Below are 54,600 nucleotides of genomic sequence, written 5' to 3' on the forward strand. Positions count from 1 at the left end.
CGTGCTCGCCCACCCGGACGTCGCCGAGCTGTGGGCGAAGGGACGACTGGCGAAGGTGCCCGAGGCCGCGGTCGGGTTCGCCGCAGTCGCCCCGCTGGAGGCGCCCGTCCGCCCGACACCGGCGAAGAAGCCCGCGCCCAAGAAGCGGCGTGAGCCGGAGGACGACTCCGCAGCGAAGGAGAAACCCGCGGCGAAGGAGATGCCGGGTCGCGAGGAGCAGAAGCAGGAGCAGGAGCAGGAGCAGGAGCAGCGGCAGCGGCTGCGTGAACTCGAGCGCGCCCGTGCGGCGGCAAAGGAGGCCGACACCGAGACCGCCCGGCGCGAGCGCGAGGTCGGCGAGGCACAGCAGGCGCAGGATGCCGCCGAGGCGAAGAAGGACGAGGCGGCCCAACAGGTTCACCGCCTGGAGCGCGAGCTGGAGCAGGCTCGTCGGACCGAGCTCAAGGCCGCAGAGGCCGTGGCAGCGGCGGCCAAGGCGGTCAAGAGCGCACAGGCCGCCCTCCACGAGGCGCGTCGGACCGCCGAGCGGACGGGCCGGGAAGTGCGACGCCTGGAGCAACGGGGCCGGCCATGAACTCACCGCCTGCAAGCACAGAGCCGACGAACACCAGGCGGCGCCATGACCGGCATAGGCCGGGGTCTGAACGCGGCCCTCTCCCGTAGCGGGCCGCGTGACGCCACCACGTAAGGGACAAGCGCCGTGCCGCCCCCAAGAATCGGCTCATCGGACGGCGTACCCGTTCCACAGCGGGCCGCCGGCCAGGTCCAACACCTCTGCCACGAGCTCGGCGAAGACCTCCGCGTCCCCGGCGATCGCCTGCGCGGCAGCTTCGGACAACGCGCGGTGCACCTCCGGATCGGCCGCAGCCAGCCGCCTCGACAACCATTTGCCTCCGCCGAGCCAGTGCCCGCCGACCAGGAGGACGAGCTCCGAGGCGCGCTGCAGCATGTGCGAGACCAAGTACAGCCGCTCTGCAGGGTCCGTGCAGCCGCGCAGGTCATCGAGCAAGTCGGTCAGGACATAGCGCTGGTAGTCACGCTCACGGTCCGAGAGCGGCGGCGGGCCCGCAGCCCAACGCTTTCGCGCCTCGTCCTGGAGCGCAGCGCCCAGCCCATCCGTGTCCACCAGGAGCACCGGGAAATCGGTCCCGCACCAGTTCGCGGGCGGTGAGCACGGGGTCATTCATGAGCGCAGCGTACGGCCGTTTTCCGCTCGCCGGCGGCCTGGTGACCTGGTGGCCTGGTGGCAGTCCTGTCGGCCGAGCGCCTGGGCGAGCAGGACAGATCGTCCTCATGGGCCGCCACCAGGCGCGCACCGACCTGGGCCGCGAGTCCGGTGCCACCGACGTCGTCTCCGCCCGTGGCGACGGCATGCAGGAGAGCGGTGCCGTCCGGCTCGATGCCGGACGGCGCCGCTGCGCGTCACTTCCGCCAGAACAGGTGGTGCGTCACGCCGCTCGGGCTCGGGACGACGTCGAGGTGGAAGCGGTCCAGCAGCTCGTCGGGGGAGTCCCACAGGCGCAGGCCGGACCCCAGCTTCACCGGGGAGACCGCCACGTGCATGGTGTCGACGAGGTCGGCGTCGAGGAACTGCCGGATCGTCGTGACCCCGCCGCCGAGCCGGACGTCCTTGCCCTGTGCCGCTTCCCGGGCCTGCTCGAGGACGGTGGCGGGATCGCCGTCGACGAAGTGGAACGTGGTGTCGGAGAGCGTGAACGAAGGACGCTTGTGGTGCGTAATGACGAACACCGGGGTGTGGAACGGCGGTTCGTCCCCCCACCAGCCGCGCCACTCCTCGTCCTTCCAGGGGCCGCGCTGCGGGCCGAACTTGTTGCGGCCCATGATCTCGGCGCCGATGTTCCGGGCGAAGTCCCGGGTCAGGTAGTCGTCGAGGCCACGGCTGCCGCCGGATTCGGTGCGCATGGGCCAGCTCGCCGTGGCGCCGGCCCAGGCGAACAGCCGCCCGGGGTCCACGTGACCGAAAGGATGTTCGAGACTCTGGTCCTCGCCGGCGCCGATTCCGTCACTCGAGACGTTGAAGTTCTGGACCCTCAGCAGCTGAGCCATCTGTGTTCCTCCTGTGTCGTAGGTCGTAGGTCGTAGGTCGTAGGTCGTAGGCATCAGTGGTAGGATCCTCCGTGCCACGAAAACTCATCGCTGCCGCCGTGACCGCTCGGAAACCGGGCTGTGAAGCGCGGCCCGGCCGGCCCTCCCGTCGCACCGTGCAGCTGCGTCGGCCCCTGTCTGGGTCAGGGCCCGCCTCCGGGTCCGGCTCCGCGGCTGATCGTGCGGGTCACCCCGGCGAAGACGGTGGTGGCCAGTACCCATCCGGCCACGACGAGGGCGTAGGAAAGGGTCTGGTACCAACCGCGCGGGGCGAAGGCCTGCTCCTGGCCGAAGGAGATCACCGGGAGCAGCAGGTCGAGGGTGAAGAACACGGGGTGGAACTCGGGTGCCTCGTCCGGCTTGAGCGGTGGCGGGTGGTGCAGGCCGTAGACGACCGACCCGACGGCGAGCAGGGACAGGAGCCAGAAGCCCGCGAGCAGGGGGCGGAAGCCGTAGCCGACGGTGGCTTCCTGGAGGTGTCCCCAGATCCGGCCGTGCCAGGGCAGGGTACGGCGGTGCCGGCGGAGTTTGGCGAGCTGGACGACGCGGGCGGCATGGTCGTCGCCGACCCTGAGGTAGGCCCCGGTGAGCTGCTCGTAGCCGTGCGGCAGATATCCCTCGCTCTCGTTGTGCAGCATGGGGAGGCGGCGCTCCGCGGGCTCGTGCGGAGTGAGGGTGGTGTACAGGAGACCGTTCAGCATCACCTCGTCCGGCAGCACCTCGGGTTCCAGGAACAGGACGTCGATCTGGGAGCGGCGCAGGTTCAGGGCGCCCTGGATGGGCGGTCCCTTGCGCAGCCAGAGCTCGCCGATGACGCAGCTGCCGGCACGCAGAGCAGTGGCACCGGGGTTCGACAGCTGTGCGTACGACAGGTCGAGCCGCCCCGGGACGCGGGCGCCCCGCAGTCCGATCCAGCCGTGTACGGCCATGTGCCGCATGTGGAGGTCGCTGCCCACGGTGAGCGTCTGGGCGTCCAGGGCCGCGCCGGAAGGGTGATGGAGCGTCGCGTTGTCGAGGGTGACGGCCCCGGCGACGGACGCGCCGCTGAGGCGTACCTCTCCGCGCGTCCGCAGGCCGGGCGCGTACAGGTTGTCGCCGATGGTCGCGTGGCCGAGCCGTAGCGCGGGCCACTTGGTGGTGTCCGGAGGGTCGATGTCGCACCCGTCCATGAACAGCGCCCCGTCGATCCGGGCCCCGCCGAGCCGTACCAGCCCGCCGAACCGGCAGCCGGACAGCTGCACCATGCCCTCCACCTGTACGGTGGCGGCGGCCAGGCCGGGCAGGACGGAACCGCTCAGGTTCAGCTGGCGCAGCCTGGCGGCGTAGAGCAGCGGCGTGTCCTCGAAGTAGCAGTCGTTCAGGTGCAGGGCATGCTCGATCGTGCCGTACGCCAGGTCGAGGGTCCCGGTGATCCGTGCCCCGGCGATTCTGAGGGCGGGTATCTCCCTCTCCTGGAGGGGACCGCCCAGGAGCAGCGCCCGCAGTACCTCGGCCCGCACGGTCCGCTCCGGGCCCCAGCCCGCTCCGCCTGCCGCGTCCTCGTCGTCGGCGGTGCGCAGGTCGACGGAGGCGCCTTTGGGGAAGGCGTGCCACACCCTCAGTTCGGCGGGAGAAAGATCATTCGTGTCCACCTGGCGTGACTCTGCTGCCCCTGCTGCCTGGCTGTCAACTTCGGTTCAGGACGGAATGCGAGGTCAGGCAGGGGCAGTTGAAGTTGCTGGCTGTGGCTGTGGCTGTGGCTGTGGCTGTGGCTGTGGCTGTGGCTGTGGGCATGGGCGGGGCCGTGGGCGTGGCTGCGGAGGCGGAGACGTAGGCGGCTGCGGAGGCGGTCCCGTCCCCGGTTCCTCTCGCGTGCCGGGCAGCGAGAGCCGCGCGACCTACCGCGCTCGTGCGGAGACCAGGCCGTCCGGGGTGGCGGGCTTTGCGCGTGATGTGCGGGCGACGAGGAACAGCAGGACGCCGCACCCGGCGACCAGGATCCAGCCAGGGCGGGAGGCGATCGCGAGCCCTGCCGGGTCCGCGCCCGTGATCAGGCCGCCGGCGAGGGCGATGCCGAGGGCCGCGCCGAGTTGCCGCGCCGTGGAGGTGACGGCTCCGGCGACGCCGGCCCGGGCGGGCGGCAGTCCGTTGACGGCGGTGTTGGTGATCGGGGCGTTGGCGAAGCCGAACCCGATGCCGATCAGCAGGTACGCGGCCAGAAGCAGCAGCACGCTGGTGTGCGGGGTGAGCCGGACCAGGCAGAGTCCGCCCGTTGTGATGAAACCGCCGGCGAGGAGCAACGGAAGCCGTGGCCCCCTGCGGCCGGTCATGCGACCGGACCAAGGGGCGCAGACGGTTGCTCCTACGGCCAGGGGCAGGGTGGCCACGCCGGCGGCCAGCGGTGTCCAGTGCCGGGTGTGCTGAAGGTAGAGGGTGTTCAGCAGCAGCGTCATGTTCAGGGCGACGAAGACGGCCACCGCGCCGACGACCGCGCCACCGAAGACCGGGCGACGGAAGAGCGCCAGATCCATCAGCGGCTCGGACCGGCGGGACTCGACCCACACGAAGCCGGCCGTCGCCGCGGCGGCTCCCGCGTATCCGGCAAGGGCCGCGGGTGACATCCAGCCGATCCGCGGCCCTTCGATCAGGACGCCGACGACGAGGGCGAGCAGCAGGGTCAGCAGGACCTGACCGGGCAGGTCAAGCCGGCGGGCGCGCGCCGCCCGGGACTCGGGCACGAACACCGCGCTGAGGAGCAGAGCGGCCGCGATGACGGGTGCGTTGATCCAGAACAGCGCCCGCCAGTCGAGACCGGCGAGCAGCGCGCCGCCCGTAACGGGTCCGGCGGCCATGCTCAGTCCGAACACCGACGCCCAGATGCCGATCGCCTGCGCCCGTTCCTTCGCGTCCGGCATCGCGTTCACCACGATCGCGAGCGCCACGGGGCTGAGCATCGACGCGCCGACGCCCTGCACGGCACGGGCCGCGATGAGCACGCCGGCCGACGGGGCGAGTGCGCAGACCAGCGAGGCCGCGCCGAACACGGCCAGCCCGCACTGGAACACGCGGCGGCGTCCGAAGCGATCCGCCAGTGCGCCGGAGGAGATCAGGCAACTGGCCAGGACGAGGGTGTAGCCGTCCACGATCCATTCCAGACCGCGCGTGTCGACGTCGAGGCCGCGCCCGATGGCCGGCAGACCCACGTTGACGATGGTGGTGTCCAGGCCCACCAGGAACATGCTCAGGCAGCAGACGGCCAGCACCGTCCAGCGTCTGCGCGCACTCAGCACGGGGGAAGCGGCGGACGCAGTGGAGGCAGTGGCGGCAGTGGCGGCAGTGGAGGCAGTGGAGGCAATGTACGCAGGAGGAGTTGGCAGAGTTGGGGGAGTTGCGGGAGTCGGAGGAGTCGCGGGATTCGGAGGAGTCGGGGGAGTGGGCTGGGGAGTCGTCGCGGTCACGGCCTACCTCTCATGCACGGGGAACGATGCCCGGCAAGGCTCGGCCCAGGCAGGGCCCCAAGCCCACGAATTTTGCGAAGACTGCAAAACTGGAGCCATGAGCACAGGAATCAGCGACGCGGAGCTGGAGCAGATCCTCGACGGCATCGGTCCCAGGCTGCGCAAGCTCCGCCGGGAGCGGGGACTCACGCTCGAGGCGCTCGCGGACGCGACGGGAATCTCCGTCAGCACGCTGTCCAGGGTGGAATCGGGCCGACGGCGCCCGACGCTGGACCTGCTCATCCCGCTGGCACGGGCGCACAACGTCGCCCTCGACCAGCTGGTGGCGGCGCCGGCGAGCGGCGACCCCCGGGTCCACCTGCGGCCCCTGCGCAAGCAGCGGGGGAGCGTCCTCGTGCCCCTGACGCAGTATCCGGGCCGGGTGCAGGTCTTCAAGCAGGTGCTGGCACCCCGCCCGCCGGAACTGGTCACGCACGAGGGCTACGAATGGCTCTACGTCCTCGCCGGCCGGCTGCGGCTCATCCTGGGGGCGCAGGACATCACCCTGCGGCCGGGCGAAGTGGCCGAGTTCGACACGACGGAGCCCCACTGGTTCGGCCCCGCGGACGCGAACGCCGTGGAGATCCTGCATCTGTTCGGCCCCCGAGGCGACCAGGCCGTCGTCCGGGCCAGACCCTCCACGACCGAGCCGTCGACACCGTCATGACCCACAACAGCCAGGCGTGTGCTGCCTGTCGCGCGGGAGGTGCGGGCGACCGACGTCCCACCGGCCGTTCGGCGTCGAGAGGGTGGGTCAGCGGGCGATGAACGGCTCGGACAGATGTGGGGTCGCGAGACGGAGGGTGCCGACGTCCCGGTTGTGGAGCAGCCGTTCCCTCGACTTCCTCGCCTGCTCAGGGTCCATCTCGTGTGCGTAGGCGAGTTCGGGATGGAGCAGCTGGATCGCGTGGACGAGCAGGTCACCGGTGACGGCGACCAGTTCGCGCCCGGATGCGACGAGCACGCTCTGGTGCCCGGGCGTGTGACCGGGTGTGGCGATGGCGCGCACGGCGCCGCGAAGCGGGGTGTCGCCGTCGAGCGGCCGTAGCTGACCGGCCTTCCGGAGCGGATCGATCAGCGTGGCGCGCAGCTGCGGGTTGATTTCGTCGATCGCGTCGAGTTCGGCCTGCTGCAACAGGTAAGCGGCGTTCGGGAAGAACGGTCGAGCCCGCTCGCCGCCAACGACGGCCCAGCCCACGTGATCGGTGTGGAGGTGCGTGATCACGACGCTGTCCACGTCCGACGGTTCGATACCCGCGGCGGCCAGCGAAGCCGGGAGCACCCCGGGCACGGGCGCCCACGAGGCCGCCGGGCCGTCGACCGGACCGATTCCCGCGTCGACCACCGTCACACCCTGGTCGCTGCGGATCGCGAACGCGCGGAACCGGAGCCACCAGCGCCCGTCTGCGTCAAGCGCCCCGGGATCGAGCCGGTCGGCCGCCGCCCACTGCTCGGCGGTGGCATCGGGAAACGCCTCCGCCCTGGGAGAGAAGAAGGGACCCTCGCCGTCGGCGAGCGCGATGACGGTGTACGGACCGACCTGAAGGGAGGGGGGCATCCCACAGATACTGCCATCAGCGGGAGACTCACGACCAGACGGATTTCGGGCCCCCTCCAGCGGCTCGACGCGTGCACCCGGGGTGCGCCAGCAGGCACCGGTCGCCGTCGACGTCCGGAACGGTCCTAGCGGATGACGACGTTGTGCGCCGGGATGATCGTGGGCTGGACATCGGCGTGGCCCAGGTCGGCCAGGACCGGGCCGAAGGCTTTCGCGTGGGTCTCAAGGGCTTCCACGCTCTCCCAGACCTCCGTCACGCGGAACGCCCCGTCGGCCGGCCCGGCCGCGTGCGAGATGAGACCGGCGACGGGCACGTCCGCGAACCGGGTGAAGCCTCGACCGCCGGTCATGCGGTCGATGACCGTGTCGTAGAGCTCCTGCCCGGCGCCCGGGAAGTCGAAGGTGACGATGATGGCCATCCGTATGCCCCTTTCTCGGTGCCGCGTGGGTGCGACAACGGCCGCGATCCTAGCCGTACGTAGTCGGGGGAGTTCGCAGAGCGACGAACCCGCTCGGTGTGCGCGGGGCCTGAGGGCGGCAGTAACTGGGCCATGAGAAGAGCCCGGTGTTGTCGGCCTGCCGCCGGATGGGGCGCGACCTTGCCGGCATGCCGCCGGGCTGCTGATGGGACATCAGCCCGACGACGTAGGCCGCGGTGGTTCGTTGACGTTCGCCGCCGCGCTTCCGCATGTCCGGTGTGACACGGCGGCGCGGTGGCACGGCGGCACGGCGTCGCGGCACGGCGGCGTGGCCGCACGGCGGCGCCCCGGTGCGGTCAGCGAGGGGAGAGGAGGCAGAACTCGTTGTCCTCAGGGTCCGCCAGAACCGTCCAGGAGATCGCGGACTGGTCGATGCCGGGATCGGTGGCGCCCAGAGCGCGCAGCCGGGCTTCCTCCGCCGCCGGGTCGTCCCCGGGGTAGGGGCTGATGTCGAGGTGGACGCGGTTCCACACGGTCTTGGCGTCGGGCGTACGGACGAACTCCAGGTAAGGGCCGACGCCCATGGCGGAGCGCATGGTCGCCTGGTCGTCGGTGACCTCGTGCACGGTCCAGTCCATCGCCTCGCCCCAGAACCGGGCCATCGCTCGTGGATCGGTGCAGTCGACTACCACGGCGGCGATCGGCCCGGTGTCCCCGTAGATCGGGCGGGGCTCCAGGACGCAGAACTCGTTGCCTTCCGGGTCGGCCATGACCGTCCAGGGCACGTCGCCTTGACCCACGTCGGCGAGTGTGGCGCCCAGGCCCTTCAGACGCGCGACCAACTGCGCCTGATGGGCACTCGAGGTGGTGGCCAGATCGATGTGCACCCGGTTCTTCACCGTCTTGGGCTCCGGGCGGGCGATGATGTCGATGCAGACCGCCGAGGGGTCGGGGTAGGTGAAGCCGATGGGTTCGAGGTTGGTCACGCCTGGTGCCTCGCTGTCGGTCCCCCAGCCGAGTGCCTCCGCCCAGAACCGGCCGAGCGCGGAGTCGTCCTGGGCCTTCATGTTGATCTGCACGAGTCTTGTCGCCATGCGTTGATCCTAGGAGCTGCCCAAGGCCGGGGCCCGGTGCGTTCGGGCAGCTGCTCGGCGCTGTGCTCAGGTGAGGGCGGTGAGCGCTGTGCTCAGGTGAGGGCGGTGACCAGCAGCGTGAAGGCGGCGATGATGACGGCGACGCGGACGTAGTGGTAGCGGTCCCAGCGGTTCATCTGCTGCTTCCAGTCGGCGGGCCGGTTCTCGGGGGTCCAGGTCTTGCCCCGGTTGTTGATCGGGACGAGCAGCAGGACCGACATGACCACGCTGACGATCAACAGCACTCCGGCCCCGACGACGAGGCCGGCGCCGTCGTGGCGCCATCCGGCGACGGCCCAGACCGCGACGAGGACGAGCGAGCCGATGTACCAGACGGGCATCAGGGCGCCGAGCATGCGGCCGCCGTGGGCGCGGCCGAGCTGACCGCTGTCCTCGGGGAGCGCGTTGAGGATCGGGTTGATGACGAAGGCGACGGAGAACTCCACCCCCACCATCAGCCCGACGGTCACGGTGGTGAACACCTCGAGTGCGTTGAGCATGACGAACCCTCCAGGGATCTAGCGTTGCTAGCCGATGAAGCAACGCTAGTACTGCTGCCGCTCGATTGTCTAGCGGTGCTAGGATCGACTCATGTCGGTACAGGAACGCAAGCAGCGCGAAAGGGCGGACCGCGAGCGCCTCATCGTCGCGACGGCCCGCGAACTCGCCGAGCAGCAGGGCTGGGACGCGGTCACCACCCGCCGCCTCGCCGAGCGCATCGAGTACAGCCAGCCCGTCCTCTACAGCCATTTCCGCGGCAAGCGCGAGATCATCGGCGCGGTAGCGCTGGAGGGTGCCGCCGAGATGGCCGCGGCGCTGCGGGCCGAGGCCTCCGCCGCGGACGGCCCTCGCGCCCGTGTCCTCGCCCTCGCCCTCACGTACCTCGACTTCGCGGAGCGCAACCCGGCGGTCTACGACGCGATGTTCCAGCTCGACGGCGGCCTGGCCTTCGCACAGGAGGACACCCCGGAACCCCTCAAGGACGCCTTCGCCGCCCTTCTGGAAAACCTCGATGAGGTCGCGGGGGACGGCGTCCACCCGGGGCTGTTCACCGAGGTGTTCTGGGCGGCCCTGCACGGGCTGGCCACCCTGACCCGGTCGGGACGGCTGCCGTCGGCGGACGCCGAGCGAAGGGTGGAACTGCTGGTGGACCGGCTCGCCGTCATCTGACACACCGCCGGGACGACCATCCGAGGCCCGCCGGCCCGACCTTCCCATCACGCCGTCCCGGGTCGGTGATTCTGATGCCCCGCTCAGAACATGGTGTTGTCGTTCTCGGAGGTGGGCGGGATCACCTGGAGGGCGTCCCAGTGTTCGAGGATCTTGCCGTCGGCGTCGGCGTCGGCGTCGAAGCGGAAGATGTCGATGCCCGCGTAGTCCTCGCCGCCGTGCCAGGTCTGGTGACAATGCAGGATGACGTGGTCGCGGGCCGACGCCGTCTCCCAGCACCACGGCGCACTGCGCGGTGCCACGCCCCAGGCAGCAGAGGTCGGACGACTCCCACTCGGTGTCAAGCTGTTCATGGAGACGTAAAACCGCCTCGCGATCCATCACGCAGGTCTCTCAAGCGTGCCCTTCCTAGTGGCCCAAGTTGTGCTGCCAGGCCAGGGTCGAGACAAGCTCGGCGCTGAAAGCCTCGCAGAGCGCGAGAGCCTCTCGACCGGCTGCGGTGCTCAAGAGCCCCGCAGTTGGCGGCTGTGCCAGAGCGATGTCGTGACAAGCGGCCTCGACGGCGAGGTTACGGGTGCTGTGGTAGCCGACGTCGGTGCCGCGGCCCCCGCCGGACACTGTCGCGAGGTACTGCTCGTGGGCGCGGTGAGCGGGGTGGTCCCACAGCGAATCCTGCACGCTGCTGTCGAGCCATCCGGACACCTCGCGAGGTCGGCGGATGATCCGCTCGGTCTCCTCTGCGCTCAGCTCGTCCAGTGCGTTCCAGCGCTCCAGCTCGGCCATGGCTTCTACCTGGACTTCGGCGATGATGCCGTCCAGTTCCCCTTCCTCCGGGTCGGTGAAGAGCGGGGTGCTGACCATCGCGGCCACCGCCTCCGTGTAGGTGCGGTGGGCCTCCTCCTCTGCCGGGATGAGAAGCATGGCGCGGAATACGCGCTCCACGACCGTGCGGTGCAGGCCCCATTCGGGGTCGAGCCTCAGCATCAGCAGTGGCGCACGTAGCCGCCAGAGCGCCAGTGTGGCCGCGTGGCGGCGCTGGACGGTCGTCATGGCAACGCACCGATCCGTGAGCTCAGTGTCGTCCAGCTGATCGAATGCGTCGGTGTCCATGATCCCTATCCAATCAACGCCGCTGACCCGGTTCACCCCTGCGGCCGCACGACACAGCGGCGGGTACCAGGTACCTCCTCGCGACCACGGTCGGACCTCCCGACCTGGGGAGGGGAGATGACCAGGGCCCCTGTTATCGTGCGCCGATGTCAACGATCAAACAGTTTCAAGTGACCTTCGACTGCGCGGAGCCTGCGCGCCTCGCCGCCTTCTGGTGCGAGGTGCTGGGGTACGTCGTGCCGACGGTCCCCGAGGGCTTTGCCACGTGGGAGGAGTACCACCGCTCACTGCCGCCCGAGGACGAAATCTACTTCGCGTGCACAGATCCCTCAGGTGTGGCGCCGCGCCTGCTCTTCCAGCGAGTTCCCGAGGGCAAGGTCGTCAAGAACCGGGTGCATCTTGATGTGCGGACCGGCGCCGGGCTCGTGGGTGACGAGCGCCTGGCCACACTCGAGGCCGAATGCGCGCGGCTGATGGCGCTCGGCGCGAAACACGTGCTGACGCAGCGCGCCGATGGCGTCAACGAGTCGTGCATCACGATGCAGGATATCGAGGGCAACGAGTTCTGCCTCACCTGATTCTCCTCCGAGACTGCGAGGTGGGGAGCGGTCTCCAGCCGACGGCGGCCTTGGCCACGGATTCCTCCCATGCCCTGCAGTCGTTGCGGTTGCCGGGCAGGGGCCGGCCGACCACCACGACCAGGCAGGTGTCGGTGTCGATGACCACCTGGTGGTTCGCCGAGTAGCGGTAGTTCTTCGACTGCTCGGCGACCTGGTGGTCGCAGGTGGGTACCAGCGTCCCGTCGACGATCAGCACCGCGTGTTTGGCGAATCGCCAACGCGGGGCAAGCGCGAGCCTGGGGCCGAGATGGTCGATGACGCGGTCGGCGGTGAACTTCGACACTCCGAAGAGCGGCGCGAGTTGGCGCAGAGTCAAGTTGGTGTGCCCGTACGCGGCCACCAGCAGCACCCTGTCCTCCAGGGACAGCTTCCACGGCCGGCCGCGGCCCGGCGCGTCGAGGCTCTCGCGGCGCAGCTGCCTCAGCAGCTTGCTCAAGGCACACGGTCTCAGTCCGGCGAACGGGGCGACGGCGGCGCCCGACGTGAACAGGGCAGCGGTGTCGAGGGGGACGGCGGCGTTGCCGGTGAAGCCGACGCACGCGATCGTGCTCGCCAGGGCGATGGTACGGATCGACTCGTGGAGCAGTCCCGCGACGTCGACGACGCGGTCGGTGCCCCGGCCGCCGGTGAGCGTGCGGAGCTCGGCGACCCAGTCGGGCGTGGCCGTGCAGTCGACGACCTCGTCGGCGTCGGGGTCACGTAGCCGCACGGCGTTGGCGGGTCTGCTGGCCTCGGCGATTACACGCGCGCCGAGGGCTTTGGTGAACCGGAGGGCGAAGAGGGAGACGCCGCCGGAGCCCTGCACGACGACGGTGTCGCCGGGACCGAGGTCCGCTGCGTGGCCGGTGAGCGCGTTCCCTGCCGTGACGGCACGCAGGGCAGGGTCGCCGCCTCCTCGTATGACAAGTGCGCCGGGATGGCCACCAGTGAGTCCGTGTCGAGTAGCGCGACTCGGTCAGCATGCCGCCCAGCGAGCGGTCGCGTTGTGCGAGGTGCTCGACGGCGAACGGGCCGTCCTGCCGCGAAGGGAAGAGCGCGGCGGCCACGCTGTCACCGACGCGTACGGTGCCGGCGCCGGGCCCATCGCGACGACCTCGCCGGCTCCGTCTCAGAGCGGGACGACGTCGGGCTTGACCGGCAGCATCCCGCCCATGAGGTCACGCGGGCCCACCGGCAAATCGTCCACGGGCTGTTCACCGACGAGCTGGCCGTCCTCGGACGCGCGCGCCCCGGCTTCGCGGCCGACCAGTTGCTCATCCACGTCGCCGGCCTCCTCGCAACCGGCGCGGCCCGCCCCGAGGACCGGCCGCCCGCTGCCGCGGCCCTCGAACTTGCCGAGCACATCATCGACGCCGGGCTCCGGCCGACCGAGCACCCGACCTAGCCGGTGAGGACGTGACCGAGGCGCTGCGCCGCGGTCAGAACGGTCTGCCGGTCCTCTACGGCTTGGCGTCGGCGGCGCGGGCGCTTGCCCGCCCTGCTGGCGGCGTGGAGGATCACCCCGGCGGTTACGGCCACGGCGTTCCTCCGCATGGTCGTGCCCGCGATGCCGGACCTCGTCCGGCTCACTAGCGTCGACGCCATGCACCTCACTGCGCGCCCCCGCCGCTTCGCGGCCGCCGCTGCCGCGCTGGCTGCGGCGGCCTGTCTGTGTGCCACGACCCCCGCACGGGCGGACACCGTCGTCATCGACACCATCGACGAGACCAAGACCGAGACCGGCGAGGGCCCGCTCGAAGGCTGCCTACCGTCTGGCGTCATCGGCCGGTTCACGTTCGTCGAGCACACCATCGCCCAAGTCCTGCGCACCGACGGAGCCATGGTCGTCAAGGGCGTCAACAGCTACGACTTCCACATGGACCTGCCCGACGGTCGCTACGTGCAGAGCGGAACCGACTACGAACGCTTCAGGGTCGTCCTCGCCCGGCCGTACCACACCGTCGTCAGCACCGTCTCCGTGGACGAGCGCACGATCTACGCCGCCGACGGCACCTCCGTCGGCACCCTCACCATCAAGGAGCAGAGGAAGGTCGTCTTCGAGGACACCGACCTCGACAGCGAGGCCGACCCGGGCGAGATCACCGTCGAACGTACGCGCTTCGACCTCACCTGCGGGTGACCGTAGGCAGCCGGACTCGCGGCGTCTGATGCCGCTGATATCGCACCTGGCCGCTGTGCCGCCGCATGCCGGTCGCTCAGCTCAGCTCAGCTCAGCTCAGGGCAGGTCAGCTCAGAGATCAGCCCGCTCCTTGGTGCCTTTCGGGCATATCGGACGCGCGGGTGTCAGTGGGCGTCGAAGCGGTCCTGGGATGCCAGGACGCTGTCCGCGTAACGGGCGGCCCAGGCGCCCATGGCGTGGATGGGGACCAGCAGGGCCGTGCCGGCCTCGGTGAGGGTGTAGTCGACGGGCGGCGGCGCTTCGGCGTAGCGGCGACGTTCGACCAGGCCGTTGTACTCCAGCCGCCGCAACGCGTCGTTGAGAACCTTCGGGCTGATCCCGCCGATCCGGTCCAGCAGCGCACGCGGACGCATCGGCCCGCCCTCGCCGAGGGTGAAGACCACCACGCTGTCCCACCGGTTCGCCAGCACCTCGAACGCGACACGGGCCCGGCAGTCCGCCGCGAACCCGTCCGCCGCCGGCTCCTCACGCACACTCATGCGCCCATCCTGCCCGGCTGATGCGCACCGCGCGGTGTGCATCGGACCGCCTAGCGTCCGGGACCGACATGCCACGAGGCGAGAGCAAAGGGGAGCGGGATCATGCGCATCGGCATTCTCGGTACGGGTTCGATGGCCACGGCGCTGGGTGGCGCCTGGGTACGAGCCGGTCACCAAGTCCTGGTAGGCGGCCGGAACGGGGCAGCCACAGCAGTGGCCGCGGCCCGGACCGGCGCCGCCGCAGGCGACCTGAGCGAGGCGTCGACCTGGGGTGAGGCGGTCCTGATGGCGGTACCGGCAGACAGCGCGCCGAAGCTGGCCGCGGAGTTCGCCGCTCCTCTGGCCGGGGTCGGACGGTGCTCGACTGCACCGTTCCCATGGCGCCCAGCGCGGACGGGCCCGTCCTGACCACCACCGGCGGCACGGACTCGTCGCCGCGCGCATCGCGGCCGCCGCACCGGACGCCGGTGTCGCCAAGGTGTTCGGCATTTGCCACGAGAGCATCTGGACCCTGCCGCGACCCGCCTTCGAGGGCGCGCCACTGGCCGTCCCCTTCTGTGCCAACACCCCCGCCGCGGCCGCTCACACGGAAGAGCTGATCACGTCGATGGGCTGCTCACCGCTGCACTGCGGCGGGCTGTCCCGCGCGGCACTGCTGGAGTCCACCGCGGTCCTCGCCATCGGTGTGTGGTGGTCCGGCGCCGAAGCCCGGCACATCCTTCCTTCCCCCCGCCCTGGCGCCGGGAGCCGTCGACGATGAGCCCTAGCCTGGACCGTACGTACTAGCCGTACATACAGGCCGTACGCACGCGGTACGCGTACCTGCGTCGCTGGACGCACGCTGGACTCGGGTGCGCGCGGGGGCCCGTCGCCGTCGGCACCGGCGGCAGCGTGCCGCTCACGGTGAGGACGGCGTGCCATGAAGTGGGTACTGATCACCCTCGCTCTAGCTTGAGATGTCCTCGACCAGATCGCCGACCCTGGCGTCCGGCAGCGCGCGGGCGACATCTGCCTGGGCGACGATGCCGACCAGCACGTGATGGTCGATGACGGGCAGGCGGCGGATCTTGTGCCGGCTCATGGTGCGCAGGACGTCTTCGGCCGTGTCGTCGGCGTGGACGGTCACGACCTCACCCTGGGCGAGCGCCCCGGCCTTGACCTCGGCGGGGTCCTTGCCGGCGCCGATGACCTTCACGACGATGTCGCGGTCGGTGAGCATGCCCTTGAGCTTTTCGTCGCTGCCGCAGATGGGCAGGGAGCCGACGCCGAGTTCCGTCATCTTCCTCGCAGCTTCCGCGACGGTCTCGTTGGCGCCTATGCAGGTGACGTCAGGCGTCATGATCTGGCGTGCCGTGATCGTGCCGGCCTTCTTCTGCTCGGTGGCTCCGGTCGACTCGGGCGTGGCCCGGGTACCCGGCATGGCCCCCGTGGCCTGCTTGCCGTGGGTGGCGGCGCCGGGCGGCTCCCCGAGGACGCCGCCGTCCTTGCGCAGTACGGCGTACCCGACACCGATGCCGGCCGCGACCGGCCAGGCCAGTACATCCGTGGCGGCGAGGACTCCCAGGCCCAGGTAGAGCGGTAGCCCCTTCTTCGCGGGAAGGACCTGCCGGGCCACTGCCACCGGCAGCATGGCGGCGTTCATCGCCTCGCTCCCCACCTTGCCGAGCGAGGGCACGGTGAGGGTGACCGTGCGCTGCGAGGGCGAAGCGTGGTGCGTGGGGGACGGAGAGGTCACGAAGATCACCTCGCTTGCTTCCTTCGGAACCCTTCTTCTGTCCGTCTGTCCGTTTTGGGCCAGGTTATGGCTGTCGCAGGGCACGCGATTGCGTCGCGGGCAGGCCGTGCGGGCCGGGCCTTTTCCGGCCTCGCCTCGCCGCACCGCACCGCGCCTCGCCGGGCTGCCGGGCCTCGCCCGGCCCCTTCCGGGCCTCGCCGGGGGTCGCCCGGCCCATTCCGAGCCTTGCCCGGACTTTCCGCGTCTTGCCGGGTCGCCCTTCCCGATGGGGCTACCACCTGTAGCTGCTTGCGCGCGGCTCGACCAGACTGCCGATGAAGACTGATGCGTTTACACCGCTCGGATGCGAGGAGAAGAGGGCCATGCCGTCTGCGCCTGCCTCGCCTCCCCGGATGCCTTCGTTCCTCGGCGCGGCCGTCACAGGCGCCGTCTCCGTCGCAGGTACCGGAGCCTCTCTGCTGGGCACTGGCGCCTCCCTGCTGGGCGCAGGGGCGTCCCTGCTGGCCACCGGGGCACGAGCCGCCCTGGGAACGGCGCAGGGCCTGATGGAACCCGGCCGTGACGTGTCGTGGACGTCGGGGCGGTGCTACATCGCGGTCTCCGGCGTGCACGGCGCCGGCGGCGAAGCCGTTCGCGAGCGGGTGCAGCGGGCCCTGGAGCAGCATCCGGGAGTGCTGTGGGCGCGGGTGAACGCGCCCATGGAACGGGTGATCGTCGCCGTCGCCTCACCGGCGCCGCCGCAGAGCGAGCTCGTCGCGCTGGTCGAAGGAGCCGAAGGCGACCACGCCGCCGACGCGCAGGCCTTCGACGACTGGCAGCCCGAACCGCACCACCCTGCGGAAGGTGCGCCGTACCCGGCCGTTCCCGCGCTGGTGGCGGACACGCTGGGCCTCGCCCTGGTGACGCTGCGCAGACTCGCTCCGTGGTTCGGCCTGCCTCCAGAGGTCGCCGGTGGCATCGACGCCCTATCCAGGCATCCACGCCTTCGCCACCTGGTCAAGGAGACGGGAGACGGCGACCACAACGACTCCATGCTGCCGGTGATCGGGGCCCTGGCGCAGGGCGTGGCGACCGGCGGCGGGGGACTGACCCTGGACGTGCTGCAACGTCTGGCGGTGTGGCGCGAGGCGAGCGCGGAAGGATCGGCCTGGCGCAAGGGCGAAGCACGGCTGGTGCGAGGCCCGGAGGAGGCGGCGGCCGAAGCCGTCGTCGCGGAGAGGTCCGGCCCGACCCCGCAGGACGCTGCGGACCGGTACGCGGAGCGGTCCATGGCCGCCGGCATCGCCGCGGGGCTCGTCGCGCTGCCGTTCGCCGGTCTGCGCAAGGCGATCGCCGTGGCCGTGGCGTCCGTGCCCAAGGCTCCCGACGCCGGAAGAGAGGGCTACGCCACCACCCTGGGCCGGCATCTGGCGCTGCGCGGGGTGGTGACCATGGACCGCACCGCCCTGCGGCGCCTGGGGCAGGTCGACACCATCGTCCTTGAGGAAGCGGCTCTGCGGAGCAACCGGTTCGAGCTGATCGATCTGGAGCTCCTCGGGAACCCCAAGTCGAAGGCCGCGACCGAGACCGAAACCGACCCCAAGGCCACGCCCGAGCCCAACGCCGAACCCGAGACCGGGGCCGAGACCGGGGCTGAGCCCGGCGCCAATGACGGGGCTGAGGAGGGGACTGAGCCCGGCGCCAAGGGCGGGGCTGACGACAAGGGGCCCAAAGCCGAGCCCGAGCCCAAGCCCGGGACCGAGCGGCCCAAAGCCGAGACCGAGCAGGTCTCCCACCAGCTCTTCGCCCTCTTCGACCCCGACGCGCCACTGGCCGTCCGTCGCGACGGCGACTGGATCCTCGGGCCGCTGGAGGACCTGGACCTGAAAGGCCGGACCGGCCGCAAGGCCGAGAAGCGCCTGCGGCGCCGCGGCAGCGAGAAGTGCCTGGGACTGGCCAGGAAACGGCGCCTGGTGGCGGTCGCGGGGCTCGGCACCCCGTCGGCTCCGGGCGCCGAGGCCGTGGCGGCGGCGGCGCGGCGGGCCGGGGCACGGGTCGTGGTGGCATCCGACCGCAAGCACCCGGGACTCGCGTTCGCCGACGCCGTGGTCCCGGCAGGCGACCAGCTCGCCGCCGCCGTTCGTCACCTTCAGGCGGAAGGTGCGGTCGTCCTTCTCGTCTCCGGCGACCGCGCGGCGCTGGCCGCGGCCGACTGCGCGATCGGCGTGCACCGGGAGGACGAGCACACGCCCTGGGGCGCCCATGTCCTGGTCGGGGCGGATCTCGAGGCAGCCGGTCTGATCGTCGACGCCGCCGGGACGGCAGCGGTCGTGGACCGTGACAGCCACCATCTGGCCGCGGGCGGCAGCGGAATCGGCTCCGTCGCCGCTCTGCAGGGGCCGGCCTGGCGGGCCACCGCGCGGGTCCTGGCGATCGGCAACACCTCCGCCGCCATGGCGTTCGCCCTGGGCGCCTGGCGCGCCCGGCAGCTCCTGAGCCGTCCGCTCACGCCACCGGTGACCAGCGTCCCGTGGCACCTCATGCCCACCGACCGAGTGATGGTACGGCTGGACACCCGCCCGGAGGGCCTCACCCCGCAGGAGGTGGCGGCCCGCGGCGCCGGCGCGCTCACCGGCGAGCCGGCGAAGCTCACGCTGCCCTACGCCTTCGTCGAAGAGCTGTCGAATCCCCTCACCCCGATCCTCGCCGCCGGAGCAGCCCTCTCCGCGGCCGTCGGCTCGCGCACAGACGCCGCCCTCGTCGCCGCCATCACCGCCGTCTCCGCCCTGGTCGGCGGCTTCCAGCGGGTACGCACCGACAAGGCGCTGGCCCAGCTCTTCGCCCAGTCGGCCATCGGCGCCCGCGTACGCCGGGAAGGACGCGAACGACTGGTCACCTCCGCCGATCTGGTACCCGGCGACGTGATCCACCTGAGGCCCGAGGACGTCGTACCGGCGGACTGCCGGCTGCTGGAAGCCGAAGGCCTCGAAGTCGACGAATCCTCCCTCACCGGCGAGTCGCTGGCCGTCAGCAAGGACCCGGCTCCCGTGGTCACCCCGCACCTCACCGAACGCCGCTCGATGCTGTACGAGGGGACCACCGTCTCCGCCGGGCGCGGCACCGCCGTCGTCGTGGCCACGGGGTCTGCCACGGAAGCCGGGCGCAGCCTGGCCACCGCCCGCCAGGCCGCACCGGAAACCGGTGTGGAGGCCCGCCTCTCCTCGCTGACCCGCGCCAGCATGCCCATCGCCCTGGGGTCCGCCGTCGCCGTCACCCTCTCCGGGCTCCTGCACGGACGGCCCCTGACCGAGAACCTGTCCTCCGCCGTCAACCTGGCCGTCGCCTCCGTGCCCGAGGGCCTGCCCTTCCTGGTCAACGCCGCCCAACTGGCCGCCGCACGCCGCCTCGCCGACGCCGGCGCCCTCGTCCGCAACCCGCGCACCATCGAGGCACTGGGCCGCGCCGACATCCTCTGCTTCGACAAGACCGGCACCCTCACCGAAGGCACCCTCACGCTCAGTGGCGTCAGCGACGGCAACAGCCCGGCCGACCCCACCCGGCTCGACGGCCTCCACAAGGACATCCTCGCCGCCGGCCTACGCGCCACCCCACCCGCCCGGCAGGCCGAACCGATGGCGCACCAGACCGACCGGGCGATCGTCGACGGCGCCCGCCGCGCGAACGTCACCACCCGCCAGGGCGCCGCGCGGTGGCGCCGTACGGACGCCCTCCCTTTCGAACCCGCCCGCGCCTACCACGCCACCACCGGTCACACCAGCGGCGGAATCCTCCTCAGCGTCAAGGGAGCCCCGGAGAACGTCATCGACCGCTGCGCCCGCCGACGCCGGCCCCAGGGCGCGTCGCAGCTGGACGACGCGGACAGAAGCGCTCTGGCCCGCGCCGCCGAGGAACTCGCGGCAGCGGGGCGAAGGGTCCTGGCCGTCGCCGAGCGGCGCATGGAACCCGACGAGGAGCTCAGCGACGACTCCGTGCGGGACCTGGTGTTCCTCGGCTTCCTCACCCTCGCCGACCCCGTCCGCGACAGCGCCGCGCCCGCGACCGCGCGGCTGCGCGAGGCCGGGGTGCACACCGTCATGCTCACCGGCGACCACCCCGCCACCGCGGACGCCATCGCCTCGACGATCATCGACGTCGACGAGCCCAAGGTGTGCACCGGCCCCGAGATCGACGAACTCGACGACGACGCCCTGGACGCGCTGCTGCCCGGCGTCGACGTCATCGCCCGCTGCAGTCCCACGCACAAGGTCCGCATCGTCCAGGCCTACCAGCGCATCGGCCGAGTCGTCGCCATGACCGGCGACGGCGCCAACGACGCACCCGCGATCAGGCTCGCCGACGTCGGCATCGCCCTCGGCCGCCGCGGCACACCGGCCGCGACCGCCGCCGCGGACCTCGTCGTCACCGACGACAGGCTCGAGACGATCGTCGCCGCCCTGATGGAAGGCCGGGCCATGTGGACCTCCGTCCGCGCGGCCCTCGCCATCCTCATCGGAGGCAACTTCGGCGAAGTCGCCTTCAGCGTCCTCATCTCCACGGTCACCGGCAGCACACCCCTCAACGCGCGCCAGATCATGCTCGTCAACCTCCTCACCGACCTGGCACCCTCCCTGGCCATCGCGGTACGCCAACCCTCGGAACAGACCGGCGAACGGCTCCTCGCCGAGGGTCCGCACCGCTCGCTGGGCACCTCGCTCACCCGGGAAATGGTGCTGCGCGGCGTCGTCACCGCCCTCGGCGCCGGCCTGGCCTGGACGGGCGCCCGCGTCACCGGCCGCGGCCGCCGCGCCTCCACCGTCTCCCTCGCCGCCCTGGTCGGCACCCAGCTCGCCCAGACCCTTACCACCGGCGGCACGGACCGTCACGTCCTCGTCGCCGGCCTGGGCTCCGCGGCCGTCCTCATGGCCATCATCCAGACCCCGGGCGCCAGCCAGTTCTTCGGCTGCACCCCTCTCGGCCCCGTCGCGTGGACCATCACCCTCGCCTCGATCACCGCGGCCACCCTCCTCGGCCACTTCCTCGGGCCCCGCCTCACCACCCGCCTCATCCCGCCGCAGACGGAGAACACGCCGCCGGCGGATGCCGGGGAGCAAGCCCGGAAGAAGTCCCAGACCAAGGCCCAGACTGAGTCCCAGACGGGGTCCCAGACCAAGGCTCAGGCCGAGTCCCAGACCGAAGCCGTCGCCCCGGAGCACTGAAACGCTGAAATCCCCGGGGGGTGAGGTGCGGACGGCGCCGCCCGCAGCTCACTCGGCGGCTGTTCGGCCGGCCCCCCAAGTCCGATTCCCTGGCGAGGTCTTCGAGCAGCCTGAGTGCCGTGGCGCCCGCTCAGCCGGACAAGAAGGCTGCCTGGCGTTCACCCGTCACGGTGGCCCGCCCGCCAGTCCCGCCCGCTGCCGGGCACAGATCCGCGATCGTGGAGTCCATGCACCTCCGCCGCACTGTCCCCGTGCTCCTCGGCGCCGCACTCGTCCTTGCCCTTACCGGCTGCGTCGCCGTCCCCAGTGCCCCGCCGGTCCACCAGGAACGGCCGGCCGCAGGCCTCGCTCCCGCGGACGACCGTCCACCCGCCCCGCTCCCCAGCGAGTGGCCCGTACCCGCCCAGGACGCGCCGCGCGAGGCGCTCGACACCACCGAGCCCGACCCCGGCCGCCAGTCTCCCGGCAGTTCAGCAGACCGCGGCCGCGAGGCCTCCGGTTCCCCGGCCGCCGGGCAGGCACGCCAATCCGCTCCAGCCACCCAGAACCGGTCGAGGAAGCGCCAGGCACCACCCACCACCAAGCCGTCGAAGAAGCCTCGCGCGACACCGAAGCCGAAGACGAAGAAGAAGTCGCCGAAGCCTCGCGTCCAGCCCCGCCCGGCCTCCGGAGCCGCGGACATCCGTGCCCTGTGCCGCGAAGCCGAACGCATCAACGTCCCGTACGGCGTTCCGGCACTGTGCCGCAACACTTATGGCCGCTGAAGTCGTGTCAGCGTAGGAGGGTTCGCAGCGATCCGGGCCACCTCCGGCGGCCGTGCCGACTGAACGCGTCCGTTCTCAGGCCGCACGAGCCGCCCCCGTAAGCGCGAGTCCGTCGAGGACGACCGATGCCGTCACTGCCCGGCCGTTCCAAGGGTCTGGGCGGCCGTTGCGAAGCGGTGCTCCGTCCGCTCGTCCTCTCCGTTGAGGTCGCCGAAGTAGCTTGTCTCCGCCGTTCCGGTGAGCACTGCCAGCAGGAAGGCGAGACACCCCATGCCGTGGTTCTCCCACAGCGGGCCGCGCCCCTCGTTGTAGAGCACGGTCCAGTCGTCGGGGTGCTGACCGGGCCGCGCCAGCCAGTACAGGAACGCACCCGTGCCCTCCTCGAACGCCCAGGGAAGGACCCTGGCCCCCGCCTCCTCCAGGCCGACCGGCTTCGCCTCGAACTCCCAAAGGCCGGCCAGGATCTCGTCCCGTTCCGTGGTCTGGGCGTACAGGTCGCAGTCGTCGTGGGCGGAGTCGGGGACGAGCAGCCAGATCGTCTCGTCGAAGACGCCCTCGCCGTATGTCTCGACGAGGCGCTTGTAGTCGGCGGGCAGAGCCGTACCGAGGGCGCGCTCGGTACGCGTCCAGTCCACCGAGGGTGGCGGATCGGAGGGCGGAGGGCAGAGGCGGACGAGCGTGTCCAAGGCGATCACGGAACGGACCCTACCGACGAAGCGGCCGGACCCGCAGGCGGCGATGGCGGAGGCCCGACTCGAGCGGTGGCATGACCCGCGGGTCCGCCTTACCCGCGCGCGAGTTCTGCGCTCCTGGCCGCACTCCGCTGTGAGTGGATCCGCAAGGGCGAGCCCCTCTGCCTGATCCGCGACCCCGGCACCGGCAGGTCCCCACCTGCCGATCGGCCTCGGCACCGCTGCCGACAGTTCAAGGCGGTCTGAACCGGATCCGTCGACGTCAGCCGTTCGGCGCCTCGAACGTCCGCACCACAATCCGGAAGACCTCCTGACCGGGCTGAACAGGGTTGATCAGCACCACGAAGTCCGGCAGGGCTCCCGGAACGGGCCGCCCTGCCTCGTCCCGACTGCCGGCTTCGGCCTGCCAGTCGATCAAGTGGACGACCACGGCATAGCGGCCCTCGGGCACAGGATGTTCGATCACACCGTCCGAGGCGTCCCCGCTGACGTGTTCGATGCCACTCACCAGGGCGCGACCGCGGGAGACGAAGAGATAGGGCTGGGAAGCCACCAGCTGGTGGGCTGTCTCCCGCTCGGTCAACCCGGCCGGCGCGGCCGCGGTGCCCGACCTGACCAGAACACCGAACGCGCCGTCGCCGCCAACGTTGAGTGGAACCAGAGCACCCGCCTGGATGTGACGGACGATGTCCTCGTCCTCCAGGAGTTCGTCCTCCCACGTGTCGTCATCGATGACGGCCTCGAACCGCTGCGAATCCCACAAGACGAGCATTCCGGCATCCGTGACCACCGTCACCGGGACCTCATCCAGGGGCTGCTGAGCGGTCACTCGCTCCTCCAGTCATCTCACTCGCCGCATTCGAGCGAGCTGATTCTCCCAGCGAAGAACGACGATGCACCTGGCGGGGCCGCGTCAGTCGAGGTAGCTGATCTGAAGGACAGTGACGGTTTTGAGGGTGCCGCCGATGAGGAGGACGGCGAAGGCCTGGTCGGTGAGGACGGTCCGGATGACGCCGTCGTCTTCGCCGTACGGCAGGGTGGCGCCGATGGGATCCTCGCAGGCGGCCGCGAAGGCGAGCGTCAACGCCTCGCTGGGTGCGGGCGGCATCGCTTCGTGTACGGCTTCGGCTGCCGGGTCGTACTTGAGCCGGTACTGCAAGGCGTGGTCCTTGATTTCCGGGCACCTCGGGGGTGCGGCGAAATCACTGGACGGCGGGACAGTGATCCTTCCGCGACACAGCGTATGGGGTCGCCGACCGTCGGATGAACCGATCGGGATCAGGCGGCGCCGCTTGCCCGCGACCGGTCGGCGGCGGCCTGCGTCTTGTCGGTGGCGTCGACCCACGGGCCGGGTGTCTCTTCGCCGCGGGCGTCGTATGCGGCGAGCTTGCGACCGCGCTCGACGGCGGCGACGGCATCCTTGGCGATGCGTTCCCACTTGGCGAAGACGGTGAGGAGCTGGTGCGCCGGCGCGCGGTTGATCTCACCGAGGAAGCGCTGGGCGAGAGCAGGGTTTCCGAGGGCGTCGCAGATCCGTTCGATCGTCCACGCGTCGCTGCTCATCCTGGCCCTCCGGTGGGGTCACCATTCGTGTTTCCACCGTAGCGCAAATCGTTAGCGCGCTAACGATTTGCGCTGACGATCGACGCTTACTATCCGCGCTGACTAATCGGCCCTAACCATCTGCCCCAACTGTCGGTCCTAACCATCTGCCCCAACTGTCGGTCCTAACCATCCGCCCCAACCGTCGGCGCTAACAGTCAGCACTGACCTTCCGCCCTCACCGCCGGCCCTGACCATCCGCCGTAGCCATCGGCCAGGGCATCGGGATGGCATCGTCCGCCGGCCTCACGCACGTTCGACGACGCGGAATCTCAGGCACACCAGCGGTGTGTCCTCGTCGACCGGAGTGCCGATGCTCTCCCAGAAGCGGGTGTGCACGGCGCGCCAGTCCTCCAGCGAGCGGTCGCCTTCGCCTTCGGCGGCGGCGTGCTCCCACGTGACGTCGCTGAACGGCGCGATCTCGACACCGGTGATCTCGATCGTGGCGACGTACGTTCCTTCGTCCCCGAGGAGCGCCAAGCGTTCACCCGTGAACTCCAGGCCCTCGGTCTCCGCCACGTACTCGGCCAGCAGACCTGTGGTGGCGGTCTTCCGTCCGGCCAGTACCAGCGCGTTCAGCGATGCGCGCAGCTCACCGGGGGTGCCCAGCTCCATCGCCCGCATGCCGTTCACCCGTGGCCACATGTTCCTACCGTCCTTCTCGGGCCCTGCCCGCTTGGGGTTCTTTCCCGCGTGAGTCGTGCTGTGCGCTGCCGCTGCCGGCGTGCGCTGCCGACTGTGGGCTGTGGGCTGTGTGATGCGTGATGTGCCGGACGTTCGTCACGCCGTGCCGAACCACGCCTCCGCGAGGGAGTGCAGCGTCCCTTCGGCAGGCGCGTGTAGTTCCCGCATGTACCAGGGGAGGTCGCTGTACACGTGCAGCAAGGTGTACGCGAGGAGTTCGGGCGGTGCGAACGTGTGGCCGTACGCCTTGGCGAGGCGGGCCAGCAGGGCCGGATCGCCCCGGGTGACGAACAGGCCGACGCCCACGAAGTCGTACGCGCGGTCGCCGATCATGGCCGGTTCGAAGTCGAACAGTCCGGTCAGCCGCCACCCGTCGGGATCCACCAGGAAATGCTGCCGCATGACCTCGGTGTGCAGCAGGGAGCGCTGCGGCTCGCGCGACAGGGGAACCGAGGCAAGGAAGTCCGGCATCTGTTCCAGCCAGGAGTCCGGCAGTCCGCGGTCGCGCTGCCGTTCGACCGCACCCGCACGCTGGCGGTCCAGGAACGCGCCCCAGTCGCCGGGGCCGAGGACGTCCTCAAGGGGGCCGTGGTCGAGGGAGTGGAGCACCGACAGGGTCTCGCCGATCTCGGTGACGAGCCGTTCGCGGTGGCTCCGCGGCACGCGGTCCCAGGCGGCGACCAGGTTCTCGCCGCGGAGCCGGGACATCAGGACGTACCGCCAGCCGTTCTCGTACGGGCCGAAGTCGCGTACCTGCGGGGTCGGCACCGGCAGCCGTCCCTGGACGTGCGCGAGGACACGGCCTTCCGCGATGCCGTCCTGCGCGGCGGCTCCCGGGAACAGCTTGAGGACAAGGTCGTCGCCCACCGCGTAGACCGGCTGCGACCCGTCCGGGAAACGGGTCAGCGGACGACCGGCGAGGCCGAGGCGCGCACAGAGGTCCTCCACGGCGGGCCGCATCACCGTCTCGTCGGGGACGACGGCGTCCCGCTCTTCATCCGTTTCCACTGGTGGCAGCATGATCGGGAAGGTAGGTCACCGCCTGCCGGGAAGGCAACGGAGATTCACGGGCCGCGCTGGGCGAGGGGGATTCGAACGTGCTCAGGCGCGGAGTTCCGCGAGCCGAGCCGTCTCGGCGGCCGCCACACCGGGCCCCAGGCGGCCGATGGGGTCAGGTGCAAGGAAGTTGCGCGAAAGGGCAACCGGCCGCGTCGCCGCGGCCTCGAATCCTCGGCCGACTCTGCCCGAATCGCCCTTCACCCGGCGGGCCCGTTCGCGGTACCCAGGAGGTACTTGAACGAACCTCAGGGGAGAGGCCTGCTCCGCATGCGTACGCACAAGCCCGGGAAGTCGTCCGACGAGGTGGAAGCCCAGCGTGCGGCCCGCCCGACCAGCCACCCGACCCGCCCCCCGGCCACGACGGCCGCCGTCGAGTCTGCGGAGGCGGCGTCGATCTCCGCCACGGCACTGCCGGCCCTGCAGCGCAGCGCGGGCAACGCAGCGGTCGTTCAGATGATGCGGAGGGCGGCACGCTCCGGCGGGCCGGGCGAGGAGCGGCACCAGCACGACGACGGCTGCGGCCACCACCGGCCCGGGCAGGCCCCGGTGCAGCGCTCCACCGTCCCCGATGTGCTGCGTTCCGGCGGCCGGCCGCTGGACGAGGCCACGCGCACCGACATGGAGTCACGTATGGGCGCGGACTTCTCCGACGTACGCGTCCACGACGATGCCGCGGCCCAGCGTTCGGCCGCCGAGATCGGCGCCCGCGCCTACACGTCCGGCAACCACGTCGTCATCGGCCGCGGCGGAGGGGACCGGCACACGCTCGCCCACGAACTCACCCACGTCATCCAGCAGCGCCAGGGACCGGTGGCCGGTACGGACGACGGCAGCGGCCTGCGGGTGTCCGACCCCTCCGACCGCTTCGAGCGCGCGGCCGAGGCGAACGCCCGCCGGGTACTGTCCGAACCCGGACCCGGACTCGCCACGGCCCCGCCGGCGACGGAGCCGGTGCCGGCGCAGCGCGGCGAGCAGACAGGGGCCGTGCAGCGGGTGCGGACCCCGGACAACATCCAGGACCTCTGGACGGACGGCTACTGGGAACGTGAGGCAGGAGACCGCCCCGCGGTCGCCCCCACCGCGCCGGGAGGGGCGCGGAGTCTCAACGTGATCCTCACGGCCGTGGCCAACCAGCTCCTGACGGCGTTGACGGCGCAGGCGGCGAGGGAAGGACAGAAGGAACTACGGGTCTTCCGGACCATGACCATCGAGGAAGCCGACGCGATCCTCGAATGGAACGGTGCCGGCAAACTGGCGGGCACCGAGGCGTGGCTGCGAGAGCACCAGGGCGACGCACAGATCACGAGCAACTTCCACGCGGCCAAGGACGCACCCGGGTCCACCGTCGGTGCCATGCCGGTCAGGAACCACCTCGGTGACATGGACCAGGCGTACCGCTACTACAAGAGCCAGCACGACCAGCATTACGCGGACCACAAGAAGACAGCGGGCGCCGGCACGAGGGTCGTCGGCGGCCCGGCGACTCGCGTCCTGGAGTTCACCCTCAAGCCCGGCGCGCACGAACTGCTGTTCAGCCCGGACAACATGGCCCTGTCCGGGAACTCCGGAGCAGCCGCGGCACTACGCAGGATCTTCGGCGCGAACCGCACCTTCCCGACGGGTTCGGGCGCCGAAGGAAACCTCAGCGGGTACGTCGGCATGAAGCCGGAACAGCACGGGGACTTCAGCCTCAGCCTCGGGGACACCGAAGCGACCAAGCTGCTCTTCCAGTTGTTCGTCAAGCAGATCCAGGACGTGACGTCGAGGGCCAGCCACAAGTGGAACAACGAAACGACGGAGTACTGAGAGATCGTCTCAGTTGGGCCATCTCCGGTAGCAGATGAGGGTTGCGGCGATGCCGGCGAAGGCAAGGACATGTTCGGCCTTGCGTTCGTAGCGGCGGTGCAGACGACGGCACCCGGACAGCCAAGCCACCGTCGTAGTCGTAGCCCTTGTCGTCGTACAGCTTGGCGGGACGTCGCCGACGCGGTCCGGAGATGCCGATGGGGAGGGGCAGACCGGTCCATTCAGCAATCAGGTGAATCTTCGAGCCTTCTTGCCACGATCGACAGGGTTCGGTCCTGTCAGCTCCCCCCTTGAGGGCTCACATGTTCACGGAGTCGATTGCACACTCGACCAGTCCAGCTCGCCGCGGGCGCTGCGCTCGTCCAGCGCCAGACGGTGGAGCTTCGCCCACACCCGCGCCGCTGTCCACTCGGAGAACCGCCGATGGACCGTCTGCCATGAGGCCCCGAAGACCGGTGGCAGGTGCCGCCAGGTGCACCCCGAGGTGACGACATAGATGATCGCGGTGACACAGCCCGAAACAACTCCCACAGCTTTCCGGTACCAGCGCCTCAACGAAGGCCATCGAGTGCAGCCTTCTCCGTCGGCGCCGGAGCCGCCGGTCTGTCAGTGGCCTTCCAGGTCGCCCCGAATCGCGCCAGGTAGTGCCACACCTTCTTGACCGCCTGGGGGTCATAGCGGCCGGCGCGTGCAGCATCTCCGACGATCCGAGGATCGAGCACGCCGTCGATCGCGATCTGCGTGCCCAGGTCGACGTACTCCTGGCCGCGGTAGCCGGGGTGACGTCGGAGTTCTTCAACACCGAGTCGGAAGCCAGGGTGCCACTCCACCGGGCAGCCAAGACGCAGAGCCGCGGCCTCGACCGTCGTGCCTCGGTAACAGGGGTCCAAGACCAGAGCCTCCACATGGCAGTGCAGCCGGACCGGCCCGTGCACCTGAGCCTCGATGTAGTCGTCAAGCTCGTCCTGACGATCGGCGAGGGCAAGCTCGAGGAGCCCCATGCGGGCCGCTACACCGAAATCCGAAGGTTCAAGGAAACTGTCCGGGTAGCAGAACGTGGTCCGCGCCAGCGTCTCGGCAGCCAGCCGGAAGTGGGCCGAGCCGAACCGCGGAGCCCCGCCGACCGGCTTGCGGCGGAAGTTCAATGCCCCGTAGACGGGCCGCTCGTGAGCGGTCGCTTCGTCGTACGCCCCGTCGAAGATGCGGCTCTCCCAGCGCCACCGGTCGCCGCCTGGGTGCGCGGTCAGTCCGCCGTTGCTGGTCCCCGTGACGAACTGTGAGCGATAGACGCCGTCCTCGCCCATGGCGTCCAGGATCGGCTTGCCGTGCACCAGCCGGTCCGGGTGGAAGTTGAGGGTCACTCGCAGTGTCGGGTCCATCGGAAGGCCCGAGGCCAGTTCTGCGACATGCCGTAGGGCCCGTTCCTGCGATGTCTGAGAGGCTGCGGAGCTCATCGGCACAGTGTTCCCCAGCTTGATCAATCGGTGCACGTGGATTGTCCATCCGACAGCCCGCTGCATCACCCATTGACGTCACGGTCCAGGAGAGGCGGGATCCCAGCCGGCAGCATGGGCGTGACAGCGGAATGGGCATAGCGATCGGGGCGTACCTCGTCCTCACCCGGGTGAACGGGCGGTTCAGCGACTGTCAGAATTCGGTGTGGTGAAGCACCTTGAACTTCCCCAGTCGCGCGCGAGGAAACGGGCGAACCGACGGAAGAACGCTCCGTGCGGCGTGCTCGGAGATCCCTCCGCTGAGCATTTCCTGGTACCTCTCGAGTGCCGCACGGTACCCACGCACGACAGCCGCCTGAATCGACCTCTCGACTCCCGGCAAGATGTAGCAGCGGTCCGCACTGAACTCCACGAAACTCAGCCCCTCGCGACAAGACAGGTAGTCGTCGGCCGTCAACGCCGTGAACCGCAGTTCAAAGCCTGTTTGCCCGGGAGTCATCCATGAGGCGCGGATCGACTGAATCTGATTGTCATCGATCATGATGCCGTCAGGTCCCGTGACTGCATCCAGAATCGGCTTCATGACGTTGTCGAGGTCGGCCACCATGTGGGTCTGGTAGCGACGGGACTCCTCGATCAGCCACACCAGGGTCACTTCGACATCGTGCGTGAAAACCCCTTTCGTCGCCTTTGAGACAGCCGAAGCGAGGGCGTCCTGGAAGCCGGCCTTCTGGGAGCGGTCAGCCTGGAGGGAAAGGGGATCTATGGTGCTCCGGATGTCGATCCGGCTCTGGTCGCCGAATTCCTGGACGTCGAAGTCGCTTGCAGTGGCCATCGAACGAGACATGGAGGGAATGTTCTCAACGCCGAGGGATCCTCACAAGCGCCGAGTCCCGGCGGCAGCGGAAGCCGCTCACCCTCGTCCGCGAGCCCAGGACAAGGCATGAGCATGGGCAGCGTGCCGTGCTCCAGATCAGCACCTTCTCCCGGACTCCCGGACTCCCGGACGGACTCGGCGCGGTCCCGCTCGCGGCGGTCGTCGTCTCAGCACGCGGTCGACCGGCTCCCGGCATGGTGCGTGGCGTGCAACATCCCTACGTCTCATGGCGTCCTTGAGGTGGGGGAGACGACCAGCCCTCACCTGAAGGACGTGCCGATCCCCGCGGGGAGGACGGAGGGTGCAGCAGTGATCGGGACCGTGTTCCGCAGCGAGGACGTCCCCGCCGAGGAGCGGTTCGACCGCTGGCGGGAGCTGATCGACCGTACGCGCGCGAGCGATGCCACCAGTGACCATGCTGCCGACTTCCGAGCGGAGTTACGCGTGATGGAGCTCGGACCGGTCACGGTCTGGCGGACGTCGTTCCCGACCGTGCGTTTCCGCCGGAGCGTGCGCCGGGTGCGCCAGGCGGATTCCGAGTTCTACCACCTCTCCTTGCTGACCGACGGCGGCCTGACACAGACTCACGAGCGGGGAGGGACAGCGGCGGTCGGTGCCGGCGGCATCCTCGTGGACTCCAGTTGGCAGGCGTGCGAAGCCCTCGCGCATGCCTCCGCTCCTGCGGCCGAGGGGCAGACGGGCCTTGTCGCCGGAGTGGGCGTGGACCTCCCGAGGACCGCGCTGACCCTGCCGCCGCACCAGGTGGAACGGGTGCTCGGACACGGGCTGTCCGTCGAAAACGGCACGGGCGCGCTCCTGGCCGGTTTCCTCACCGGCCTCGACCGGCAGGCCCATGCCCTCCGGCCGTCCGACGCGCCGCGTCTGGGCACGGTCGTGCTCGACCTGGTCTCCGCCTTCTTCGCCGACGCCTTGAACGCCGAGGCCGCCCTCCCGCCGGAGACCCGGCACGAGGTGCTGGTCGCACGGATCCGGACCTTCATCCAGCAGCACCTGCCCGACCCGGGGCTGACCCCGGGGACCGTCGCCGCCGCGCACCACATCTCCCTCGGCCACCTGCACCGCGTCTTCGGCGAGCGGTTCCCGGACGAGACGGTCGCCGCGTGGATCCGCTCCCAGCGGCTGGAGAGGATCCGCGCCGAACTGGCGGACGTCTCGCTGCGCACCCTGCCCATCCACGTGCTCGCCGGCCGCTGGGGCATGCCACGCGCCTCCCAGTTCACCCGCGCCTTCCGGGCCGCCTACGGCATCTCCCCGCGCGAGTACCGGCAGCAGGCCCTGGCCGGGCAGGCCTGACGGGGACGAGCGGCCGGAGAACCGGAGAAAACGAGGGAGGCGAGTCCCGTCCGGGGGGGCGTCACAACCAGCTGCGTAAGAGGGCTGCCGACGGAACTGGGAGCGCGTCTTCACCGCTCTGCTGGTCCAGGCCGACGCCGAAGGCGACTTCGACCGGGTCGTCGCGGTCGACTCCGCGCCCGCTTACGGGTGCCGCGGTCGATCGGCCGGCCCAGGCCACCCCGGACGTCGTGCTGGCCGACAAGGCCTACTCGTCCCGCGCGATCAGGATCCACCTCAGCCGGCGCGGGATCGGGGCGGTGATCCCGCATCCCGCCGACCAGATCGTCAATCGGAAAAGACGAGGCCGGTCCGGCGGCCGTCCACCCGCCTTCGAACAGCGAGGCCTACAAACAGCGCAACACCGTCGAGCGGTGCATCGACAGGCTCAAGCAGTGACGCGGCTGGCCACCCGCTACTACAACACCGCCACCATCTACCTCGCCGGACTCCACACCGCCACCATCTTCATCTGGTCAGCCAGGTCACTCCAGCCGGGCTGCCTAGACCCATCCCTGGTCGAGGTAAACCGTCCAGGTGTCTCCCACTGCCTTGTGCAGTTCAACCAGAGCCGCGACGTCGGCGATGGCTGCCGGGGCGTCGGACAGTCGCAACGGGGAGTCCGGGACGCTGTTGCGGGTGTAGACCGGCAGCTCGCCGTGGCAGTTGAAGGCGTGAAGCGTCGAGGGAGCATCGTCGAACCATGCGGGAGAGTTCTCCTCGGCCCATGCAGCCGCGGCGTCGACACGATCCATATGCACCAGTAGATCCTCAGGAGCAGGCCCGCCACTGAACTGCACGAGGAAGCCGTGAGCGTCCACTGCCCACCAATCCCACATGAATCCAGGTCGGGGGTGCCGCAGGATTGTCGTCATGCCATCACCGTATCCAGGCCGGACAAGACCGTAGAAGGTGATCCGAAGGAAACGGCCTAGGTCCGCCCGGCCCCACCCGGCCCCATCCGGTTCCACCGGGCCCCGCCCCGGCAACTCCCGCGCCGCGCCGCACCGCGCCCCCGTCCGGCTCGGTACGGAAGGGGAATCCGGCTCGGTGCGGAAGGGGTACCCGGCTCGGTACGGAAGGAGAAGACGTCGGCGACGCAACGGCAACACGGCCGGAAGACGCTCGGGCATGCTCGCGGTGCGCCGCTCCACAGGCGGCGCGGGAAAGCCGAGGAGGGGGATTGAACACGCAAGATCCGAGGCCGGACACGTCCGCGCCCGGGAGGGTGTGGCTCGTCACCGGTGCCACGTCCGGCTTCGGCCGGAGCATCACCGAGGCCGCCCTGGACGCCGGTGACACGGTCATCGCGGCGGCCCGTCGACCGGCCGTCCTGGACGAGCTCGCGGCGACGTATCCGGGCCGGCTGGTTCCGGTGGCCCTGGACGTCACGGACGCCGACGCCGTCGACGCGACGGTCGCCGAGGCGGTCGCACGATTCGGCCGGATCGACGTCCTGGTGAACAACGCCGGCCGAGGCCTCGTGGGCGCGGTGGAGGAGACCACTGACAGGGAACTCCGGGACCTGATGGAGCTGCACTTCTTCGGACCCGCCCGACTCACGAGGGCGGTCCTGCCGCACATGCGCAGTCAGAAGTCCGGCGCCGTCGTGCAGATGACCAGCATGGGAGGGCGGCTGTCCTTCCCCGGAGTCGGTGCCTACTCGGCGACCAAGTTCGCCCTGGAGGGGCTGACGGAGGCGCTCGCGGCCGAGGTGGCCCCGTTCGGGATCAAGGCGCTGATCGTCGAACCCGGCTCGTTCCGCACCTCGTTCGCCGGTGGCGGCGCACTGCAACTGACGGCCGAGATGCCGGAGTACGCCGAGACCGTCGGCGCGGTGCGTACAGCGCTTCCGGACAGCGACGGCAAGCAGGCCGGTGACCCGGAGAAGGCGGCCGCCGCCATCCTGCGGGCGCTCGACAGCGAGCACACGCCCCTGCGACTCGCCCTGGGCAACGACGCGTTCGACGCGATCACCGCCCACGCCGAGGCGGCCCTGGCGGAGGCCCGGGCCTGGGAATCGGTCAGCCGAGGCACCGACTTCGAGGACTGAGCACCAGGCGGCACAACGAAAAAGACAACAGAGAAAGAGGGAACGACATGAAGAAGCTCCTCGTGGCCGCGGCCATCACCCTCAGCGTTCTCGGCATCGCCACGGCCACCGCGGTCGCCCACGGCCCGGCGTCCCAGGTGCGGCACTCGGTCGCCGGGGACCCGGCCTGCTGCTGACCCATTGGCCACCCAGCCGGTCGGGGCCACGCGCTCCGACCGGCGGTGGTGGGTGAAGAAGCCCCTCGTCCATGGCGAGGGGCTCGCCGCTCAGGACGCGGCCGCGTCCTGAGCCTCCGGATCGAAGCCCTCGGGCGCGCGGTCGAGGAACACCGTGACGGAGCTGATCCGCCCGTACGCGTCGAACTGGAGGATGTCCGTGCCCATGGCGAACGAGGCGCCGTCCCCGGTGAGGACCTCCCAGGCGATCCGGGCGCGGGCGTGGTGGGTCTGCGGGCGTTCGCGCAGGCGGAACTCGACGGCGCCCAGGTGGCCGGCGAACCGCTCGCGGAAGTCCCCCAGGGCCTGGGCGCCGCTCAGGAGGCCGATGGGCGCGCAGTACTCGACGTCGTCGGCGAAGGCGGCCGCCGCGGCGCGGTGCCCTTCCTCCTCGGTGTCGGCGTTCCAGAACCGTACGTACTCCTCGACGGGCTGGGCGCAAGTGTGCTGGATGTGCTGGACGGTCACCTCGGTCATGGCCGGAATCCTTTCGTCGGGTCGTCGCTGCGAGGAGACAACCGCCGTCGGTGTGCCTCCGGTGGACGACTGTGCGGGCTGCGGAGTCCGACTGTCGATGACCTCCGAGGTCATTGCCGTTGCGCGCGCGGCCGGGAAGCCTGGGAGCCATGACGACGCCCCTCACTGAACCCGTCGGAGTGCTGTTGCGGCGCTGGCGCGAGCGCCGTCGGCGCTCCCAGCTCGACGTGTCGCTCGCCGCCGAGCTGTCCACCCGGCATCTGAGCTGCATCGAGACGGGGCGGGCGAATCCGAGCCGCGACATGATCCGGCGTCTGTGCGACGAGCTGGAGGTGCCGCTGCGCGAACGCAACGCCCTCTACATGGCAGGAGGTTTCGCGCCGGTACACCCGGAGCGTGCACTCGCCGACCTGGGCGCGGCGCGCGAGGCGGTGGAAGCGGTCCTGAGGGGGCACGAACCGCATCCCGCGCTCGCGGTCGACGTGTGCTGGGAGCTGGTGGCCGCGAACCGCGCGGCAGAGCTGTTCCTCGGCGACGTCCGCGGCGCGGGGGACGGGGGCACGGACCCGCGGTTCAACGTCCTGAAGGCGACGCTGCACCCCGACGGCCTGGCGGGGCGCATCCTGAACCTCGCCCAGTGGCGGGCCCATGTGCTGCGCCGGGTCCGGCGCCAGTGGGAGCGGACGGCGCTCGCCGGCCTCGCGGAACTCCTCGCCGAGCTGGAGAGTTACCCCGCCCCCGCGGCGGACCCGTCCGGACCCTCCGGATACGGTCCGGCGGACGACCTGGTGGTTCCCCTGCGACTGGCGACCGACCACGGCGAACTCGCGCTGCTCTACACGACGACGGTGTTCGGTTCGCCGCGGGACGTGACGCTGGACGAGATCGCCATCGAGACGTTCTTCCCGGCCGATCCCCGCACCGCCGAACTGATGCGGGCGGCCGCAACGTAGCCTTCCCACCGCGCCGCTCACCTCTCCCGGCTCAAGGACGGGGCCTGATCTGTAAGGCCCGACGGCCCGACGGCCCGACGGCCCGACCGCCCGACCGCCCGACGGCCCGACGGCCCGGGTACGGCTCACCCGCCTCTGGCGCCGACGGCCAGGCGTCCGTACGGTGAGCGCTTGGTACCGATGGGAACGGCACGCGGCACACAGGGCACGGCACGTACCCCATGGCACATCTCGAGAACCATGGCAAGGCAGGGCACGCGAACGACGGCAAGGCGCGTGAACCACGGCACGACACGCGAGCGACTGACGTCACGCGAACCATGGCACGACACGAGAACGACTGCACGTCACGCGCACCAGGTACGACACGCGAGCGACTGCACGACACGCGCACCAGGCACGACATGTTGACACGCACGACACATCGAAGCGGGGGAACGTATGTCGTTCGAGGAGGAATGGCGGCAGGCGGGTGCGGACGCGGTCGACAAGCCCGCCGTCGCGATGCGGCTGAACCAGACCGGAGGCGGCGGCGCCACGCCCGACCTGGCCGTCAAGAGCGACGCACTGGGCCCGATCGGCGCGGACGCGTACGCGCTGTACGAGGGGGTGAAGCGCGACGCCGAGACCGTACGGGTGTCGAACTACGAGGCGGCAGCGGCGCTCACCGCCGCCCAGTTCACCTGCGGCGCCCAGCTGATGCAGCTGCACGAACGGTGGTACACGCAGCTGGGGACCCTGCGGGACGCCTGCGCGCAGATCTCCAACCACCTGGACTACTCGGTCGCGGCGCACGCCAAGGACGACGCGGAGATCCGGGGCGACCTGATGGCCGTGTCCAGGATCAACGAGCTGCTGAAGTAGGCGGGGGCGAACCATGCTGACGTACTTCGACGTGATGCACGCGCCGCTCGACAAGCTCAAGACCGCTGTCGACGACTGGTCGGCGATGGCGAGCAAGCTCGCGCTGCTGGCCGGCGACGCCCGCGACGGGATGCAGAGCAAGGCCGACAAGGCGGACTGGGCGGGAGTGAACGCGGAGGTCAGCCAGGCGTTCATCCGCAAGGTCGCGAAGGAGTTCGACGACGCGGCCAAGGAGGCCAAGGGCATACACCAGCTCCTGCTCGACGGGTACACCGCGTTCAAGAGGGCGAAGGACGCCCTCCAGGAGATCGTCGACGGCGCGGAGAAGGCGGGCATCGTCGTGGACAGCCAGGGCCTGGTCACGGCCCGGTACCCCGTGTCCGCCGACGCCTCGACCCGCCACGACCCGGACATGGATCGAGCACGGGCCGAGGAGAAGGCCGATCTGGACGCCTGGACCGAGCGGATACGGGCCATCGTCGCCGGCTGCACGGCCGATGACGAGTCACTCCGGCTCGCCCTGGCGGCGAACGTCGGCGACGCCCACGACTTCACCGTCCCCAAGTACACCAGCCTGGACGCGGAGGAGGCTCAGCGCGCCTACGAGCTGGCCGCCAAGGGAGCTACCGGCAGGAGCCTCACCCATGCCGAACTCCTCCAGCTCAACCAGCTGTTGGCGGCGAACCAGTCGTCCGTCGAGTTCACCACCTCCTTCTACGAGAAACTCGGCCCCAAGGGGACCCTGGACCTCTTCGCCCAGATGTCCACGGACACGCACACCACCGCCGGCCCCAAGGAAGAGCAGCTGAAGGACGTCCAGGACCTCCAGCGGAACCTGGGCCTCACCCTCGCCACGGCGACCGACCCCGACAGCAGGATCCTCGTACCCGGCGGCAACGGCGTCCCCGTCAACCCGCTCGGCGACTGGTCGGCCGAGTTCCGCAGGCTCGGCACCCAGAAGCTGCCCCTGTACCCCGGCGACACCATGGGGGTGTACGGATACCAGGCGCTCGCCGGGATCCTGCGCTACGGCGACTACGACCCGCGCTTCCTCAACCCGATCGCCGGACACGTGGTCCAACTGCACGAGAAGTACCCGCACATGTTCGCCGACAACAAGCGCGACGCCTGGCAGCAGAACATCTTCAATCCGTCCGGCCTCAACGGGGCGGGCTACGACCCGCTGACCGGCGTCCTCGAAGCCCTCGGCCACAGCCCCGAGGCGTCGAAACAGTTCTTCACGCAGGAGCCACCGCCGGCGTACGACACGGACGGGACGCTCAAGGTGGGTGTCCAGCCCGACCTCGGAAAGGAGGACGGGCAGCCCGTCACGAACTATCTCGACTACTTCGCACGCGAAGGCGGCGCTGAGTCCTTCCCGGACGTCGGCCGCAACGATCCCCACAACACGAAGGGCACCGAGGCGTACGTGCCGTCCGCGCTCGGCCACGCCTTGGAGGCGGCGACGCTGGGGCACGCCTGGGACGATCCGCGGCCGGTCCTCGTCCAGGACGAGACCACCGCGAAGCTCACCCAGAGCGTCATGGAGACGTACAGCGACGCGAAGCTGCTCAAGGACCAGGAGGCGTTGGCGGAGAGCATGGGACGCATCGGCGCCGGATACATCGACGACCTCCACTGGGCCCTCGACAACGGCGGCCAGCAGAGCGTCTTCGCACCGCGTCTCGCGGATCACGCTTCGCACGTCACGGTCAGCCGCGAGGTCGCCATCGACTTCCTGACGGCTCTGGGACAGCACCCCGATGCCTACGAGACCGTCTCGCTGGCCGAGCAGATCGCCACCACCGCCCGACTGGACACGATGGTGCGCCCCGACCACAACACTCCGCTGCCCGACCAGGGCCCCGCCCTGTTCGTGATCACGACCGGCGCGGAGGTGCAGGGGCTGCTCGACCACGCTCGCGGTGAGCAGATCAAGGCCGAGGGGGAGAAGGCGTACGAGGCGTACGAGAAGGCGCACGAGAAGACACAGAGGTGGATCGAACTCGGCACCGGGGCCCTCGTCGGAGCGGGCGTCGCGGCGCTGCCCTCCACGGCCGCGAGCGTCGGCGTCGGAGCGGTCCTCGTGCCGGTGGCCATGGACACCGGCGCGGCCTTCGTGGAGCAGATGATCACCGACATCCTCGGGAAGTACGGCGAGCAGGCTCTCGACGAGAAGAAGGGCAGCATCGAGGACCAGATCCGACAGGACACCAAGGACCTGTACCTGGCCGGTGAGAAGCGTTTCGAGGCCCCGGTGAACCGCTACATCGCCCTGCAGTACATCGACCCCACGGACTCGACGGCCCACGCACTCGTCAGCGCGGCGGTGGCCGGCTACGCCAAGGGCAACGACCGAGCGGCACAGACGGGCAACCTGCCGCAGACCTGACCGCTCAGCGCCCGGCGGACCTGCCGGGTCCACCGGACCCGCCGGACGCGCCCGGCGGCAGAGCGCCTCGGCACAGGGCGTGCTGATCGCCCCGCCCTTGATCGTCGGGTTCACTTGGGTGAGGCGCTCCAGGACGGCCACCGCGCGCCTCCGAGCCGGAGATCACAGGCCACCGCGGGGAGGCGAGAAGCGCGTGGGTCGGAACACCGCCGCCTTGCCATCAAAAAGCATGCCGTATCACTTGCTCTTCCCGATTACGATCAAGATGTGAGCACGTTGTTCCTGATGATCGGCCTGCCCGGAGCCGGCAAGACCACGAGGGCGCGACAACTCGCTGAGGAGTACGGCGCCCTGCGACTGACGCCTGACGAGTGGATGATTCCGTTGTTCGGCGAGCCCGAGGCGGACGGGAAGCGCGACGTGCTGGAAGGACGGCTGCTCTGGCTCGGCCTGGAGGCGCTCAGAGTGGGGACCAATGCGGTCCTGGACTTCGGCTGCTGGTCCCGTGACGAGAGGTCCGCGATCCGCTGGCTGGTGCAGTCCGCGGGGGCCGACTGCCGCCTCGTGTACGTGCCGGTGGACCATGAGACCCAACGTGCTCGCATCGCCCATCGCCAGTCGGCCACCCCGGATCAGACCTTCCCGATGAGCGAAGCGGACCTCGTTCAGTGGAGGACGCTCTTCGAGGAGCCCGACGCGGCCGAACTCGGCGGGAACGAGATCGGCAATCCGCCTCCTGGATCGCCGGGCTGGCTGGAGTGGGCCGCCGACCGCTGGCCGTCGCTCGCGTGAACCCGGCCGCGGCGCGTCCCAGTACCCGTCACCCCGACCCCGGCCCCGACAGCGACCGCCTCACCAACACCCGGCTCGGCCGGCTTCGCCGGCCACAGCGGGCGCCTGCGGAGCCACCCTCGGCCGGGGCTGCTACGAACGGTCGTCGCTCGGCATGACCACTGACACTCGGCCGGGGCGCCGACGCGGTCGCCGCCCGACACCGAGAGCTGACCGGACACACCGAGGCGTGGAGCCGGTTCGGGAGTACGCCCGAGGGCGAGCGACGCCGCGCGACCGCTCGTCGGGTTCGGCCTCCGTCCGGGCTGGTGACAACTACTGGTCGACGTTCCACCTACCGCAGTGCGAGATACCGTTGACGGGTCGCATGCACGCGCGTACGGCGTAGTGCCAGCTGTTGACGACGCCGGAATACCTGCGGCTGAACGGCCCGCACTGGAACCAGCCGCCGTTCATGTCGACTTGCAAGTTGCTGGGGTGCCTGTCCCCGAGCGGCATGTGGTTGTAGCTCCGGTCGATCCAGACCTGGTCGCCCGACTGGTAGCCGGAGGTGATCTCCGCATAGCTGTAGAGATCAGCGCCCTTGTCGTTCCACAATTTCAGCGTCCGGCCCTGGGAAATGAGGGTCACATCGGTGACCTCGCCGTAGACGGCGCCGGGGATCCAGGTGTACGCGCACTGTGAGGTCGTGGCCTGCGCTGCTGGTGCAGTCAGAAGGGCGGCGGGGAGGCCGAAGAGCCCGAGGACAGCGGCGGCGCGCATCGTGAAGCGGGTCCTGCGCTGGGTCATCTGCGGGGATCCGATCTGAGGATGGGAATGCCGCTCGGCATCGTGACAGCACGGCTCACACCCGTCAATGGCGTCAGCAGATGGCGACCCAGGGCATGGGAGGAGGGCGGCGGGCGGCCACCGCCTGGACGCGCACGCCAACGGCAGACCGTTGAAGGCGTCTCCACTCGGCGGATTGCCGGATTTACCGATCCGGTGGGCCGGCAGGCGGGCGGCGGTGTTCACGGGCTCTTCCCAGCTGTGGTTCGTCCGAACGTTTGCTGGCTGCTCCCCGTCCTGCGCGACCAGGATCCGGGAAAAGCGATTGGCGGACGGGGCGGCCCCGCCTACCGTCGTGTGTGATGGAGATGGTCTTCCGGAAGCTGCCGGGCAATCAGCACGAGATTCTGGTCCGCGCCCGAAAGGGGCCCGACGTGAGGCTCCCCGCCCAGCCGGACGGTCCCAGCATGCCGCACGACCTGGTGCACGCCGTGGTGGAGACGGCCCTCGGCATCGAGGACGGTTTCTGGGGCGCGACGGCGCGCGGCGCCACCTTTCAGGGCTTCGAGCTCGTCACGCCGGGGCGGCACCGCCGCTCCGGGTTGAAGGTGCTGCGCCGGGGCGGCGACGCCGTCATGGCGGCCGAGCTGTCGGTGAACTGGGCCTATCGGGTCTGGCGGAGCCTCTCCACGGAAGGCCGCGGCGTCGGCCCGGCGCCGCTGGACGCGGAGGCTCTCGCGAGAACGGGGCCCCGCCTGGACGCGGCCGCCGCCCGCTGGGCCGCGGTGCCCGAAGGTGGCGAACTCCTCTGGCGCTGGGGCTCGGACCGCTAGAAGCAGCCCGCCGTACAGATTGCCCACCGCCCGGGTTCCGCGTCGCTGCGGGTGACGGCGAATCGCCCGGGACGAGTACGCCTTGTCGGTCGGCCAGGGACCGTACCCCGGACGCGCGACTGTTCGGGAACAGAGCCCGGCCGGGAAGGCGTACCCGGCCGGGCTCTCAGGGCGTCACTTCCTGGGGCACTGCTTCCACGCGAGGTGGTAGATGGTGCTGATGTCGCCGTCGGTGGAGTCCATGGTCATGTAGCTGGTGGCCGCCGGCTTCGACGTGCCGGCGTCCACACGGAGCTCGGTGTTGATGTTGAAGTTCCGCTGCACGCCGCAGGGTGCCCACACGAGCTGCGCCCAGTCGGTGGCGTCGGTGGCCTGCCAGTTGTCCTCGTACGGGCCTCGGAAGGTGTGCGTCCGGGACGCGGTGTTCGGCGATCCCTGGAAGTAGTACGAGGCCTTCTCGGTACTGCTCGCTCCGGGCTGGAGGGACGCGTAGCCGCGGTAGTCGGCGCTGGCGATCGCGTAGGTGAACCCCTGGGGCACATGCACCAGAAGGTTGAGCTGGCAGTTCCTGCGGGCTGCCGTGGGGGAGGAGTTGCCGCCCGCCTGCGCCAGGTACTCGCTGTACGTGACGGTGAAGGCGGTGTTGTCCTCCGACACGGCGACGGCGGCCGTACCCAGAGGGCAGCCGGAGCCGTTCACCGTGGCGATGTCGATGACGATCCTGTCCGGGGGCGGGTCGGCGATCGACGAGGGGCTTGCCTGCGCGGGCAGGACGGAGGCGAACAGGGCGATGATCGCTCCGCTCACCAGTAAGGGGATTCTCATGCTTCTCCCATCCGGTGCTTCGGTGCCGGGCGAACGCGGGGGCGTCCGGCCGCGAGCTGGGGGGTGCGGCGCGCCGTAGGGTCGGGCGGCCGTCACGGACCTGTTGCGGTGGATCGAGGAGCGGGCCGTACGGAGGGGTGGTGCAGCCGGCAACGGTTGAACTATCATGCACATGTCAGACGTCTGACCCCCGTACCCCGCCGGTACGGGCGGGGGTGCTCGAATGCTAGAGGCCCAGACGCGCAGGGACAGGTCAGCGCCCGGCCAACAATCGCCCCGCGAACGGCCCTTCTGTGGCTCGGAACGGCGGGTGACGCCTCAGGCCTCGACCCTCGGCGCACGCCCCGCGTTCTGGACCGACCGCCGATCCCGAAACCGCTCCGCGCCGAGAGGCCCTGCGTACCGTCGACACTGAAGCGGCCTGGGGCGCGGCGCGGGGGGCGCGCGAGCGGCTAGGGGGCGCGGCCGACGGCGGGGGAGCGGCTAGAGGGCGCGGCCGACGGCGGGGGAGTGGCCAGGGCGCGGCCGACGGCGGGGGAGCGGCCAAGGGCGCGAGAGCCGCTTCCGGATCGGCCGACGGCGCGGCAGCCCCTGCCCACCCACCCGAGCGCCGTCAGTCGTCGATGCCGGTTCCGTCGCGAACCGAGTCCGCGGGAGCGCTCGGGAGCTTTCGGCGTGCGCGGACGACGCGGGCGATCCTCACCACCGTGGCGGCGCCCCAGATGCCGCAGCCGACGCCGAAGAGGACGGTGCTGTCGAGCAGACTGCTGAGCAAGAGAGAGGCGATGGAGAGGGCGTCCGACACGTCCAGCCACGCCGCCAGCCGTACGGCGGGTTCGTCGGCTCGTAGACGGCGCGGCGCGGGGGCGTTGGCGAGCACCAAGAGGGCCCCCAGACCTATCGCGAGCCAACGGGCTCCGGTGGGCATATCCACCGGCGAAACGTATCGCCGGTCGTGAACCTGCGGATGGCCGGCGCATGAACGACCGAGGTACGGAGAGACGTCGCCGGCCGTTACCTGCGTGACCGAGATACGGACGAACGCCTCCGCCGTCGCGCCCGCCGCCTCGCCGCCGGAGGCGCGCATTCCCTTCCACGCGGTTCGACCGACCCGCCCGCGCCGTCGCGGTGCAGTGCCGCAGGCTCAGGTCTGCGTGCCCAGGCGCCTGCCTCCGCCCGAAGCCGCGTCGATGAGAACGTCCGCGAGCGCGAGGGGGACGGACAGCATCGGGTAGTGGCCCGTGGCGAGTTCGAAGAAGGTCGCGTCGGTGCCGACCGCGCCTGACACGCGCGGGTCACCGGCCTCGTAGAGCGCCTCCACCATCGCGATGGACACGCCGTTGTGCGTGCAGAAGACCGCGCTGCTCGGAAGGCTCCACACCGCCCCGCCCAGGCTGATCGGTTCGGTGAAGCAGGCGTACGGGTGAGGTGCCGCGAGGCGCCGCATCCTGGCCAGGGCCTCCTCGTCCATTCCCGAGAGACTGCCCCATTCACCGAGCTGGTCCTCGGGCGGCAGAGGGAACCGCCAGCCGTCGCCGTCGGCGGCCACCATCTCCTCGACCGCGGCTCTGCGGGCCTCGTCCATGAAGCCGTCCTTCACGGTGTCCCCGTCCTGCGGCACTCCGGTGTCCAGGTAGACGATCCTGCCGATCCGTTCCGGCCTGCGGTCGGCGGCGCCCACCACCGGGAAGATCCCGTAGCTGTGGCCCACGACGATGGCGCCGGTCGCCTCCTCGTGGTCGAGTACGTGGACGATGTCGTCCACGTGCGTGCTGAGGCCCGTGTCCCGACGTGCCAGGTGCCTGCGCTCGCCGAGACCGGTCAGGGTGACGGGACGCGCGCGGTGACCGCGCCGGGCCAGTTCACCGGCCACGTCGCGCCAGGCCCAGCCGCCGAGCCAGCCGCCCGCGACCAGGATGAAGTCCGCCATGGGAGAAGGTCCCTTCTGCATCGTGCCCCGCTCGCGCGCACCAGGACGCGCGCAGCCGGGGCAGGTCCGATCCGCCGCCCGGACGGCTGCCCGCGCGGCTCGTGGCATACGTCAGCAACCGTCCCAGGGGGAGGTTCAAGGATGAGGTCCGAGTGGACGATCGGGGGTCTGGCCGCCGAGGTCGGCGTGTCGGTCAAGGCCGTCCGTTACTGCACCGAGCGCGGCCTGCTGCGTGGTGTCACCCGCAGCGCCGGCGGTCACCGCCGCTACGACCGGTCCGCGGTGGAGCGCCTGCGCCTGCTGCGTGCCCTGCGCGCGATGGGTATGCCTTGACCGTCGCCACCGTCGCCACCGTCGCCACCGTCGCCACCGTCGCCACCGTCGCCACCGTCGCCACCGTCGCCACCGACGCGGCCGCGGGAGAACTCCCGCTCGGCCAGACCCCTCGACACCTTCGTCCGCACCTACGCGCACTCCCAGGGAGTGCCCGCCGCCACACTCAGGAGCCCACGCCGCCCCTGCCCCGACGCCCGGTGCTTGAGCCCCGCCGGCGTCTGGCATCATCGACCGATGGACTTCTCCAAGCAACTGGCAGACTGGACAGACTCCGACGGCGCGGCGTACCAGTTGGGGAAGGCGCTCGGCATCTTCGGCGAGCATGAACGCTTCGCCTCTTTGAAATGGGTCTTCTGGAGTGAGAACCCGGTGGGCCGAGCCCTGCACGAGATCCTGCTCCAGCTCGTGGCCGCCGGCATCCTGGAGCAGGACGAGGACGAGGACCAGTTCAGGTGGGCCGGCGACGTCGAGGGGGTCCTGCACGCTGCCCACTGGGGGCCGTCCGGCGGATCCGATCCGAACAGCCCCTCAGCCACATCCACATTCGCTGACGACCCGTCGATGTCGTGACCGGCGAAATGATCGTTTCCCGCGCGGACAGGTCGCTGCCCGGAGCGCTGCCCGGAGCGCTGCCCTCGTCCAACATGTCAGGAGCTCTCAGAGAACCATGACACAGAGGGCAGCACCGGACTCACCCCCGCCTCTCTTCAGCGGTTCGGACCACGGAAGAGAGGGAGCCTTCTCGTGAAGGCCTTCCGTGGAGCGGTCTCCTGGTCGACCGCAGCCGGCGCGGGCGTCTCGGGCGGGCCGCTGCCCCCGGTTGCCTCGGCCAGTGCGGCCAGCGCGGATTCCGCTGCCTCGCGGTAGAGGTCGCACGACTCCGTCATGGCCTGGAGCGCTTTGGCGTACCGGGTGACCATGGCCCGCGCGTGGACGAGCTCCTCGTGGTCGGTGAGGAGGTGCCAGCCCTGGCGGAGGCGTGTCAGGGCCGCTTCGGCGTCGGCCGGCAGCGGACGCGGCAGCGAGGCGTACTCCGTGACCTTGCGCAGAAGTTCGGTCGGTTCCGTGCCGTCGAGGAAGACGTCGCGTACGGTGAAGCGCTCGGCGTCGTAACCCGTGGCCTGCGGTGTCGAGGGAAGGACGACGGCACCGCCGCGGGGCAGCCCGACACCCAGCTCGCGCCTCATCACGAAGTCGGCGATCAGCGCCTGCTCCGGCGTGGCCCGGTGCTCGATCACCTGGTGCCTCAGGCTCGGCGGCAGGAACGCCGTGACCGGTCGTCGCCCCAGCTCGTCCGGTGTCATCGCCTCGTGCACCACGACATGGATGAACCAGCTCTGCCGGGTGCACTCACGCAGCAGGCGCCGCAGCTCTCCGTCGTCCTTCGGCAGGTAGTTGGCCGCCCGCAGACGCACGCCCGCCACGCTGTCGTGATCCCAGGCGACCTGGTCGCTGTCGGGCCAGAACACGGTGGCGGGTGAGGGCCAGCTCGCCTCCCACCGCCGCTCCGCCTCGGCGGCGAGCACCCAGGCGACCTCGCCCTCGCTGTCGGCGCGGCGGGACGCCGGCTCGTACGTGGTGAGTTGGGCGCGCACGGTGGCGCCGTCGGTCACCCGCCAGCGCGCTTCGAAGAGACGGCGGGCCGACGGACCGGGGTCGGCGGACGCGTCCCGGGGGAACATGTCGGTCGAGCGGGCCGCCTCCACGGGGTCGAGGTCCAGGAAGTCGTCGATCACCCCGGCCGCCTTGAGCGCGATCAGATTGCGCCGGACGTCCCGCTCGGCCTCTGGCCCGCGGTGACGCCCACATCCGAGCCAGGCGGTGTCGGGGGCAGTGGTTGATGAAGGGCTGCTCTTGGCCATGGAACCGTCCAGTGGGTGATCAGGGCCCGACCAGTATGGTCCGTGGCCGGGCGGTTGAGTCCACCAGGCCGCCGACCCGGTCGGGTGCACCGCAGGAGGAGCCGGCGCCGCGAGGCTCGTGCGGGCCTCTCCGGGGCGCCGACGCCCAGCGCAGGGGTCAGGAGGCTCACGGCTCAGGGGACCGCTTGGCAGGCGCGGGGTATGCGGTGGGCGGCGTCGGCGAGGAGGCGGGCGGTCCGGATTCCGGCTTCTACGACGTGAGGGGTGTGGCTGGAACGGCAGCGGCAGGACTCGGGCTCGTACTCGGTCATGATCACGCCGGCGTGGTCGGCGTCGGGCTCGTCGAGCGAGGCGGGCCAGCCGCGGTGCTGCAGCGCCGTGTGGAAGCGCCGCGACTCCTGGACGGTCACGACAGGATCAGTGGTGCCGTGGATCAGCCGGACAGGGACGGCCGGCAGCGATTCCTCCGCCTCTGCCAGTTCGTCGATCGGCGTGCGGCCCGTCAGCGGTTGGGGTCGTGTGTACGCGCCCGCGATGCCCACGACGGCCCGGGGTCGCCAGCCGTCGAGCGCGCGCGGGTCCATGGCCGCGGCCGTCGCCGCGTTGGCTCCAAGGGACCAGCCGGCAAGTGCGATCCGTCCGGTGTCCCCGCCGAATGCGCCCGCGTTCTGCCGGACGAAGAGCGCGGATGCACGGAGGTGGGTCCGGCCGCCGTCGTCGGCGTCCGGCCGCCAGTCCGGAACGAAACACACCACGCCGAGGGAAGCGGCAGCCCGGGCGAGCGGTGCGAGGACGTCCCGCTCGTCCGCCCCCCTTCCGTGCCAGAGCAGCACGACGGGTGAAGCGGTGTGTGCTGCCGGCGCGGGCCGATACACGTCCAGACGCTGTCCACCCACTCCGTACGTGAGTCCGCCTGCCACAGCGACATCCATGGTCACTTCTCCCCGTTCCCCGTTTCCCGTTCCCCGTTCCGCGTTGCCGTTCCCCGTTCCGCATGACGTCCCTGCACACGGCTGGCATGCCTTGACCTTACCCAGAGGAGCTCTCCTGGCCGGCGGGGCCGTTTCGAGGGTATTCGAAAGGCTGGGAGCCGCCGACCGGCCTGGACAGACTGGACGCGTCGGCCGGGGCAACCGGACGGAAAGCCGATGCCGCCCGAACGCGCCGTCGCCCACGTGTCGTTGGCGGCGCACGGTCCGGCCGTCGTCGGACCTGGATGCGGGGGCATCCAGGCGGATGAAAGGTGTATGACCTTGTTACGTAGAAATTCGGCCCGGGCTGCGGTCGCCCTGGCGGCAGGCGTGCTGTCGATCGGCGGGCTCGCGAGCCCCGCGACGGCCCAGACGTCGGACGCCATCACGGCCCGGCCCACGGCCGTCAGCGCCGTCAGCGCCTCCAGTACCCCTGGTACCTCCAGCGCCCCTGGTACCTCCAGCGCCTCCAGCGCCTCGGCCGCCGACTACAACCTGGTGTACCACCGCACCTTCCACGGCTACACCCGGGAGATCGCGTGGTACCAGTGCAACAACGCGGGGCAGAACGGCGTCCGCAACCAGTACTGGTTCGTCTACGAGTGCAGGAGCGCCGGCGAGATCACCTACCACCTGTACGTGGCGTGGACGGGCAGCGCCTGACCTGAGCCGCCCGGCGGTGTGCCGGACAGCGCTGACGCCACGGATGCCATGCGACGAGGGGGACTTCGGCGGCGCGCCGGAGTCCTCCGACGATGCCCTTCTTCCTCCCGCCCGCGGATACGATCGCGAGGAAGAAGCGGGGGTATCGCAGTACTGCGGGGGCTGCATGTCGAAGAGCGCGACCGTTCCGATCGGGCGGCTGGAGCACGTGCATCTGTCGGTCAGCCGGCATCCCGGAACGACACTGTTCTCCGTCCTCACGGGTGTCTTCGGTGACCGGCCCCAGGGCATGCCGGAGGCATGGCGCCGGGGCGTCCGGGAGACGGCTCGGCCTGGCGACGCCGCCCTGTTGCGGCCTCTACTCACTTCGGGTGCCCCGTGGTTCCCCGACAGCCTCGCGCTCGTGCGAGGGGTTCACGACGCCGGGCCCGCGGCGAGCACGACGGCGGTCGAGGACGAGCTGGACGCCCTCGACGCCGATGTGCTTCAGCAGGAGATCGCCCAGCGGTTCGGCGACGCCGTCCCCGAACCCTGGCGGAAGATCTCCGACCGTCCCCGCAGCTTCGTCGACGCCTACCGACGGCTGGCGAACTCGGTCTGGTCCGGCTTCTCCCCGTTATGGCGGCGGGCGGACGGACTGTTCCTCCGCGAAGCGGAACGCGTCGGAGTCGCCGCCGTGACGGGAGGTCTCGACGCGATGCTCAACACCCTGGGCGCCGCCGTCCATTACGCCGACGGCCTGCTGGAGCTTCCCCACGCCTGTCCCTCGCACCACGTGGGCCCCGGCCGACGCCGTCTGGTCCTGGCACCGCTCGCCTCGGGGTTCTCGGCCTGTGCGTACAGCGCCGAGGCCCCGGACCTCATCTGGATCGGCTACCCGCTGCCCGGACTGGGGAGGCTGACCGAGTGCGCGGAGGCGGAGCGCCGTACGGCCTCCGACACATTGGGCCTGGTCCTCGGCCCGGTCCGCGCAGCGATCCTCCGCGACGCCCACCGACAGCCGTCGGTGTCGGAGACCGCCCAGCACGCACACGTCACGGTCAGCACGGCCACGTACCACTGCGGCCAGCTCGTGCGCGCGGGCCTGCTGCGGCGCGCGCGCCGCGGCCGCGAGGTCCGGCTCCAGCTCACCGACAAGGGCGCCGCGCTGCTGGATCTGCTGTCCTGACGAACGCATGCCCGCCTCACGGCGCCCGCCGCCGCAGCACACCCCTGGGACCTTCCCGTTGGCGAGGCCTGGGACCCGGCCGCACTGTCGTCGGAGTCCGTCCTACCGTCGGGCTGTCACGTTTCTGCGGTGAAACACCGCCACCGGTCGGGTGAGGCTGCACGCCGGGACCTGCCGCTTCTGTCACCGGCGCGCTACAAAGCGCGGATGATCAGGATTCTGTCGCGGAGCCTGTTGCTCCTCCTCGCACTCGCGCCCGCACTTCCCGCCGGCACCGCCACCGCCGCGTCTGCCGCCGCCACCGCCGCGTCTGCCGCCACCGCTGCTGCGCCCGTCGCCGTCACAGCCGGCGCCGTGTCCGGGTCCGCGGCCGACGGCCGGCACCGGGCCGCGGGCCCCGACCCCATCGTCTTCGTCCACGGCTGGAACTCCGACGGTGCCACGTGGCGGACCATGGCCGACCGCTTCCAGGCCGACGGATGGCCCGCCGACCACCTCGATCGGTGGACGTACGACGCCACGCAGTCCAACACCACCACCGCCGCACGGCTCGCAGAGGAGATCGACCGGGTCCTGCACCGCACCGGCGCGACCAAGGTCGACCTCGTCACCCATTCCATGGGCGCCCTGTCCTCCCGCTACTACCTCAGGAACCTCGAGGGCGCGGCCAAGGTCGACGCATGGGTTTCCCTGGCGGGACCCAACCACGGGACGGACGCCGCGCGTTGGTGCGGAGGCGCTCCGTGTGTGGAGATGCGACCGGGATCCGAGTTCCTGAACTCGCTCAACGCCGGTGACGAGACTCCCGGTTCCGCCCGTTACGCCACCTGGCGCTCACCGTGCGACATGATCATCAGCCCCAGCGAGAGCGTGGCACTCTCCGGTGCCGTCAACACCGTCACCGCCTGCCTGGGCCACAGTGACCTGCACGGCGACCAGACGGTCTACGAGCAGGTCAAGACGCACATCGGCTAGGCGCGGAGCGCCCGGTGAAGCGTCGGGCGGAGTTCAGTTCACCGGCATGCCGATGCCCGGCAGCCACAGGCGGCCGTGGTCGTTGACCGTCAGCTCCCAGGCGACCAGCTCGTCCGGACAGACCGAACCACGGCCGCGGACGTCGGCGACCAGGAGCCGTGCCGCGGACCTCGCCGCCGAGGGGTCCTCGTCGGCGAACACGGCTCGCCACCAGCCGCCGTCGCGCTCCTGCCAGCCCCGCTCGCGCATGACCTCCTCCAGGCCCGGCTCCTCGGCCGTGGTCCGGTGATCCACCATCAGCGACAACTGCCCCCGGTCCTGGCTGTAACCGACCCGCAGGTGCCGCGGCCAGTCCCGCGAGCACCCGACGACGAAGGACGCCCAGTCGCCCGGCAGTTGCACCGGCAGCTGTTCCATCCACGAGTCCAGGAGCAGTTCGAGCGAGGCCTCGAGGTGCTCCCATGAGGCGGCCGTGTGGTGGCCGTCCCAGCGGAAGGCCGGCCAGCTGCGCTCAGGCCCCCGGTGCAGCAGCCAGAGGTAGGGCAGCGCGTCGAAGCCGTGCGGCTCGTCCCGCCGCCAGCCGACCGAACCGGACTCCACGGTGGCGTACTCCCGTCCGTGCAGGTCCGACGCCGTGTGCACCGATAGCGTGGCGCCCTGCGGGCTGCCCGCAAGCAGCACCACGTGCTGCCCGGTGTGCCAGCGCACGCTCGGGCCGGCGGCTGAACCTCCGTACAAAGTCGGCTCGCCGAGCTCGGCGGCCACCGCGTCGTACACCGGCCGCAACGCCTCACGCCGGGTCACGCGGCCGGCCCCGGGCGGGTACGGGGCGACGAGCACGGGCGGCGCGCCCAGGTGAGCGTCCGGGCAGTCGTGCAAGTCACGCGCGTGGGCGGCAGCACCTGCGGGACCGGGAAGGAAAGGGGACGTGCCGATAGCCATGGCGCCATCGTGCCAGGTGGCCTGCACCGTCCGGCGCTCGGCCTGGCGGGGGCGACAGGTGGAGTTCACCGACCCGGAAGTCGCTGATGAGATCGCTCGCGCCACGGCTCCGCACACGTGTGCTCCTCGCCGCGTGACCGCCACCCTGCGCCGACACCGTCAGTGACGGCCTGCCAGCTCAGCTGCGGAAAGTGATCCGGAACCCACGTATCTACGCGAGAACCGGGTACGACGCTTCCGTGATGACCGTGACCGGGCCCCGCTGCATCCTCATGAAGCCTCTTTCCCCCCCATTCGGTACCCCGGCAGTTCAGCGCCGTGCAGAACGCGCGCCGGTCGGTCACCTCGGGCCTGGCGGTCGGCAGGCGGAGGTGACGTCCGACCACAGGTCAGCGAGCCTGTGAGTGGGGAGGTCCATCGAGCAGGTCGGGGTCACCCCCGAGCAGGGGGTGGACGACTTCAGCAAGCGTCGTCAACCGCCTCGGCCGACACTCGCCCTACGATCGAACGGCGCGGTTCCCTAGGGAGTGAGGTGCTGGACCTGGTCCCGGGAGTCGACCAGTTCGATGCGTTCCACGCCGGGAAAGACCGCGGTGATCTCGCCCGTCGTCGCCGTGCCGTCGTGCACGAGGCGGACCGTCCTCACCGTGTCCAGGACGAGGCCGTCCGGGCATGAGGGAAGGTCCATCCGGTCGAGCGCGAGGACGCGCACGCTGGGGAGCGTGGCGAGTGAGCGCCATGCGCCGGCGTCGGCGACGGGCGCGCGCCACAGGTTGAGCGAGGTCAGTTCGCGGAACCGGGCGAGGGTTTCGAGACCGTCCTCGGGCCAGACGGGCGGCAGTTCCAGGTGTTCGACCGGGGCGCGTGCGGGCAGGTCGGCGGTGGACCAGCGGGCGTCGGGGTCCAGACCGAGGACGAGGGACGTCAGCCGGGTCAGCGAGGTGAGTGCCGACAGGTCCGGTCGGCTGCCGCCGCGCCGCATGCGGAGCTGGACGGGGTCGCAGGCGCCGAGGAGCTCGGCGAGGGACGGGTCGGAGACCCCTTCGGCGATCTCCAGCAGGGCGGGCCGGAGGCCGATCCGGAGCAGTTCACCGGCGTGCTCGTCGTTGGCGACGAAGTAGCGGAGCCGGCTCGGGTCGAGCCGCGCGACCACCTCTTCGGCGTACGCCCGGCTCTCGAAGCGGTGCCACGACCAGATCAGCTGGGACCGGACGCTGAGGGACGGATGCCCGGCGAACCGGGCGAGGTAGGGGATCGCCGCGTCGGTCCGGATGTGGCTGGCGGCCGTCACCATCATCAGCGCCTCCTCGTCGCCGAGGCCCTCCGGACCGGACAGCAGGTCGAGGGCGAGGCGGCCCACCTCGCCCAGAACCCTCGCCTCCTGCTGCGTCCGGGGCGGAAAGACCGCCGAGGCGCGGTCCAGGACCGCCTGCCGCACGTGCGGAGCCACCTCTGTCACCTGGTCGAGGGCGGAGACGGCGAGCACCAGGATGCGCTGCTGGCCTCGACGGTCCTCGACGCGGTCGGCGGCCTTCATGAGCTCGTCCAGGAGCTCGGCGCACTCGCGGGGACGCGCATGGCCCAGCGCCATGCGGATGACGTCCTCCCACTGGTCGTCCTCCGCGTGGGCGGCGAGGACACCGATGTCCCACTGCTCGACCAACGCCTTGGCGGCCAGGTAGTCCTGGAAGGTGCGGTGGACGAAGTCGACCGTGTCGGCGGTCGGCTCGCGCAGCAGACCGCTGCGCTGGAGGAGATGGGTGAAGACCGCCCCAGGGTCGTACGCCGAGGCCTCCTGGACGGCGGGCACGGCGGAGCGGACGAGCGACTCGGCGTGACGGCGGTCCATCTGGGTGCGCCCGTTGAGGGCCAGCCAGTACGCGAGCCGCTGGACGAGCTGGATCTGCGGGGCCTCGCCCAGTTCGACGCCCGTCGGGCTGCCCATGTCCCGTTCGCGGTCGCGGCGGCTGAGCAGCATGGACAGGGCAGCCTCGTACAGCGCCTTGCGGCCGCGCGGCAGGAAGCCGCGGCGGTCCCGGTGGAGGGCACAGATGAGGCCGCACATCAGGGGATTGGTGGCGAGCCGGGCGACGTCCTCGGTGGTACGAAGGGCGTCGAGCAGCGGCTGCTCGTACGGTGCGGCGGCCGGGCCGGCGGCCTGGTGCCAGCGGCGTACGAAGGTGGTCACCTCGGTGCGCGTCATGGGGGACAGGGTGAGCTCGGTGAAACCGTCCGCGGCCAGCCACGCGTCGCCCACCGCGCTGGGCCGCGAGGTCACGAGCCAGCGGTTGCCGTCCCCGTACGCGGCGAGCAGGTCGCGCAGCCACTGGCGGGCCCGGCCGCGTTCGGCCTCCGGAATCTCGTCGATGCCGTCCACCAGGACCAGGCCGCGGCCGGAGGTGAGGACCCGGTCGACCCAGCCGTCGGGCGCGGTGAGGGGACAGCCGGAGGCGGAGAGGAACTGCGCGGCGGCGGGCAGCCGCTCACCGTGCCGGGTGAGGGCTCGCAGGGGCAGGACGAAGGGGACGCGGCCGTGGAGGTAGGCCATGCCCTCGGCCTGGTGTCCGGTCGCCGCGGACACGGTCAGCCACTGGACGAGGGTCGTCTTGCCGGAACCGGCGAGGCCTCGCAGCAGGATCCGGTCGTGCCGGGCGAGAGCGAGGTCGGCGCGTACGGCACTGCTTTCAGGAGGCGTGGGGTAGGCGAAGCCGTCCAGGGACGGCCCTTGCCCGGTGGCGTCGCCGGTCCGGAACCACTCCTCGCCGTCCTGGAAGGATCCGTCCACCGATCCCGGCGCCGTCGCCTCCAGCGACAGATACGCCGTGTCGAGCGGCCACTGGTCCGGCGAGTGGTGCAGGTCGATGCCGTAGATGACGAGCCGGCCGTGCTTCTTCGCCAGGTGCGCGAGGTAGCGGCGCTCGAAGTCGGCGTCCCGCACGTCGGGGTGGGGAAGGCGGGCGAGGAGGACGTCGGCCTTGGCGTGGAGCGCCGACTGGCCGCGGGACTGCTCCACGAGGGTACGGGGGACGAAGGCGGAGCGCTGGGTGAAGAACTCCAGGATGTGACGGCACGCCCAGACGGTGACCGCGTCCAGGAAGTGCAGCGACGCGGTGGCCAGGCCGTCGGGGCACGGCGCGGCAGCGCGCAGGCGCGCAGCCAGGGCCTCGTGGCCGAGCGCCACGGCCTGGACGTCGTCCATGTCGAGGTCGCCGAGGGCGAGGAGGGTGGCCGCCAGGGCGTCGGTGACGGCCTCGGACTCGTCGGCGGGGAACGGCTGCTCGCCCGGCCCCGCGGCCGCCCGCTCCACCAGGGTCGCGGCGAGGCGGCGGACGTCCTTCTCGGTCAGGGTGCGCTTCTCGCCGCGGAACGAGACGAGTGAGGACAGGCGTACGCGTCGGGCCTGGCCGGGAAGGCCGGCGCCCGGCCCGTCGGCGGCGAACAGCTTCCGCAGCAGCGGGCCGAGCGCGCCCGACGCGAGGCGGGTGCCGATGACTGCCGGATCCATGGGTGCCTTCCCGCTCTTTCCTGTGCGTCCTCAAAGGCGTCAGCGTAGTGCCCGACGCTGTTTTCGCAGGCGGTGGTTGCGTATCCAGGTGCGTTCCTACGCGATGTCAGGATCTGGGCGTGCCTGATTACTTGGGCGCCCATGGGCCCGTGGGCCCGTGGGCCCGTGGGCCCGTGGGCCCGTGGGCCCGGGGGCCCCGTGGGGCCGGGGGCCGCGTGGGCCGGCCCGGCCACCTTGGAAGGCCGGGGGCACGGCTCAAGCGTCCGCGAACCACGGGCGGCCCTCGGCCCAGTGCGTCACCCACCCGGTGAAACCGGGAGTGCCGGGCATCAGGGCGTCGGGAGAGTGGGTGCCGAACGGTATCGCGCCCTCGCCGGCGATCTGCCAGACCTGGCCGCGCTGCGGGCCGCTGACGACGAGGTGCCAGTACATGCCGCAGCCGTCGGTGCCCAGCAGCAGCGAACCGTGGTCGAACACGGCGTTCGTCCGGGCGGCGAACTCCTCCTCCGACAGTTCGGTCTCGTCGTCCTCCCAGAGCCACGCCTCCGTGAGGGGGAACGGCTCGGCGAGCAGACGTTCGGGGCGGCTCGCGCCCCAGTCCGGAG

At 70.8% G+C, this 54,600-nt stretch carries 56 protein-coding genes and 4 pseudogenes (2 of these 60 running past the window's edge); 24 read left to right on the forward strand and 36 right to left on the reverse strand.

Annotated features, from left to right (window positions below; genetic code table 11):
* Positions 1–574 carry the 3' portion of a hypothetical protein gene (locus ACFWJO_RS06130; RefSeq protein ID WP_386863622.1) on the forward strand. The gene continues 389 nt to the left of window position 1, outside the view, so only the last 574 of its 963 coding nucleotides appear in the window; its start codon lies off the left edge, out of view; its stop codon occupies positions 572–574.
* 147 nt (positions 575–721) lie between these two features.
* Here ACFWJO_RS06130 and ACFWJO_RS06135 read toward each other — a convergent pair whose 3' ends face one another.
* The 4 genes from ACFWJO_RS06135 to ACFWJO_RS06150 all read right to left on the reverse strand — a co-directional run bounded on the left by ACFWJO_RS06135 (position 722) and on the right by ACFWJO_RS06150 (position 5,375).
* A complete protein-coding gene (locus ACFWJO_RS06135) occupies positions 722–1,135 on the reverse strand; it encodes a hypothetical protein (RefSeq protein WP_386863623.1) in 414 nt (137 codons plus the stop codon).
* A gap of 287 nt (positions 1,136–1,422) precedes the next feature.
* Positions 1,423–2,067: a dihydrofolate reductase family protein gene (locus ACFWJO_RS06140; RefSeq protein ID WP_386863624.1), complete on the reverse strand. Its 645-nt coding sequence runs from the start codon at positions 2,065–2,067 to the stop codon at positions 1,423–1,425.
* A gap of 182 nt (positions 2,068–2,249) precedes the next feature.
* Entirely contained in the window at positions 2,250–3,737 is a 1,488-nt protein-coding gene (locus tag ACFWJO_RS06145; RefSeq protein WP_386863625.1) for a membrane-associated oxidoreductase, read from the reverse strand.
* Positions 3,738–3,983: 246 nt separating this feature from the next.
* Positions 3,984–5,375 carry an MFS transporter gene (locus ACFWJO_RS06150; RefSeq protein WP_386863626.1) on the reverse strand — a complete coding sequence of 464 codons (1,392 nt, stop codon included), beginning with the start codon at positions 5,373–5,375 and terminating at the stop codon, positions 3,984–3,986.
* 265 nt (positions 5,376–5,640) lie between these two features.
* Between ACFWJO_RS06150 and ACFWJO_RS06155 the strand changes: the two genes are divergently transcribed.
* The gene (locus ACFWJO_RS06155; RefSeq protein WP_386863627.1) at positions 5,641–6,249 is read left to right on the forward strand and encodes a helix-turn-helix domain-containing protein; all 609 of its coding nucleotides are present in this window, start codon (positions 5,641–5,643) and stop codon (positions 6,247–6,249) included.
* A gap of 87 nt (positions 6,250–6,336) precedes the next feature.
* On the opposite strand, the gene ACFWJO_RS06160 is transcribed toward ACFWJO_RS06155, so the two are convergent.
* The 4 genes from ACFWJO_RS06160 to ACFWJO_RS06175 form a co-directional block, all read right to left on the reverse strand.
* Positions 6,337–7,140 carry an MBL fold metallo-hydrolase gene (locus ACFWJO_RS06160; protein ID WP_386863628.1) on the reverse strand — a complete coding sequence of 268 codons (804 nt, stop codon included), beginning with the start codon at positions 7,138–7,140 and terminating at the stop codon, positions 6,337–6,339.
* A 125-nt stretch (positions 7,141–7,265) separates the two neighbouring features.
* Positions 7,266–7,559: a hypothetical protein gene (locus tag ACFWJO_RS06165; RefSeq protein WP_386863629.1), complete on the reverse strand. Its 294-nt coding sequence runs from the start codon at positions 7,557–7,559 to the stop codon at positions 7,266–7,268.
* Between the two features lie 356 nt (positions 7,560–7,915).
* A complete protein-coding gene (locus ACFWJO_RS06170) occupies positions 7,916–8,653 on the reverse strand; it encodes a VOC family protein (RefSeq protein WP_386863630.1) in 738 nt (245 codons plus the stop codon).
* 92 nt (positions 8,654–8,745) lie between these two features.
* The gene (locus ACFWJO_RS06175) at positions 8,746–9,192 is read right to left on the reverse strand and encodes a DUF1772 domain-containing protein (RefSeq protein ID WP_386863631.1); all 447 of its coding nucleotides are present in this window, start codon (positions 9,190–9,192) and stop codon (positions 8,746–8,748) included.
* Positions 9,193–9,283: 91 nt separating this feature from the next.
* Here ACFWJO_RS06175 and ACFWJO_RS06180 point away from each other — a divergent pair, with 91 nt between their 5' ends.
* Entirely contained in the window at positions 9,284–9,862 is a 579-nt protein-coding gene (locus tag ACFWJO_RS06180) for a TetR/AcrR family transcriptional regulator (RefSeq protein WP_386863632.1), read from the forward strand.
* Between the two features lie 83 nt (positions 9,863–9,945).
* On the opposite strand, the gene ACFWJO_RS06185 is transcribed toward ACFWJO_RS06180, so the two are convergent.
* Positions 9,946–10,164, reverse strand: coding sequence for a hypothetical protein (locus ACFWJO_RS06185; protein ID WP_386863633.1), 219 nt, complete (start codon positions 10,162–10,164; stop codon positions 9,946–9,948).
* 106 nt (positions 10,165–10,270) lie between these two features.
* Positions 10,271–10,972 carry a hypothetical protein gene (locus ACFWJO_RS06190; protein ID WP_386863634.1) on the reverse strand — a complete coding sequence of 234 codons (702 nt, stop codon included), beginning with the start codon at positions 10,970–10,972 and terminating at the stop codon, positions 10,271–10,273.
* A gap of 146 nt (positions 10,973–11,118) precedes the next feature.
* Here ACFWJO_RS06190 and ACFWJO_RS06195 point away from each other — a divergent pair, with 146 nt between their 5' ends.
* Positions 11,119–11,550, forward strand: coding sequence for a VOC family protein (locus tag ACFWJO_RS06195; protein ID WP_386863635.1), 432 nt, complete (start codon positions 11,119–11,121; stop codon positions 11,548–11,550).
* 37 nt (positions 11,551–11,587) lie between these two features.
* Here ACFWJO_RS06195 and ACFWJO_RS06200 read toward each other — a convergent pair.
* From ACFWJO_RS06200 to ACFWJO_RS06210, 3 genes and pseudogenes are all read right to left on the reverse strand, one after another.
* Positions 11,588–12,397, reverse strand: a pseudogene (locus tag ACFWJO_RS06200) (zinc-binding dehydrogenase); the annotation flags it as partial.
* A 303-nt stretch (positions 12,398–12,700) separates the two neighbouring features.
* Complete coding sequence (locus ACFWJO_RS06205) at positions 12,701–12,934, reverse strand: hypothetical protein (RefSeq protein ID WP_386863636.1); 234 nt, start codon at positions 12,932–12,934, stop codon at positions 12,701–12,703.
* Between the two features lie 38 nt (positions 12,935–12,972).
* Positions 12,973–13,110: a hypothetical protein gene (locus tag ACFWJO_RS06210; protein ID WP_386863637.1), complete on the reverse strand. Its 138-nt coding sequence runs from the start codon at positions 13,108–13,110 to the stop codon at positions 12,973–12,975.
* A gap of 64 nt (positions 13,111–13,174) precedes the next feature.
* Between ACFWJO_RS06210 and ACFWJO_RS06215 the strand changes: the two genes are divergently transcribed.
* Complete coding sequence (locus tag ACFWJO_RS06215) at positions 13,175–13,711, forward strand: hypothetical protein (protein WP_386863638.1); 537 nt, start codon at positions 13,175–13,177, stop codon at positions 13,709–13,711.
* Positions 13,712–13,875: 164 nt separating this feature from the next.
* Here the strand turns inward: ACFWJO_RS06215 and ACFWJO_RS06220 are convergent, their stop codons facing one another.
* Positions 13,876–14,250, reverse strand: coding sequence for a winged helix-turn-helix transcriptional regulator (locus ACFWJO_RS06220; protein WP_386863639.1), 375 nt, complete (start codon positions 14,248–14,250; stop codon positions 13,876–13,878).
* 132 nt (positions 14,251–14,382) lie between these two features.
* Here ACFWJO_RS06220 and ACFWJO_RS06225 point away from each other — a divergent pair, with 132 nt between their 5' ends.
* Complete coding sequence (locus ACFWJO_RS06225) at positions 14,383–14,658, forward strand: NAD(P)-binding domain-containing protein (RefSeq protein WP_386863745.1); 276 nt, start codon at positions 14,383–14,385, stop codon at positions 14,656–14,658.
* Between the two features lie 538 nt (positions 14,659–15,196).
* Here the strand turns inward: ACFWJO_RS06225 and ACFWJO_RS06230 are convergent.
* On the reverse strand, positions 15,197–15,589 hold the full coding sequence (locus ACFWJO_RS06230; protein WP_386863746.1) for a CBS domain-containing protein: 393 nt from the start codon (positions 15,587–15,589) through the stop codon (positions 15,197–15,199).
* A 758-nt stretch (positions 15,590–16,347) separates the two neighbouring features.
* Between ACFWJO_RS06230 and ACFWJO_RS06235 the strand changes: the two genes are divergently transcribed.
* The gene (locus tag ACFWJO_RS06235; protein ID WP_386863640.1) at positions 16,348–21,180 is read left to right on the forward strand and encodes an HAD-IC family P-type ATPase; all 4,833 of its coding nucleotides are present in this window, start codon (positions 16,348–16,350) and stop codon (positions 21,178–21,180) included.
* A 227-nt stretch (positions 21,181–21,407) separates the two neighbouring features.
* Entirely contained in the window at positions 21,408–21,944 is a 537-nt protein-coding gene (locus ACFWJO_RS06240) for a hypothetical protein (protein WP_386863641.1), read from the forward strand.
* 131 nt (positions 21,945–22,075) lie between these two features.
* Here ACFWJO_RS06240 and ACFWJO_RS06245 read toward each other — a convergent pair whose 3' ends face one another.
* Positions 22,076–22,639, reverse strand: a complete 564-nt coding sequence (locus tag ACFWJO_RS06245; protein ID WP_386863642.1) for a hypothetical protein — start codon at positions 22,637–22,639, stop codon at positions 22,076–22,078.
* A 123-nt stretch (positions 22,640–22,762) separates the two neighbouring features.
* Here ACFWJO_RS06245 and ACFWJO_RS06250 point away from each other — a divergent pair.
* Positions 22,763–22,862, forward strand: a pseudogene (locus ACFWJO_RS06250) (AAA family ATPase); the annotation flags it as partial.
* A 36-nt stretch (positions 22,863–22,898) separates the two neighbouring features.
* Here ACFWJO_RS06250 and ACFWJO_RS06255 read toward each other — a convergent pair.
* The 5 genes from ACFWJO_RS06255 to ACFWJO_RS06275 form a co-directional block, all read right to left on the reverse strand.
* Positions 22,899–23,465, reverse strand: a complete 567-nt coding sequence (locus ACFWJO_RS06255; protein ID WP_386863643.1) for a hypothetical protein — start codon at positions 23,463–23,465, stop codon at positions 22,899–22,901.
* Positions 23,466–23,549: 84 nt separating this feature from the next.
* Positions 23,550–23,795 (reverse strand): hypothetical protein, encoded by a 246-nt coding sequence (locus ACFWJO_RS06260; protein ID WP_386863644.1) that lies wholly within the window; start codon positions 23,793–23,795, stop codon positions 23,550–23,552.
* 119 nt (positions 23,796–23,914) lie between these two features.
* Entirely contained in the window at positions 23,915–24,199 is a 285-nt protein-coding gene (locus tag ACFWJO_RS06265) for a hypothetical protein (RefSeq protein ID WP_386863645.1), read from the reverse strand.
* Between the two features lie 285 nt (positions 24,200–24,484).
* On the reverse strand, positions 24,485–24,883 hold the full coding sequence (locus ACFWJO_RS06270) for an ASCH domain-containing protein (RefSeq protein WP_386863646.1): 399 nt from the start codon (positions 24,881–24,883) through the stop codon (positions 24,485–24,487).
* A gap of 135 nt (positions 24,884–25,018) precedes the next feature.
* On the reverse strand, positions 25,019–25,942 hold the full coding sequence (locus ACFWJO_RS06275) for an aminoglycoside phosphotransferase family protein (protein ID WP_386863647.1): 924 nt from the start codon (positions 25,940–25,942) through the stop codon (positions 25,019–25,021).
* A 306-nt stretch (positions 25,943–26,248) separates the two neighbouring features.
* Between ACFWJO_RS06275 and ACFWJO_RS06280 the strand changes: the two genes are divergently transcribed.
* The gene (locus ACFWJO_RS06280; RefSeq protein ID WP_386863648.1) at positions 26,249–27,787 is read left to right on the forward strand and encodes a DUF4157 domain-containing protein; all 1,539 of its coding nucleotides are present in this window, start codon (positions 26,249–26,251) and stop codon (positions 27,785–27,787) included.
* A gap of 36 nt (positions 27,788–27,823) precedes the next feature.
* On the opposite strand, the pseudogene ACFWJO_RS06285 reads toward ACFWJO_RS06280, so the two are convergent.
* From ACFWJO_RS06285 to ACFWJO_RS06300, 4 genes and pseudogenes are all read right to left on the reverse strand, one after another.
* Positions 27,824–27,916 (reverse strand): annotated as a pseudogene (locus tag ACFWJO_RS06285) (IS5/IS1182 family transposase); the annotation flags it as partial.
* 177 nt (positions 27,917–28,093) lie between these two features.
* Positions 28,094–28,318: a transposase gene (locus ACFWJO_RS06290; protein WP_386863649.1), complete on the reverse strand. Its 225-nt coding sequence runs from the start codon at positions 28,316–28,318 to the stop codon at positions 28,094–28,096.
* Positions 28,319–28,338: 20 nt separating this feature from the next.
* The gene (locus tag ACFWJO_RS06295) at positions 28,339–29,166 is read right to left on the reverse strand and encodes a DUF3626 domain-containing protein (protein ID WP_386863747.1); all 828 of its coding nucleotides are present in this window, start codon (positions 29,164–29,166) and stop codon (positions 28,339–28,341) included.
* Positions 29,167–29,434: 268 nt separating this feature from the next.
* Complete coding sequence (locus tag ACFWJO_RS06300; protein WP_386863650.1) at positions 29,435–30,076, reverse strand: RusA family crossover junction endodeoxyribonuclease; 642 nt, start codon at positions 30,074–30,076, stop codon at positions 29,435–29,437.
* Positions 30,077–30,427: 351 nt separating this feature from the next.
* On the opposite strand from ACFWJO_RS06300, the gene ACFWJO_RS06305 reads away from it, so the two are divergent.
* Together ACFWJO_RS06305 and ACFWJO_RS06310 are read left to right on the forward strand one after the other, a co-directional pair.
* A complete protein-coding gene (locus ACFWJO_RS06305) occupies positions 30,428–31,432 on the forward strand; it encodes a helix-turn-helix domain-containing protein (protein WP_386863651.1) in 1,005 nt (334 codons plus the stop codon).
* A gap of 183 nt (positions 31,433–31,615) precedes the next feature.
* Positions 31,616–31,947: pseudogene (locus ACFWJO_RS06310) on the forward strand (transposase); the annotation flags it as partial.
* 27 nt (positions 31,948–31,974) lie between these two features.
* Here ACFWJO_RS06310 and ACFWJO_RS06315 read toward each other — a convergent pair.
* Positions 31,975–32,346 carry a hypothetical protein gene (locus ACFWJO_RS06315; RefSeq protein ID WP_386863652.1) on the reverse strand — a complete coding sequence of 124 codons (372 nt, stop codon included), beginning with the start codon at positions 32,344–32,346 and terminating at the stop codon, positions 31,975–31,977.
* Positions 32,347–32,654: 308 nt separating this feature from the next.
* On the opposite strand from ACFWJO_RS06315, the gene ACFWJO_RS06320 reads away from it, so the two are divergent.
* A complete protein-coding gene (locus ACFWJO_RS06320; RefSeq protein WP_386863653.1) occupies positions 32,655–33,524 on the forward strand; it encodes an oxidoreductase in 870 nt (289 codons plus the stop codon).
* A gap of 47 nt (positions 33,525–33,571) precedes the next feature.
* A complete protein-coding gene (locus ACFWJO_RS06325) occupies positions 33,572–33,700 on the forward strand; it encodes a hypothetical protein (RefSeq protein WP_386863654.1) in 129 nt (42 codons plus the stop codon).
* Between the two features lie 90 nt (positions 33,701–33,790).
* On the opposite strand, the gene ACFWJO_RS06330 is transcribed toward ACFWJO_RS06325, so the two are convergent.
* Entirely contained in the window at positions 33,791–34,216 is a 426-nt protein-coding gene (locus tag ACFWJO_RS06330) for an isomerase (protein ID WP_386863655.1), read from the reverse strand.
* A 149-nt stretch (positions 34,217–34,365) separates the two neighbouring features.
* Between ACFWJO_RS06330 and ACFWJO_RS06335 the strand changes: the two genes are divergently transcribed.
* The 4 genes from ACFWJO_RS06335 (at position 34,366) to ACFWJO_RS06350 (ending at position 39,217) form a co-directional block, all read left to right on the forward strand.
* Entirely contained in the window at positions 34,366–35,169 is an 804-nt protein-coding gene (locus tag ACFWJO_RS06335; RefSeq protein ID WP_386863656.1) for a helix-turn-helix domain-containing protein, read from the forward strand.
* 441 nt (positions 35,170–35,610) lie between these two features.
* Entirely contained in the window at positions 35,611–36,033 is a 423-nt protein-coding gene (locus tag ACFWJO_RS06340; protein WP_386863657.1) for a hypothetical protein, read from the forward strand.
* A 13-nt stretch (positions 36,034–36,046) separates the two neighbouring features.
* Positions 36,047–38,425: a hypothetical protein gene (locus ACFWJO_RS06345; protein ID WP_386863658.1), complete on the forward strand. Its 2,379-nt coding sequence runs from the start codon at positions 36,047–36,049 to the stop codon at positions 38,423–38,425.
* 267 nt (positions 38,426–38,692) lie between these two features.
* Positions 38,693–39,217: an AAA family ATPase gene (locus ACFWJO_RS06350; RefSeq protein ID WP_386863659.1), complete on the forward strand. Its 525-nt coding sequence runs from the start codon at positions 38,693–38,695 to the stop codon at positions 39,215–39,217.
* A 315-nt stretch (positions 39,218–39,532) separates the two neighbouring features.
* On the opposite strand, the gene ACFWJO_RS06355 is transcribed toward ACFWJO_RS06350, so the two are convergent.
* Positions 39,533–40,006, reverse strand: a complete 474-nt coding sequence (locus ACFWJO_RS06355) for a hypothetical protein (protein WP_386863660.1) — start codon at positions 40,004–40,006, stop codon at positions 39,533–39,535.
* Between the two features lie 341 nt (positions 40,007–40,347).
* Here ACFWJO_RS06355 and ACFWJO_RS06360 point away from each other — a divergent pair, with 341 nt between their 5' ends.
* Positions 40,348–40,818, forward strand: a complete 471-nt coding sequence (locus ACFWJO_RS06360) for a hypothetical protein (RefSeq protein ID WP_386863661.1) — start codon at positions 40,348–40,350, stop codon at positions 40,816–40,818.
* Positions 40,819–40,992: 174 nt separating this feature from the next.
* On the opposite strand, the gene ACFWJO_RS06365 is transcribed toward ACFWJO_RS06360, so the two are convergent.
* From ACFWJO_RS06365 to ACFWJO_RS06375, 3 genes are all read right to left on the reverse strand, one after another.
* Positions 40,993–41,643: a DUF4360 domain-containing protein gene (locus tag ACFWJO_RS06365; RefSeq protein ID WP_386863662.1), complete on the reverse strand. Its 651-nt coding sequence runs from the start codon at positions 41,641–41,643 to the stop codon at positions 40,993–40,995.
* A 613-nt stretch (positions 41,644–42,256) separates the two neighbouring features.
* Entirely contained in the window at positions 42,257–42,577 is a 321-nt protein-coding gene (locus tag ACFWJO_RS06370) for a hypothetical protein (protein WP_386863663.1), read from the reverse strand.
* Between the two features lie 210 nt (positions 42,578–42,787).
* Entirely contained in the window at positions 42,788–43,573 is a 786-nt protein-coding gene (locus ACFWJO_RS06375; RefSeq protein ID WP_386863664.1) for an alpha/beta fold hydrolase, read from the reverse strand.
* A gap of 141 nt (positions 43,574–43,714) precedes the next feature.
* On the opposite strand from ACFWJO_RS06375, the gene ACFWJO_RS06380 reads away from it, so the two are divergent.
* Both ACFWJO_RS06380 and ACFWJO_RS06385 read left to right on the forward strand, forming a co-directional pair.
* Entirely contained in the window at positions 43,715–43,906 is a 192-nt protein-coding gene (locus ACFWJO_RS06380; protein ID WP_386863665.1) for a MerR family transcriptional regulator, read from the forward strand.
* A gap of 237 nt (positions 43,907–44,143) precedes the next feature.
* The gene (locus ACFWJO_RS06385) at positions 44,144–44,479 is read left to right on the forward strand and encodes a hypothetical protein (protein WP_386863666.1); all 336 of its coding nucleotides are present in this window, start codon (positions 44,144–44,146) and stop codon (positions 44,477–44,479) included.
* 137 nt (positions 44,480–44,616) lie between these two features.
* Here ACFWJO_RS06385 and ACFWJO_RS06390 read toward each other — a convergent pair whose 3' ends face one another.
* Together ACFWJO_RS06390 and ACFWJO_RS06395 are read right to left on the reverse strand one after the other, a co-directional pair.
* Positions 44,617–45,771 carry a hypothetical protein gene (locus ACFWJO_RS06390; RefSeq protein WP_386863667.1) on the reverse strand — a complete coding sequence of 385 codons (1,155 nt, stop codon included), beginning with the start codon at positions 45,769–45,771 and terminating at the stop codon, positions 44,617–44,619.
* A 173-nt stretch (positions 45,772–45,944) separates the two neighbouring features.
* Positions 45,945–46,703 (reverse strand): alpha/beta hydrolase, encoded by a 759-nt coding sequence (locus ACFWJO_RS06395; protein WP_386863668.1) that lies wholly within the window; start codon positions 46,701–46,703, stop codon positions 45,945–45,947.
* Between the two features lie 315 nt (positions 46,704–47,018).
* Between ACFWJO_RS06395 and ACFWJO_RS06400 the strand changes: the two genes are divergently transcribed.
* The 3 genes from ACFWJO_RS06400 (at position 47,019) to ACFWJO_RS06410 (ending at position 49,548) form a co-directional block, all read left to right on the forward strand.
* A complete protein-coding gene (locus ACFWJO_RS06400) occupies positions 47,019–47,405 on the forward strand; it encodes a hypothetical protein (RefSeq protein ID WP_386863669.1) in 387 nt (128 codons plus the stop codon).
* A 403-nt stretch (positions 47,406–47,808) separates the two neighbouring features.
* On the forward strand, positions 47,809–48,573 hold the full coding sequence (locus ACFWJO_RS06405) for a hypothetical protein (protein ID WP_386863670.1): 765 nt from the start codon (positions 47,809–47,811) through the stop codon (positions 48,571–48,573).
* Positions 48,574–48,780: 207 nt separating this feature from the next.
* Positions 48,781–49,548 (forward strand): esterase/lipase family protein, encoded by a 768-nt coding sequence (locus ACFWJO_RS06410; RefSeq protein ID WP_386863671.1) that lies wholly within the window; start codon positions 48,781–48,783, stop codon positions 49,546–49,548.
* 33 nt (positions 49,549–49,581) lie between these two features.
* Here ACFWJO_RS06410 and ACFWJO_RS06415 read toward each other — a convergent pair whose 3' ends face one another.
* The 3 genes from ACFWJO_RS06415 to ACFWJO_RS06425 all read right to left on the reverse strand — a co-directional run.
* On the reverse strand, positions 49,582–50,490 hold the full coding sequence (locus ACFWJO_RS06415) for a hypothetical protein (RefSeq protein ID WP_386863672.1): 909 nt from the start codon (positions 50,488–50,490) through the stop codon (positions 49,582–49,584).
* A gap of 520 nt (positions 50,491–51,010) precedes the next feature.
* Positions 51,011–53,995, reverse strand: a complete 2,985-nt coding sequence (locus tag ACFWJO_RS06420; RefSeq protein ID WP_386863673.1) for an NACHT domain-containing protein — start codon at positions 53,993–53,995, stop codon at positions 51,011–51,013.
* Between the two features lie 255 nt (positions 53,996–54,250).
* Positions 54,251–54,600: the 3' portion of an SMI1/KNR4 family protein gene (locus tag ACFWJO_RS06425; protein ID WP_386863674.1), read on the reverse strand. It continues 235 nt past the right edge of the window; 350 of the gene's 585 nt are visible here — the last part of the coding sequence; the start codon falls outside the window, past its right edge; the stop codon is at positions 54,251–54,253.

The organism is Streptomyces sp. NPDC127092 (assembly GCF_042722475.1).
Classification (GTDB): Bacteria; Actinomycetota; Actinomycetes; order Streptomycetales; family Streptomycetaceae; genus Streptomyces.

What these genes read in the sequence shown, in the direction of transcription:
- ACFWJO_RS06180 (WP_386863632.1), top strand. Translation starts at nt 9,284, where the DNA reads ATGTCGGTACAGGAACGCAAGCAGCGCGAAAGGGCGGACCGCGAGCGC.
- ACFWJO_RS06160 (WP_386863628.1), bottom strand. Translation starts at nt 7,140, where the DNA reads ATGCCCCCCTCCCTTCAGGTCGGTCCGTACACCGTCATCGCGCTCGCC.
- ACFWJO_RS06300 (WP_386863650.1), bottom strand. Translation starts at nt 30,076, where the DNA reads ATGGCCACTGCAAGCGACTTCGACGTCCAGGAATTCGGCGACCAGAGC.
- ACFWJO_RS06355 (WP_386863660.1), bottom strand. Translation starts at nt 40,006, where the DNA reads ATGACCCAGCGCAGGACCCGCTTCACGATGCGCGCCGCCGCTGTCCTC.
- ACFWJO_RS06335 (WP_386863656.1), top strand. Translation starts at nt 34,366, where the DNA reads ATGACGACGCCCCTCACTGAACCCGTCGGAGTGCTGTTGCGGCGCTGG.
- ACFWJO_RS06170 (WP_386863630.1), bottom strand. Translation starts at nt 8,653, where the DNA reads ATGGCGACAAGACTCGTGCAGATCAACATGAAGGCCCAGGACGACTCC.
- ACFWJO_RS06410 (WP_386863671.1), top strand. Translation starts at nt 48,781, where the DNA reads ATGATCAGGATTCTGTCGCGGAGCCTGTTGCTCCTCCTCGCACTCGCG.
- ACFWJO_RS06420 (WP_386863673.1), bottom strand. Translation starts at nt 53,995, where the DNA reads ATGGATCCGGCAGTCATCGGCACCCGCCTCGCGTCGGGCGCGCTCGGC.
- ACFWJO_RS06390 (WP_386863667.1), bottom strand. Translation starts at nt 45,771, where the DNA reads ATGGCCAAGAGCAGCCCTTCATCAACCACTGCCCCCGACACCGCCTGG.
- ACFWJO_RS06280 (WP_386863648.1), top strand. Translation starts at nt 26,249, where the DNA reads ATGCGTACGCACAAGCCCGGGAAGTCGTCCGACGAGGTGGAAGCCCAG.
- ACFWJO_RS06375 (WP_386863664.1), bottom strand. Translation starts at nt 43,573, where the DNA reads ATGGCGGACTTCATCCTGGTCGCGGGCGGCTGGCTCGGCGGCTGGGCC.
- ACFWJO_RS06240 (WP_386863641.1), top strand. Translation starts at nt 21,408, where the DNA reads ATGCACCTCCGCCGCACTGTCCCCGTGCTCCTCGGCGCCGCACTCGTC.
- ACFWJO_RS06365 (WP_386863662.1), bottom strand. Translation starts at nt 41,643, where the DNA reads ATGAGAATCCCCTTACTGGTGAGCGGAGCGATCATCGCCCTGTTCGCC.
- ACFWJO_RS06235 (WP_386863640.1), top strand. Translation starts at nt 16,348, where the DNA reads ATGCCGTCTGCGCCTGCCTCGCCTCCCCGGATGCCTTCGTTCCTCGGC.
- ACFWJO_RS06175 (WP_386863631.1), bottom strand. Translation starts at nt 9,192, where the DNA reads ATGCTCAACGCACTCGAGGTGTTCACCACCGTGACCGTCGGGCTGATG.
- ACFWJO_RS06270 (WP_386863646.1), bottom strand. Translation starts at nt 24,883, where the DNA reads ATGTGGCCACGGGTGAACGGCATGCGGGCGATGGAGCTGGGCACCCCC.
- ACFWJO_RS06275 (WP_386863647.1), bottom strand. Translation starts at nt 25,942, where the DNA reads ATGCTGCCACCAGTGGAAACGGATGAAGAGCGGGACGCCGTCGTCCCC.
- ACFWJO_RS06230 (WP_386863746.1), bottom strand. Translation starts at nt 15,589, where the DNA reads ATGACGCCTGACGTCACCTGCATAGGCGCCAACGAGACCGTCGCGGAA.
- ACFWJO_RS06395 (WP_386863668.1), bottom strand. Translation starts at nt 46,703, where the DNA reads ATGGATGTCGCTGTGGCAGGCGGACTCACGTACGGAGTGGGTGGACAG.
- ACFWJO_RS06195 (WP_386863635.1), top strand. Translation starts at nt 11,119, where the DNA reads ATGTCAACGATCAAACAGTTTCAAGTGACCTTCGACTGCGCGGAGCCT.
- ACFWJO_RS06380 (WP_386863665.1), top strand. Translation starts at nt 43,715, where the DNA reads ATGAGGTCCGAGTGGACGATCGGGGGTCTGGCCGCCGAGGTCGGCGTG.
- ACFWJO_RS06225 (WP_386863745.1), top strand. Translation starts at nt 14,383, where the DNA reads ATGGCCACGGCGCTGGGTGGCGCCTGGGTACGAGCCGGTCACCAAGTC.
- ACFWJO_RS06215 (WP_386863638.1), top strand. Translation starts at nt 13,175, where the DNA reads ATGCACCTCACTGCGCGCCCCCGCCGCTTCGCGGCCGCCGCTGCCGCG.
- ACFWJO_RS06315 (WP_386863652.1), bottom strand. Translation starts at nt 32,346, where the DNA reads ATGACGACAATCCTGCGGCACCCCCGACCTGGATTCATGTGGGATTGG.
- ACFWJO_RS06400 (WP_386863669.1), top strand. Translation starts at nt 47,019, where the DNA reads ATGACCTTGTTACGTAGAAATTCGGCCCGGGCTGCGGTCGCCCTGGCG.
- ACFWJO_RS06295 (WP_386863747.1), bottom strand. Translation starts at nt 29,166, where the DNA reads ATGGACCCGACACTGCGAGTGACCCTCAACTTCCACCCGGACCGGCTG.
- ACFWJO_RS06220 (WP_386863639.1), bottom strand. Translation starts at nt 14,250, where the DNA reads ATGAGTGTGCGTGAGGAGCCGGCGGCGGACGGGTTCGCGGCGGACTGC.
- ACFWJO_RS06330 (WP_386863655.1), bottom strand. Translation starts at nt 34,216, where the DNA reads ATGACCGAGGTGACCGTCCAGCACATCCAGCACACTTGCGCCCAGCCC.
- ACFWJO_RS06340 (WP_386863657.1), top strand. Translation starts at nt 35,611, where the DNA reads ATGTCGTTCGAGGAGGAATGGCGGCAGGCGGGTGCGGACGCGGTCGAC.
- ACFWJO_RS06360 (WP_386863661.1), top strand. Translation starts at nt 40,348, where the DNA reads ATGGAGATGGTCTTCCGGAAGCTGCCGGGCAATCAGCACGAGATTCTG.
- ACFWJO_RS06140 (WP_386863624.1), bottom strand. Translation starts at nt 2,067, where the DNA reads ATGGCTCAGCTGCTGAGGGTCCAGAACTTCAACGTCTCGAGTGACGGA.
- ACFWJO_RS06165 (WP_386863629.1), bottom strand. Translation starts at nt 7,559, where the DNA reads ATGGCCATCATCGTCACCTTCGACTTCCCGGGCGCCGGGCAGGAGCTC.
- ACFWJO_RS06415 (WP_386863672.1), bottom strand. Translation starts at nt 50,490, where the DNA reads ATGGCTATCGGCACGTCCCCTTTCCTTCCCGGTCCCGCAGGTGCTGCC.
- ACFWJO_RS06190 (WP_386863634.1), bottom strand. Translation starts at nt 10,972, where the DNA reads ATGGACACCGACGCATTCGATCAGCTGGACGACACTGAGCTCACGGAT.
- ACFWJO_RS06325 (WP_386863654.1), top strand. Translation starts at nt 33,572, where the DNA reads ATGAAGAAGCTCCTCGTGGCCGCGGCCATCACCCTCAGCGTTCTCGGC.
- ACFWJO_RS06345 (WP_386863658.1), top strand. Translation starts at nt 36,047, where the DNA reads ATGCTGACGTACTTCGACGTGATGCACGCGCCGCTCGACAAGCTCAAG.
- ACFWJO_RS06155 (WP_386863627.1), top strand. Translation starts at nt 5,641, where the DNA reads ATGAGCACAGGAATCAGCGACGCGGAGCTGGAGCAGATCCTCGACGGC.
- ACFWJO_RS06385 (WP_386863666.1), top strand. Translation starts at nt 44,144, where the DNA reads ATGGACTTCTCCAAGCAACTGGCAGACTGGACAGACTCCGACGGCGCG.
- ACFWJO_RS06265 (WP_386863645.1), bottom strand. Translation starts at nt 24,199, where the DNA reads ATGAGCAGCGACGCGTGGACGATCGAACGGATCTGCGACGCCCTCGGA.